The organism is Pseudomonas sp. B10(2017), from assembly GCF_002113295.1.
In the GTDB taxonomy this organism is placed as follows: domain Bacteria; phylum Pseudomonadota; class Gammaproteobacteria; order Pseudomonadales; family Pseudomonadaceae; genus Aquipseudomonas; species Aquipseudomonas pudica.
The window spans coordinates 112805-170475 of sequence record NZ_NEJU01000008.1 but is presented as its reverse complement, the minus strand read 5'-3'; the positions used below and the strand labels follow the sequence as shown (position 1 = coordinate 170475).

Below are 57671 nucleotides of genomic sequence, written 5' to 3'. Positions count from 1 at the left end.
GCTGGCGCGCAGCGAGGCAACGCTGAAGGCCATGGCGATACGGTGGTCACCGTGGCCATGCACTTCGCCGCCGCCCAACTGGCCGCCGTCGATGATGATGCCGTCCGGGGTCGGCTCGCACTTGATGCCCAGGGTGATCAGGCCGTCGGCCATGACCTGGATACGGTCGGATTCCTTCACCCGCAGCTCTTCGGCACCACGCAGCACGGTACGCCCTTCGGCGCAGGCAGCGGCGACGAACAGTACCGGGAATTCGTCGATGGCCAGTGGCACCAGTTCTTCAGGGATGTCGATCCCCTTCAGCTTGGCACCGCGCACACGCAGGTCGGCCACCGGCTCGCCCCCGACTTCACGCTGGTTTTCCAGGGTGATGTCACCGCCCATCAGGCGCAGGATGTCGATCACGCCGGTACGGGTCGGGTTGATGCCAACGTGCTCCAGCACCAGTTCGGAGCCTTCGGCGATGGACGCCGCCACCAGGAAGAACGCCGCCGAGGAAATGTCGGCCGGTACTTCGATACGGGTGGCAGTGAGCTTGCCGCCGGACTGCAGCGAGGCCACCGGGCCGTTGCTGTCGACGCTGTAGCCGAAGCCGCGCAGCATGCGCTCGGTGTGGTCACGGGTTGGTGCAGGCTCGGTGACGGTGGTCTTGCCTTCGGCGTACAGGCCGGCCAGCAGCAGGCAGGATTTGACCTGGGCACTGGCCATCGGCAGCGTGTAGGTCAGCGCCTTGAGCTTGTGACCACCGCGGATGGTCAGCGGCGGGCGGCCTTCAGGGCCGGTCTCGACCACGGCACCCATCTCGCGCAGCGGGTTGGCCACACGGTTCATCGGGCGCTTGGACAGCGAAGCGTCGCCGGTCATGGTCACGTCGAATGGCTGGCCGGCCAGCAGGCCCGACAGCAGACGCATCGAGGTACCCGAGTTGCCCACATACAGCGGCCCGGGTGGCGGCTTGAGGCCGTGCAGGCCGACGCCGTGAATGGTCACGCGACCGTGGTTGGGGCCTTCGATGACCACGCCCATGTCACGGAATGCCTGCAGGGTCGCCAGCGCGTCCTCACCCTCGAGGAAGCCTTCGACCTCGGTGGTGCCTTCGGCCAGTGAGCCGAGCATGATCGAGCGGTGGGAAATCGACTTGTCGCCCGGTACGCGGATTCGCCCGGACAGGCGGCCACCCGGTTGGGCCAGGAAAATCAGATCGTTGGCGTTCATAGCGTCCACATAGGCCCGGCGGGCCAGGATTTTACTGAAATGCTCGCGGGCAACGCGTGCGCGGGTGAATACACCCAGCAGCTGATGCCCGTCCCCTTCAGCGATCGCGTCGCGCAAGGCGTCGAGATCGCTGCGATATGTATCAAGCGTGCGCAGGACAGCATCGCGGTTGGCGAGAAAGATGTCGTGCCACATGGTCGGGTCGCTGCCGGCGATTCTCGTGAAATCGCGGAAGCCTCCCGCAGCGTACCGGAAGATCTCGAGGTTTTCATTGCGCTTGGCCAGTGAATCGACCAGGCCGAAGGCCAGCAGGTGCGGCAGGTGGCTGGTGGCGGCAAGCACTTCGTCGTGGCGTTCGACCGACATGTGCTCCACATCGGCGCCCAGCTCGCGCCACAGGCGGTCGACCAGGGCCAGGGCGGCCGGGTCGGTTTCGGCCAGCGGCGTGAGGATGACCTTGTGCCGACGGAACAAGGTGGCATTGGAGGCCTCTACCCCGCTCTGCTCGGAGCCGGCGATGGGGTGGCCGGGGACGAAGCGTGGCAGGCGCTCTCCAAAGACGGCGCGCGCCTCACGCACGACATTGCCCTTGGCGCTGCCGACGTCGGTGATGACGGCATCGCCAAGGTCGAGCACGGCCAGGCGGGCCAGGACTTTTTCCATGGCCAGGATAGGCACGGCCAACTGGATGACATCGGCACCGACACAGGCGGCGGCAAGGTCTTGCTCGCAGCGATCGACCACGCCCAGGGCCACGGCCTGCTTGCGCGAAGGGGCATCCAGATCGACACCGACCACTTCGCGGCACAGGCCGCTTTCACGCAGGCCCTTGGCGAACGAGCCACCGATCAGGCCAAGGCCGACCACGACCAGGCGGTTGATGATTGGCGCGGGTTTGGTTGTTACTGCTTTTACCACTGGTGCGAACCCTGTTCAGAAATCTAGACAGCCTGCTGGACCCATTGGGGCCGCTGTGCGGCCCTTCGCGGGCACGCCCGCTCCCACAGAGTTCGACATCACGCTGTCACTGTGGGAGCGGGCGTGCCCGCGAAGGGCTGCAAAGCAGCCCCAAAGGCCTTGAATCAAAGCACCGCCTTCGGATACGAACCCAGCACCTTCAGCGCCACAGCCTCCTGGCTGATCTGCTCGAGCACCGCCTTGATCAGCGGGTCGCGGTGGTGGCCGACGAAGTCGATGAAGAACACGTAGGTCCACTTGCCGCTGCGCGACGGGCGGGTCTCGATGCGAGTCAGGTCGATGCCGTTCTGGTGGAACGGTACCAGCAGCTCGTGCAAGGCACCCGGCTTGTTGCTCATCGATACGATGATTGAGGTCTTGTCGTCGCCGGTCGGCGGCACTTCCTGGTTGCCGATCATCAGGAAGCGCGTGGAGTTGTCCGGGCGGTCTTCGATCTTTTCGGCCAGGCGAGTCAACCCGTACAGGTTGGCCGCCATGTCACCGGCGATCGCCGCCGAATTCCACTCGCCCTTGACCCGCTTGGCCGCCTCGGCATTGCTCGATACTGCCACGCGCTCCACATTCGGGTAATGCGCATCCAGCCACTTGCGGCACTGGGCCAGCGACTGGGCGTGGGAGTAGATGCGGGTGATGCTGTCGGTCTTCGTGTTCTCGCCCACCAGCAGGTGGTGATGGATGCGCAACTCGACCTCGCCGCAAATCACCATGTCGTGCTCGAGGAAGCTGTCCAGGGTGTGGCTGACCGCGCCTTCGGTGGAGTTTTCCACCGGCACCACGCCAAAGTTGACGGCACCGGCCGCCACTTCGCGGAACACTTCGTCGATGGCCGCCATCGGCCGGCTGATCACCGCGTGGCCGAAGTGCTTCATGGCCGCGGCCTGGGTGAAGGTGCCTTCAGGGCCGAGGTAGGCGATTTTCAGAGGCTCTTCCAGGGCCAGGCACGACGACATGATTTCGCGGAACAGCCGCGCCATCTCTTCGTTGTCCAGCGGGCCCTTGTTGCGCTCCATCACGCGCTTGAGCACGGCGGCTTCGCGCTCGGGGCGGTAGAACACCGGCTTTTCGCCTTCCGCCAGCGAGGCGGTCTTGACCTTGGCCACTTCCTGGGCGCAGCGGGCGCGCTCGCTGATCAGCTCGAGGATCTTCTCGTCGAGGCTGTCGATGCGAACGCGCAGCGCCTTCAGTTCGTGCTCGGACATCAGCCGTGCTCCTTCTCGAATTCGGCCATGTAGGCCACCAGGGCTTCGACTGCTTCAAGGCCCAGGGCGTTGTAGATGGAGGCGCGCATGCCGCCTACCGAACGATGGCCCTTGAGGTTGAGCAGGCCACGGGCGTCGGCGCCGGCGAGGAAGGCCTTGTCCAGGCGCTCGTCAGCCAGGCGGAACGGCACGTTCATCCACGAACGGGCGTTGTGGCTGATCGGGTTGGTGTAGAACTCGCTGCTGTCGATGAAACCGTACAGGCGGTCTTTCTTGGCGCGGTTGCGCTGCTCCATGGCATCGACGCCACCCTGCTCTTTCAGCCATTCAAACACCAGGCCCGAGAGGTACCAGGAGTAGGTGGCCGGGGTGTTGTACATCGAGCCGTTGTCGGCCGAGACCTTGTAGTCGAGCATGGTCGGGCAGCTGCTGCGGGCGCGGCCCAGCAGGTCTTCGCGCACGATCACCACTACCAGGCCGCTCGGGCCGATGTTCTTCTGCGCGCCGGCGTAGATCAGGCCGTACTGCGACACGTCGATCGGGCGCGAGAGGATGTCGGACGACATGTCGACCACCAGCGGCACGTCACCGGTTTCCGGCACCCAGTCGAACTGCAGGCCACCGATGGTCTCGTTGGACGCATAGTGCACGTAGGCGGCGTTCTTGGTCAGCTTCCACTCGTTCTGGCCCGGGATGGTCAGGTAGTCGTAGGGCTTGGCGCTGGCGGCGACGTTGACGTTGCCGAAGCGGCGCCCTTCCTCGATGGCCTTTTTCGACCAGATGCCGGTCTCGATGTAGTCGGCAGTGCCGTTTTCCGGCAGCAGGTTCAGCGGGATTTCGGCGAACTGCTGGCTGGCGCCACCCTGCAGGAACAGCACCTTGTAATTGGAGGGGACGGACAGCAGGTCACGCAGGTCCTGCTCGGCCTTTTCGGCGATGGCCACGTAGTCGTCGCTGCGATGGCTCATTTCCATCACCGACAAGCCCTTGCCACGCCAATCCAGCATCTCGGCCTGAGCGCGCTGCAGAACAGCGTCAGGAAGCGCAGCAGGGCCTGCGCAGAAGTTAAAGGCTCGTTTGCTCACATCCACTCTCGCTCTGCCAAATGGTACAAAATCTTAATTCGGTGCCGACCCGTCAAGACTGTGTCGCCTGCCATGGGCCTGCTTTGCAGGCCATCGCCGGCAAGCCAGCTCCCACAGGGACCGCACAAACCTCAAAGCTCGCGCCGGACCTGTGGGAGCCCGGCTTGCCGGCGATGGGCCGCACAGCGGCCCCAATGACCTGGCCTGATCAGTCAAACGGGGCGACCTTGGTCGCCCCGTTCGGGTTTTACGCTTGCTTACTCCTGCGGGGCCTCTTCGGCGCCAGCAGCTTCTTCGTTGTCTGGCGCTTCAGCCTCGACGCCCTCTTCGTCCGCCTCGATCACATCATCGAGTTCGTCCTCGGAAGGCTCCTGGATACGCTCCAGGCCCACCAGCGTCTCGTCGGCAGCCAGCTTGATCAAGGTCACCCCCTGGGTGTTACGGCCCAAGCTGGACACTTCACCAACGCGGGTACGCACCAGCGTGCCCTGGTCGGAAATCAGCATGATCTCTTCGCCTTCCTGCACCTGGATGGCGCCGATCAGCAGGCCATTGCGCCCCTTGGTGCCCATGGCTATCACGCCCTGGCCACCACGGCCGCGACGCGGGAACTTGGACAGCGGGGTGCGCTTGCCAAAGCCACGCTCGGAGGCAGTGAGGATCTGCGCGCCGGATTCCGGGATCAGCATGGAGATGATCTGCTGGCCCTTGCCCAGCTTCATGCCGCGCACGCCACGGGCGTTACGGCCCATCTCGCGCACCACGCTTTCAGCGAAGCGGATCACCTTGCCTGCGTCGGAGAACATCATGACTTCCTTGGCACCGTCGGTGATGGCCGCAGCGATCAGGGTGTCACCTTCCTTCAGCTTCAGGGCGATCAGGCCGTTGGAGCGCGGACGGGCGAACTGCACCAGCGGGGTCTTCTTCACGGTACCCGAAGCGGTGGCCATGAAGATGTAGGCGCCGGTCGGCTCGGCCACCCACTCAGGGGTATCGCCGTCTTCCTCGTCCACTTCCTCGGCCTCGACCACTTCGCCTTCGAGCACGGTGTCTTCCGCGTCCTCCAGCTCTTCGTCGGCGTCAGCATTCTGCTGCAGGGCCTCGAGGTCGATCTGCAGCATGGCGGTGATGCGCTCACCTTCCTCCAGCGGCAACAGGTTGACCAGCGGGCGACCGCGGGCGGCGCGGGACGCTTCAGGGATGTCGTAGGTCTTCAGCCAGTACACCTTGCCCTTGCTGGAGAACAGCAGCAGGGTGGCGTGGCTGTTGGCAACCAGCAGGTGCTCGACGTAGTCCTCGTCCTTCACACCGGTAGCCGACTTGCCTTTGCCGCCCCGGCGCTGGGCCTGGTAGGCGGACAGCGGCTGGGTCTTGGCGTAGCCGCCGTGGGAGATGGTCACCACGCGCTCTTCTTCCGGGATCATGTCGCCGTAGTTGAGGTCGTGGCGCGCATCGAGGATTTCGGTACGGCGGGCATCGCCATATTCGGCGCGGATAGCTTCCAGCTCTTCGCGGATCACTTCCATCAGGCGCTCGGCGCTGCTGAGGATGCGGATCAGTTCGCCGATCTGCTCGAGGATTTCCTGGTACTCGGCCAGCAGCTTCTCGTGCTCCAGGCCGGTCAGGCGGTGCAGGCGCAGGTCGAGAATGGCCTGGGCCTGTTCCGGCGACAGGTAGTACTTGCCTTCACGCAGGCCGTACTGCTCCGGCAGGTCCTCGGGGCGGCAGGAATCGGCGCCGGCACGCTCGACCATGACCTGCACGGCACTGGATTCCCAGGCAGTGGAAACCAGGGCTTCCTTGGCTTCGGACGGGGTCGGCGAGGCCTTGATCAGGGCGATGACCGGGTCGATGTTGGACAGCGCGACCGCCTGGCCTTCAAGGATATGGCCGCGTTCGCGGGCCTTGCGCAGCTCGAACACGGTACGGCGGGTCACCACTTCACGGCGGTGACGCACGAACGCTTCGAGCAGGTCCTTGAGGTTGAGCAGGCGCGGACGGCCGTCGACCAGGGCCACCACGTTGATGCCGAATACGCTCTGCAGCTGGGTTTGCTGGTAGAGGTTGTTGAGCACCACCTCCGGCACCTCGCCACGGCGCAGCTCGATGACGATGCGCATGCCGTCCTTGTCGGACTCGTCGCGCAGCTCGGTGATGCCTTCGATCTTCTTCTCTTTGACCAGCTCGGCGATCTTCTCGATCAGGCGAGCCTTGTTCAGCTGGTACGGCAGCTCGGTAACCACGATCTGCTGGCGGCCACCGACCTTGTCGATGTCTTCGACCTCGGAGCGGGCACGCATGTAGATGCGACCCCGGCCGGTACGATAGGCCTCGATGATGCCCTGACGGCCGTTGATCAGGCCTGCAGTCGGGAAGTCCGGGCCAGGGATGTGCTGCATCAGCTCATCGATGGTGACTTCGGGGTTGTCGATGAGCGCCAGGCAGCCATCGATGACCTCGCCGAGGTTGTGCGGCGGGATGTTGGTCGCCATGCCCACGGCGATACCGCTGGAGCCGTTGACCAGCAGGTTGGGAATACGGGTCGGCATGACCGCCGGGATCTGCTCGGTGCCGTCATAGTTGGGAACCCAGTCGACGGTCTCTTTGTGCAGGTCGGCCAGCAGCTCGTGGGCCAGCTTGGCCATGCGCACTTCGGTGTATCGCATGGCGGCGGCGTTGTCGCCGTCCACCGAACCGAAGTTGCCCTGGCCGTCGACCAGCAGGTAGCGCAGCGAGAACGGCTGGGCCATACGCACGATGGTGTCGTAGACCGCGGTGTCGCCGTGCGGGTGGTACTTACCGATCACGTCACCGACCACACGGGCGGATTTCTTGTACGGCTTGTTCCAGTCGTTGCCCAGTTCGCTCATCGCATAGAGAACGCGACGATGCACGGGCTTCAAGCCGTCACGCGCATCGGGCAGCGCTCGCCCGACAATCACGCTCATCGCGTAGTCGAGGTAGGACTGTCTCAGTTCGTCTTCGATATTGACCGGGAGGATTTCTTTGGCCAGTTCGCCCATGAGAAGCCTGATTCCTTTTTCTGGTGAAACTTCGCAGCTCCATCAAGGGCCGAACGAAGCTCGCCGCCGCAACGCATAAGGGTGCGACGACTTACGACAAATCAATGAGTTGTGCCATGGATCTGCGCAATGAAGGCCGCCGTGGTGGGCGGTCTTGGAAACTGCCGGATGTTATCACAAAGGCAGGGGCGGTGGGGAGATGTGGCAGGTGGCCTCACACGAGGTTGAATCTTCGGATTTTCACTGGCTTCTTCGCGGGCACGCCCGCTCCCACAGGGATATCGCAACACTCGAGAGTGGTGGTGTCCCTGTGGGAGCGGGCGTGCCCGCGAAGAGGCCAGCGAGGTTTCCGATCAGTGCAGGCGCTTGCGGCAGACCAATTGTGCCAGCTTGGCGGCATCCGGCCGCTCGACGATACCGCGCTCGGTCACGATCACATCGATCAGGTCGGCCGGGGTCACATCGAATACCGGGTTGAACACCTCCACATCCGGCGCCACCCGGGTGCCGCCAATGTCCAGCAACTCGTCGGCAGCGCGTTCTTCCAGCGGGATGTCCTCGCCCGTGGCCAGGTTCAGGTCAATGCTGGTGCTCGGCGCCACCACCATGAATCGCACGCCGTGGTGCATGGCGCTGACCGCCAGCTGGTAGGTACCGATCTTGCCGGCCACGTCGCCGTTGGCGGCGATGCAGTCCGCCCCCACCACCACCCAGGTGATGCCCTTCATCTTCATCAGGTGGGCCAGCGCCGAGTCGGCGCACAGGGTCACCGGGATGCCTTCGTTGGCCAGTTCCCAGGCAGTCAGGCGCGAACCATGCAGCCAGGGGCGGGTCTCGCCGGCATACACCCGCTCGACCATGCCCTCCAGGTAACCGGCGCGGATCACCCCCAGGGCGGTACCGAAGCCACCACAGGCAAGGGCGCCGGCATTACCGTATGTGAGCAGCGCCTGGGCGTTGCCCTGGTGGCGGCGGATCAGCTCGATACCGTGCTGGGCCATGGTCAGGTTGGCTTCGCGGTCACTTTCATGGATGGCCACCGCTTCGGCCTCCAGCGCCGCCAGCACGCCTTCGTCCGGACGCAGCCGCTGCAGGCGCTCACGCATGCGGTTCAGCGCCCAGAACAGGTTGGCGGCGGTAGGGCGCGCTTCAGCCAGGACGAGGAAGTCTTCTTCCAGGTCCATTTCCCAGTCGCCGCCCTCGGCCAGCCGCTCTTCCAGGGCCAGCACCAGGCCATAGGCCGCGGCAATGCCGATGGCCGAGGCGCCGCGCACGGCCATGTCGCGGATCGCCACTGCCACCTGCGCGACATTGTCGCAGGCCAGCCAGCGCTCTTCCGACGGCAGCAGGCGCTGGTCGAGCAGGTGCAAGACGCCGCCCTGCCAGCGGATCCCGGTCACCTTCTCCGCCGCCAAAAGTCGCTCGCGCATCGCCTCTCCCCGTCGTTCGGATATCAAAAGCCGGCGATTATAGCGACCCTCGGGGCCGAGCGCTCGGGTATACTCCGGCGCAATTTTGCGAAGTTTCAGAGGACTGTTCTAATGAGCAACGTCGACCGCGCCGAAATCGCCAAGTTCGAAGCGCTGGCCCACCGCTGGTGGGACCGCGAAAGCGAGTTCAAGCCGCTGCACGAAATCAACCCGCTGCGCGTCAACTGGATCGACGAGCGCGCCAGCCTCGCCGGCAAGAAAGTGCTGGACGTGGGTTGCGGCGGCGGCATCCTCAGCGAGGCGATGGCCCTGCGCGGCGCCACGGTCACCGGCATCGACATGGGCGAGGCGCCACTGGCGGTGGCCCAGCTGCACCAGCTGGAGTCGGGCGTGCAGGTGGAATACCGGCAGATCACCGCCGAAGCCCTGGCCGAGGAAATGCCTGAACAGTTCGACGTGGTCACCTGCCTGGAAATGCTCGAGCACGTGCCCGACCCGTCTTCGGTCATCCGCGCCTGCTACCGCATGGTAAAGCCGGGCGGCCAGGTGTTCTTCTCCACCATCAACCGCAACCCCAAGGCTTACCTGCTGGCCATCGTCGGCGCCGAGTACATCCTGAAGATGCTGCCGCGCGGTACCCACGACTTCAAGAAGTTCATCCGCCCGTCCGAGCTGGGCGCCTGGAGCCGTGTTGCCGGCCTGCAGGTGAAAGACATCATCGGCCTGACCTACAACCCGCTGACCAAGCACTACAAGCTCAGCAGCGACGTTGACGTCAACTACATGATCCAGACCCTGCGCGAGGAATGAGCATGCGTTTGCAAGCAGTACTCTTCGACATGGACGGCACCTTGCTCGACACGGCGCCGGACTTCATCGCCATCTGCCAGGCCATGCTCGCCGAGCGCGGCCTGCCGGCCGTCGATGACAAGTTGATCCGCGACGTGATCTCGGGCGGTGCCCGGGCAATGGTCGCCGCGACCTTCGCCATGAGCCCGGAGGCCGAGGGCTTCGAGGCGCTGCGCCTGGAGTTCCTCGAGCGCTACCAGCGTGACTGTGCGGTGCACAGCAAGCTGTTCGACGGCATGGCCGAGCTGCTGGCCGACATCGAGAAAGGCAACCTGCTGTGGGGCGTGGTGACCAACAAGCCGGTGCGCTTCGCCGAGCCGATCATGCAGCAACTGGGCCTGGCCGAGCGGTCGGCGCTGCTGATCTGCCCGGACCATGTCAAGAACAGCAAGCCCGACCCCGAGCCGCTGATCCTCGCCTGCAAGACCCTGGGCCTGGACCCGGCCAGCGTGCTGTTCGTCGGCGACGACCTGCGCGACATCGAGTCTGGCCGCGACGCCGGCACCCGCACGGCGGCGGTGCGCTACGGCTATATTCATCCAGAGGACAACCCCAACAACTGGGGCGCCGACGTGGTGGTGGACCACCCGCTGGAACTGCGCAAGGTGATCGACAGCGCGCTGTGCGGCTGCTGAACCCCGTCTAGACCGCAGCACAGCCCCTGTGGGAGCGGGTTCACCCGCGAATGCGCCAGCCCAGGCGACACCGGCGCCTGATAGTACGCATTCGCGGGCAAACCCGCTCCCACAGGGGACGGTGCCGCGCCAACGAACTCGAAGGACCTACCATGTTCGACTACACCGCCCGCCCCGACCTGCTGCAAGGCCGGGTCATCCTGGTTACCGGAGCCGGCCGCGGCATCGGCGCCGCTGCTGCCAAGGCCTACGCTGCGCTGGGCGCCACCGTGCTGCTGCTGGGCAAGACCGAGGCCAACCTCAACGAGGTCTACGACCAGATCGAAGCCGCCGGGCACCCGCAACCGGTGGTGATTCCGTTCAACCTGGAAACCGCCCTGCCCCACCAGTACGACGAACTGGCGGTGATGATCGAGGACCAGTTCGGCCGCCTCGACGGCCTGCTGAACAACGCTTCGATCATCGGCCCGCGCACGCCGCTGGAGCAGCTGTCGGGTGACAACTTCATGCGCGTGATGCACATCAACGTCAATGCCACCTTCATGCTCACCAGCACCCTGCTGCCGCTGCTGAAGCTGTCGGAAGACGCTTCGGTGGTGTTCACCAGCAGCAGCGTCGGGCGCAAGGGCCGGGCCTACTGGGGCGCCTACGGCGTGTCCAAGTTCGCCACCGAGGGCCTGATGCAAACCCTGGCCGATGAACTGGAAGGCGTGGCACCGGTGCGCGCCAACAGCATCAACCCGGGTGCCACGCGCACGGCGATGCGGGCACAGGCCTACCCCAGCGAAAACCCGCAGAACAACCCGCTGCCGGAAGAGATCATGCCGGTATACCTGTACCTGATGGGGCCGGACAGCAAAGGGGTGAATGGGCAGGCGTTCAACGCCCAGTAGGCCTGCACCGGCCTCTTCGCGGGCACGCCCGCTCCCACAGGATCACCACAGCCTTTGAGAACTGCGCCATACCTGTGGGAGCGGGCATGCCCGCGAAGAGGCCGGGACAGGAGAGCGATCAGCCCGCTGCCAACACCGGGCGCATGCGCCCCTGTTGGCGCCCTTCCAGCTGCATGCACCGTTCCAGGAACAGGTACATGCAGTCATAACTCTTGCAAATCGCCTTGCGCAGTTCATTGCGCAGCCCCTGGGTCGGGTTCTCGCCGGCCAGGGTGCAGATGATCTCCAGCGCCTCCCACGGGTGCGCATCGTCATACTGGGCATGCATCTTCAGCCACTTCATCGCCCGCTTGCGCTGGTCCTCCGGGAAGCCCTGCGCATAGGTGTCGGTGGAGCACACCACCGCCGACCATTCACCGGTCGCACCTTCGATGGCGTAATTGGTCGCCGCCATGGAAATGGCCAGGTTCTCGGTGGCGCACACGCGCCAGCACCAGTCATTCAGGCCGTTCAGCTCTGGCGGCACATCCTGGGCCTGCAGCTCGTGCAGGTGCACGCCATGCGCCTGGCACCAGTTCACCCAGTAGTCAGCGTGGTTGAGCTCGACACGGATGTTGCGCATCAGCCAGCGCCGCGCCATGTCTTCGCCCTGATGGCGGCCATAGCGGGTCTTGGTCAGGTTGTGGGCCATGTACAGCGAAAACTGCTCCACCACCGGCCAGCCACCTATCAGGTACTGGCGAATGGTCGATTGCTTCAGCTGGCCATCGCGCAGGCGCGCGTAGAACTCATGCTCCACTACCCGGCGCTTGCTCTCGCGGCAGTCTTCAATCAGTTGCTGGGCCCATTGGGGGTAGCTGGCGGGGTCCATCAAAGGCCCGATACGAACGAATGCGTCAATCACTTTCAGCTCCTTGATCCTTGTGATTTCTAGCTAGCGAAACGTGCCAGGTGCCCGCTGCAACAGAGGCCGGGCGGCGATCCGTTGGCGCTGCAGACTGTCACAGGTGAACACCTGAGGGCGTTCGATGAGATAGCCCTGGGCGTAATCCACGCCAATTTCCTGCAAGGCCTGCTCGATCAAGGGTGTTTCGACGAATTCGGCGATGGTGCGCTTGCCCATTACATGACCGATATGGTTGATGACCTCGACCATGGCCCGGTTGACCGGGTCGTCGAGCATGTCCTTGACGAAGCTCCCGTCGATCTTCAGGTAGTCCACAGGCAAATGCTTGAGATAGGCGAACGACGACATGCCGGCGCAGAAATCATCGAGCGAGAAGCGACAACCGAGCCCCTTCAATTCGTTGATGAAGCGGATGGCGCTGCCAAGGTTGGCTATGGCGCTGGTTTCGGTGATTTCGAAACAGATCATCCGTGGCGGAATGGCGTATTCGACGAACAGGCGCTGCAGGTACTCGAGGAACTTGTCATCGCCAATGCTCGACCCCGACAGGTTGATTGCGCAGATCGACAACGGCCCCTCGCGCCCTTCGTCCAGGCATTGGCGGATAACCAGGAACACATTGCGCACCACCCAGCGGTCCAGCGCGGTCATCAGGCCGTAGCGCTCGGCCGCCGGGATGAAGCTGCTGGGCAGGATGGTACGCCCGCTTTCGTCGTGCAGGCGCAGCAGGATTTCGATATGCCCGGGGCCCTCGAAGGTTTTCAGTGGGGCGATTTCCTGGGCGTACAGGCAGAAGCGGTTTTCTTCCAGGGCCACGTGCAAGCGCTGGATCCAGGCCATTTCACCAAAGCGCATGGACAGTTCGCTGTCGTCGGCATGGTACACCTGCACGCGGTTGCGGCCCTTTTCCTTGGCCATGTAGCAAGCCATGTCGGCGGCGCGCAGCGAGGTCTCGAGGGTGCCGGGGGACTGGGCCATGTGCACCAGGCCGACGCTGACGGTGGTGACGAACGGCCGCCCTTTCCACACGAAATGCAGGCTCTGCACCAGCTGGCGCAGCTGCTCGGCAATGCGCTCGGCCTGGTCGGGCGGGCAGTTTTCCAGCAGCACGCCAAATTCATCCCCACCCAGCCGCGCCAGGGTGTCGCCTTCGCGCAGGCCTGACTGCAGCACGGCGCAGATGTGCCGCAGCAGCTCGTCGCCAGCGGCATGCCCGCAGGTATCGTTGACCAGCTTGAACTGGTCGAGGTCGAGGAACATCAGCGAATGCCGCCCGGCCTGGCGCGCCAGGTCATTGAGTGCCTGCTCCAGGCGGTATTCGAACTCGCGGCGGTTGGCCAGGCCGGTCAGGGCGTCGTGGGTCGCCTGCCAGGACAGGTTGGCGATGTACTGGCGCTCCTGGGTCATGTCGTGCAGCACCAGCACGATGCCGCTGACCTGGCCGTCATTGACGATCGGCGAGCCGACCAGGTTGACCGACACGGTGCTACCGTCCAGGCGCTGGATCAGCCGGGCATGCTCGGCGCCACCCTTGAGGCTGCCGCTGAGCACCTGTTCGACCAGGCTGCGGCCATCTTCCTCGGCCTGCTCGTCCACCAGGCTGAACAGCGCCGACAGCGGCAAGCCCTGGGCCTGGCCGGCCTGCCAGTGGGTCAGTTGCTCGGCGGCCGGGTTCATGTAGCCGATACTGCCCTCCACATCGGCGGTAATCACCGCATCGCCAATGGCCTGCAGGGTGATCTGCGCCCGCTCCTTTTCTTCCTGCAGGGCGCTGGCAAAGGCCTGGCGCTGGGCCAGCAGCTTGCTGGAGCGGCGCCAGGCAATGGCAATCAGGAACATCGCGGTCAGCAGGTTGGTGATCAACAGCACCCGCAGCAACATGCGCGAGCCCTCGCCCAAGGCATCGCTGAACGCCTTGGCGGCCGGGGTTACCCCTTCGTTGATGGTGACGATGCGCGCCTTCCAGTCGCTGAGCGTGCGGGCGTCGACCGGGCCAGCAGCAAAGCTGCTGCGCATTTCCATGGCCAGCATATCCAGCTTGCCCAGGTAGTCGTCGCCGATATCCCAGTAGTCGATGGCCGTCTGCATGTAGCTGACGTTGCGAAAGTTGCGGTAGAACCAGATGATCCGCTCGACATCGTCGGGGTGGTTGCCGCCTTGCAGCACGGCCTGGCGCGCGGCGTCCAGGTCGGGGCTGGGCTGGTCCAGCACTTCGCGCAGCTGGTGGTCGCCCTGGGGCACGGTGATGGCCTGGCGATAACGATGGTAGGTGCTGTCGTCGCGGGTTTCGCCGTACAGGGTGAGGTAGTAGATGGCGTCTTTCTGCGCCTTGGACCACAGGCTTTCGCCCGCGACATAGGCACGCACGGCCGATAGCGTATAAAGGCTGAGGCTGCCCAAGGCTACCTGGAAGACCACAACAGCGATGAAGGGCCAGGTGATGCCGAGCAACTTTGGCGCTTCTAGAGTGCGATGTCCCTTCATGGAGTCCCTGTCACAGAGCAGATAAGGCGCAAATCAACCCAGACAAAGCACAGCGTAGGCCATTTGCCATCCTCGCGGATGGGTTTTTTATGACAGGGAACCCGGGGGGCCTGCACGGCCTTCCCGGCCCTATCACCGGCAAGCCAGCTCCCACAGGTACCCCACAATGCTCAGGCCTGTGGTAATCCTGTGGGAGCTGGCTTGCCGGCGATAAGGCCCCCACAGGCTGCCACAAATTCAGCTCTGCTGCAGGTGCCCGTACAACTTGGCATACAACCCACCCTCGGCAATCAGCTGCTGGTGGTCACCATCCTCGGCCACATGCCCGCCATCGAACACCAGCACCCGGTCGGCCTGTTTCACCGCCGACAGGCGGTGGGCGATGATCAGTGTGGTGCGGCCGCTGAGGAAGCGCGCCAGGGCCTGGTGCAGGTTGTATTCGGTGGCAGCATCCAGGGCCGAGGTGGCCTCGTCGAGGATCACCACCTTGGGTTCGGCCAGCACCATGCGGGCAATGGCCAGGCGCTGCCGCTGGCCACCGGACAAGCGCACGCCGGAGCGCCCCACCACACTGTCCAGGCCCTGCGGCAGGGCGGCGATGGTCGCATCAAGCTGGGCAATGCGCAGCGCCTGCCAGCAGGCCTCGTCGCTGCAGTCACGGCCCATGGTCAGGTTGGCGCGCACGGTGTCGTTGAACAACGACGGGTGCTGCAACACTACCGCGACGTTTTCACGCAGGGTTTCCAGGCCGATTTCCTGCAGGCTGGCACCGCCAAAGCGGATGGTGCCGGCCTGGGCGCTATAAAGGCCCAGAAGCAGCTGCACCAGGGTGCTCTTGCCACCACCGCTGGCGCCGACGATCGCCACCTTCTCGCCCGGGGCGATGGACAGGTCGAGGTGCTCGAGCACCGGCTCTTCGGCATAGGCAAAGCGCAGGTCGCGCACTTCGATGCCCACCGTCTCACGGCCGGCGAACGGATCGCTGGCAGCCGGGTACTGCGGCTCGTCGTCGCGTGCCAACAGTTCGTTGAGGCGGCTCAGCGCACCACCGGCGGCGTAATAGGCATATTGCAGGTTGAGCAGCTGCTCCACCGGGCCGATCATGAACCACAGGTAGCTGAACACCGCCAGCATCTGGCCGATCGACAGGTCGGAGAACAGCACGGTAAGCATGGCCGCGGCGCGGAAGATATCGATGCCGAACTGGAACAGCAGGCCACTGGCGCGGCCGCTGGCGTCGCTCTTCCATTGCGAATCCACTGCGTAGTCACGCACTTCGCGGGCGCGCAGGCCAAGGCGACCAAGGAAATAGCCCTGGCGGTTGCCGGCGCGGATCTCCTGAATGGCGTCGAGGGTTTCCGCCAGCGCCTGGGTAAAGCGTGCGGTGCTGTCGTTCTCGAGCTTTTTCAGGTGTTTGACGCGCTTGCCCAACTGCACCGTGAAGTAGATAACCAGCGGGTTGAACAGCAATATCAGCAAGGCCAGCTGCCAGTGCATCCAGATCAGGATGGCCGCCGTGCCGGTCAGGGTCAGCATGGCCACCAGGAAGCGGCTCAGGGTTTCGCCGACAAACTTGTCGAGGGTGTCCAGGTCGGTGACCAGATGGGTGGTCACCGTACCACTGCCCAGGCTTTCGTATTCCTTCAGCGAGATGCGCTTGAGCCGCTCGATCAGGCGAATGCGCAGGCGGTAGACGATGTCCTTGGCCAGGCCGGCGAACAGCTTGGCCTGGAGCACGTTGAATGCCAGGGCGGCCAGGCGCAGGCACAGGGTCAGCAGCAACATCAGGCCGATGTAACCTGCCGCCACCTGCCAGTTGGACGGCAGCAGGTGGTTCATCCACTTCAGCGCGGCATCGCCATGGCCCAGCAGCACTTCGTCCACCAGCAGCGGCAGCAGCAGGGGGATAGGCACGCTGCAGCAGGCCGCCAATACGGCAATGAGGTTGGCGGACCAGAGGTTTTTCTTGTGATGCAGGGCCAGGCGGCGGATTTCCGCCCAGCTCAGTCGATCGGCCGCAGTGTGAGGCTTGCCCGGCACCGGGTCGGGTGACCCAGGCACATCAAGCACAGGCGGCCTGCTGCAGCCAGCGGCCGAGCAAGGGTTGCAGGCGCTCCAGCGGCTGGTAGCCGTTGGTCAGCAGGGCCAGCTGGCCATTACGTTCGGCAAGCAAGGTCGGGAAACCGGCGATGCCCAGGTCCTGGGCCCAGCTGAAATCGGCTGCAGTGGCGGCGCGGGTGTCGGCACGGGCGAAGGCCTCGGCGAACACGGGGCGGTCGAAGCCCGCCTGTTCGGCCAGGTCGACCAGATGCGGTGCAACGGTCACGTCCACGCCCTGCTCGTAGAACGAACGCTGGATCAGCGCCAGCAGCGGCCAGACGCGCTCGGCGTCCAGTTCGCGGGCGCTGACCAGGGCACGGCAGGCCGGCTCGGTGTCGTAGACGAAGCCGTCGGGCATGGCCCCCTCGAAGCGGAACGGCTGGCCGGTGGCATCGGCCACCGCCTGCCAGTGCTCGAGGATGTACTTGCGGGTAGAGCTGTCCAGGGCACTGCCGCCGGTACGCAGCCCGCCCGGCACCAGGTGGGTGGGCACACCTGCATCACGCGCCTGAGCGATCAGGGCCGCTGCCACGGGTGCGAAACCCCAGCACCAGGAGCACATCGGGTCCATCACATAGATCAGGCGTGCAGACATGCATCAAGCCTCGGCTTTGTAGTTGTAACCGATCGGGTGCGGCAGGTTGCGGGCCTTGGCCAGCTCGATCTGCTTCTGCCGGTCGATGGCGCTACGCCGGGTCTTTTCGCTCAGGGTGTCCCAGCAATGCGGGCAGCTGACACCTGGCGAATAGTGCTCGGACGCGCGCTCCTCTGCATTGATCGGGTGGCGGCAGGCGTGGCACTGATCGTACTCGCCTTCGCTCAGGTCATGACGCACCGTGACTCGGTTGTCGAAGACGAAGCAGTCGCCGTCCCACAGGCTTTCTTCCTGAGGCACTTCCTCGAAGTATTTCAGGATGCCGCCCTTAAGATGATAGACCGCCTCGAAGCCTTCACCGAGCATGTAGCTGGAGGCTTTTTCGCAACGGATACCGCCGGTGCAGAACATGGCAACCTTCTTGTGCTTGCTGGGGTCGAAGTTGGCCTTGATGTAGTCGGGGAACTCGCGGAAGGTTTCGGTCTTCGGGTCGATGGCGCCCTTGAAGGTACCGATGGCCACTTCGTAGTCGTTGCGGGTGTCGATCAGCAGCACTTCCGGGTCGCTGATCAGCGCGTTCCAGTCCTTGGGCTCGACGTAGGTGCCGACGGCCTTGTTCGGGTCCACGCCCGGTACACCGAGGGTGACGATCTCTTTCTTGAGCTTGACCTTGGTGCGATAGAACGGCTGTTCGTCGCAGTACGATTCCTTGTGGTCGACATCGGCCAGACGCGGGTCGTTGCGCAGCCAGGCCAGCAGGCCGTCGATGCCTTCGCGGGTGGCCGACACGGTGCCGTTGATGCCCTCGTGAGCCAGCAGCAGGGTGCCCTTGACGTTGTTGTCGAGCATGGTCTGGAGCAGCGGCTCGCGCAGCTCGACGTAGTCTTCCAGGGTGACGAACTTGTACAGCGCCGCGACGACGATGGGTTGGGACATGAAGCAGGATCTCCAGTGGTTGCCCTCGTAAGGGGCGGACCGGGTTACACAAGAAACAGGGGGCCGCTGCGCGCCCCATCGCCGGCAAGCCAGCTCCCACAGGTATTGCGCCACACTCAAGAAGGGCACTTTACCTGTGGGAGCCGGCTTGCCGGCGATGGGCTGCACAGCAGCCCCCTTTTGGGATGTTGCGGATTCTACCAGAACAACAGCAAGGTTTCAGTGCCCGCCGCCCGCGCACACCGGCGAGGCCGGTGCCACGCCGACCTTGGCCCACTCTTCGGCGGTGTAGGTGTGGATGGCCAGGGCATGGATCTCGCCCATCAGCTCACCCATGGTGGCGTACACCTTCTGGTGGCGCTTGACGCTGTTCAACCCGGCAAACTGCTCGCTGACGATCACTGCCTTGTAGTGGGTCTCCTGACCACGACTGTGCATGTGGCTTTCATTGAGCACTTGCAGGTGTTGCGGCGCCAGGGCGGCCAGCTGCTGTTCGATACGCTGTTGCATGGTCATCGCGGCGTACTCACTTCTTCGCCGGGGCGGCGGCCTTGCCAGCGTTCGGGTCCAGTTCCTTGGTCATGTCGTCCAGCAGCTTGTTCACCACCGGTACCGCTGGCTCCAGGCTCTGCTGGGTCAGCTGGGCCGACTGCTGGGTGACCTTGGGCATTTCGCGCAGCACTTTCTTGCCCAGCGGCGATTCGTAGAACTTGACCAGGTCCTTGAGCTCCTGCTCGGTGAAGGTCTGGGTGTAAAGGTCGACCATCTTCGGCTTCAGCTTGTTCCAGCCGATGGCGTTGTCCAGCGCGGCGTTGGCCTTGGCCTGGTAGCTTTCCAGCACCGGCTGCTTGGAGGCCGGGGCCTTGGTCTGGGCGAAACGCTGGGCGAACATCTGCTGGACCTGCATGTACACCGGGGTGCCCAGCTTGTCGGCGTTGGCCAGGGTCAGGAATTTCTCGGCAGCAGCGTTGTGGCTGGCGGTGGCAGCGAGTACCTGGCCGCTGGCGCAAGCCAGGGCAACGGCGGCACAAAGGACACGGAGACGGGTCATTGCATTTCCTTCAGAAGAGAGGGAGGCGGGTACCTCAGAGTAGAGCATTCTGCGCCGTGGTGGCGATGTGCTCAAGTGGCACGACGAGCGACGGAACCGCTCGGTCGAATCAGGGCCTAAACTGCGATTTCGAACTACACAGGAGTGAGTACAGAATGAGCCGTATCGAGACAGACAGCCTGGGCCCGGTCGAAGTTCCTGAGGACGCCTACTGGGGTGCGCAGACCCAGCGTTCGCTCATCAACTTCGCCATTGGCAAGGAACGCATGCCCATCGCGGTGCTGCACGCCCTGGCGCTGATCAAGAAGGCCGCAGCACGCGTAAACGACCGTAACGGCGACTTGCCAGCCGACATCGCCCGGCTGATCGAACAGGCCGCCGACGAAGTGCTGGGCGGCCAGCATGACGACCAGTTCCCGCTGGTGGTCTGGCAGACCGGCAGCGGCACGCAGAGCAACATGAACGTCAACGAAGTGATCGCCGGGCGGGCCAACGAACTGGCCGGCAAGGGCCGTGGCGGCAAGGCGCCCGTGCACCCCAACGACCACGTCAACCGCTCACAGAGTTCCAACGACTGCTTCCCCACCGCCATGCACATCGCTGCGGCGCACGCGGTGCACGACAAGCTGCTGCCGGCCATCGCCGAGCTGTCCTCGGGGCTGGCCGAGCTGTCGGCACGCCACCACAAGCTGGTAAAGACCGGCCGCACGCACATGATGGACGCCACGCCGATCACCTTCGGCCAGGAAGTGTCGGCCTTCGTCGCCCAGCTCGACTACGCCCAGCGTGCCATCCGCGCCACCCTGCCGGCGGTGTGCGAACTGGCCCAGGGCGGCACTGCCGTGGGTACCGGCCTCAACGCCCCGCATGGTTTTGCCGAAGCCATCGCCGCCGAGCTGGCGGCGCTGTCCGGCCTGCCGTTCGTCACTGCGCCGAACAAGTTCGCTGCCCTCGCCGGCCACGAGCCGCTGACCAGCCTGGCCGGCGCCCTGAAAACCCTGGCCGTTGCCCTGATGAAAATCGCCAACGATTTGCGCCTGCTGGGTTCCGGCCCGCGCGCCGGGCTGGCCGAGGTGCGCCTGCCGGCCAACGAGCCGGGCAGCTCGATCATGCCAGGCAAGGTCAACCCGACCCAGTGCGAAGCGCTGTCGATGCTGGCCTGCCAGGTGCTGGGCAACGACGCGGCGATCGGCTTTGCCGCCAGCCAGGGGCATTTGCAACTGAACGTGTTCAAGCCAGTGATCATCCACAACCTGCTGCAGTCGATCGAGTTGCTGGCTGACGGCTGCCGCAACTTCCAGCAGCACTGCGTGGCGGGCATCGAGCCGGATGCCGAGCAGATGAAGGCGCACCTGGAACGTGGGCTGATGCTGGTGACGGCGCTGAACCCGCATATTGGCTACGACAAGGCGGCGGAAATTGCCAAGAAGGCCTATGGCGAAGGCAAGACCTTGCGCGAAGCGGCACTGGAGTTGAAGTACCTGACCAATGAGCAGTTCGACCAGTGGGTGAGGCCGGAGAACATGCTGGCTCCGGGGGGCAAGGGCTAAGTTCTTCATTGCCTGTACTGGCCCTATCGCCGGCAAGCCGGCTCCCACAGGTTCCCCATAATGCTCAGGCCTGTGGTAATCCCTTGGGAGCTGGCTTGCCGGCGATAGGGCCATTACAGGCGATCAATTAACCTGGGCCAACCGCGCCCTGCGGGCTCGCCACCCGGCCACCAGCGAAGGCCCCAGCGCCACCAGCGCAGAGCCCAGCACCACGGTCACCGCCCCCACATAGCCCAGGGCATTGATGTCCTCGGCGTGCACGTACTCAGGCCACACCAACGCCGCCAGCGCCACCGCGACGAAGGTCACCAGCGGGGTCAGCGCCAGCGTGGCACTCACCCGCGACGCCTCCCAGTGCGCCAGCGCCTCGGCGAACGCGCCGTAGGCCACCAGGGTGTTCAGGCAACAGGCCAGCAACAGCCAGCCTTGAACCGGGGTCAGCTGCAACGCCTCCAAGGGGTGGGCCCAAGGCGTCAGCAGCGCGGCGCAGCTGAGGTAGATCACCATCATTACCTGCTGCGAATGCCATACAGTCAGCAGTTGCTTCTGGCTGAGCGCATAGAACACCCAGACACTGGTAGCCAGCAGGATGGTCAGCACGCCGGTGGTGTAGGTACCGAGCGAGGTCAGCAGCTCTTCCAGGCGCTGGTTGAAAAACAGCCCGAACCCCGTCAGCAGGATCAGCAGGCCCACGCCCTGCCCCAGGCTGAAACGCTCGCGGAACACGAACACGCTGGCCACCAGCAACAGTACCGGGCCGATCTGCACGACCAGTTGCGCGGTGCCCGGGCTTAGCAGGTTCAGGCCGATCAGGTACAGCACGTAGTTGCCCATCAGGCCGAACACGGCCACTACCACCAGGCCTTTGCCCTTGGGCGCCAGCTTGCTGAAGGAAGGCAACCTGCGCTTGGCGGCCAGCCAGGCGAACAGCAGGCCACCGGAAACCAGCAGGCGGTACCAGGTGACGGTGACCGGGTCGACCACCTGCAGCACCTGCTTGAGCTTGATCGGCAGGATGCCCCAGAGCAGCGCAGTCAGAAGTGCCAGGAACAGCCCATAGCCCCAGCGGCCGGTAATGGTGTGCATAAAATCCTCGATCAAGCCCGTGGTGGGGGTAGTTGAATTCTACGGGCTTGGAGGACGGGGACGGTGGCAAGTGCCGAGAAAAGAATTCATCAGGTCATTCTTCTGCGGCATGGCTTGGCGGGTGTGCTGCCTGTTCTGGCCTCTTCGCGGGTAAACCCGCTCCCACAGGGATCACACAACATTCAGCCCTGTGGTATTCCTGTGGGAGCGGGTTCACCCGCAAAGAGGCCGGCACAGGCAAACAGGAACTTCGATTATTTCTTGTCCTTGGCAAACGCCGCCTCAAGCGCCTGGTTGATGGTGCGCAACACCTTCACTCGCGCCCAGCGCTTGTCGTTGGCCTCCACCAGCGTCCACGGCGCAATCTCGGTACTGGTGCGGTCGACCATGTCGCCCACCGCCTGGACATAGTCGTCCCACTTGTCGCGGTTGCGCCAGTCGTCCTCGGTGATCTTGTAGCGCTTGAACGGGATCTGCTCGCGCTCTTCGAAACGCTCCAGCTGGGTCTGCTGGTCGATCGCCAGCCAGAACTTGACCACCACCGTGCCGGCATTCACCAGCTGCTCCTCGAAATCGTTGATCTCGCTGTAGGCACGCATCCAGTCGGCCGGGCTGCAGAAGCCTTCCACCCGCTCCACCAGCACCCGGCCATACCAGGAACGGTCAAAGATGGTGAACTTGCCACGCGCCGGAATGTGCCGCCAGAACCGCCACAGGTAAGGCTGCGCGCGTTCTTCTTCAGTGGGCGCGGCAATCGGCACGATGCGGTACTGGCGCGGGTCCAGCGCGGCAGCCACGCGGCGGATGGCACCGCCCTTGCCGGCAGCGTCGTTGCCTTCGAACACCGCCACCAGGGCATGCCGGCGCATGTGCTTGTCGCGCAGCAGGCCGGCCAGGCGGGCCTGCTCGGTGACCAGTTGCTCCTGGTAGTCGGGCTTGTCCAGGCGCAGGGTCATGTCCAGCGCGCCGAGCAGGCTGCGCTGGTCGATGCTGCGGCCCAGCGGGGCGACATTGCCCCGGTGCTTGCCTTTGGGGTTGTTGTCCAGTGCCGCCTGCAGGCTTTCCAGCAGGATGCGCCCTACTGCCAGGCTGCGGTAGTTCGGGTCGACGCCCTCGATGACATGCCACGGCGCGTAATCGCGGCTGGTGCGGCGCAACACGCGCTCACCAAAGCGCACGAAACGGTCGTAGGTTTTTGACTGCTGCCAGTCCAGCGGGCTGATCTTCCAGCTGTGCAGCGGGTCGTCCTTGAGCGACTTCAGCCGCGCCTTCATCTGCTTCTTGGACAGGTGGAACCAGAACTTGATGATCAGTGCACCTTCGTCGCAGAGCATCTCCTCCAGCCGTTCGGCGCCGGTGATGGCCTGGTCGAGCACGGCATCCTTGAACACCCCGTGCACCCGCCCCTGCAGCATCTGGCTGTACCAGTTGCCGAAGAACACGCCCATCCGCCCCTTCGGTGGCAGGGCCCGCCAGTAGCGCCAGGCCGGCGGGCGGGCCAGTTCTTCGTCGGTCTGTTGGTCGAAGGTGAGCACATCGATCATGCGCGGGTCCATCCACTCGTTGAGCAGCTTGACCGTCTCGCCCTTGCCGGCGCCTTCGATACCGTTGATCAGCACGATCACCGGGAAGCGTGCCTGCTGCTTGAGTTCGTACTGGGCTTCGAGCAGGGCCTCGCGCAAAGCGGGTACCTCGGCGTCGTAAGCCTCCTTGTCGATGCTGTGGCCGATTTCTGCGGATTCGAACATGCACTGGCTCCTTCAATGGATAAGCAAGACTAGCGGATTTATGTATCGCCTGTATGGGCCCTATCGCCGGCAAGCCAGCTCCCACATGATCACCAACTGTGGGAGCCGGCTTGCCGGCGGTAGGGCCGGTACGGCCAGCGCAAAATCATCAGATGGCATAAAATCCGCCCATCCGCTGCAACCGAGCCAACCATGTCCACCCTCCTCCAGCATGCCCAGATCGACTGGGACGACCAAGGCCGCCCACATTCGCGGCAATACGACGACGTCTATTTCGCAGTCAACGAAGGCATCGAAGAAACCAAACACGTGTTTCTCGGGCAAACCCGCCTGGCCGAGCGCTTTGCCAACCTCGCCCCGCACGCCTGCCTGGTGATCGGCGAAACCGGGTTCGGCACTGGCATGAACTTCTACTGCGCCTGGCAACTGTTCGAGCAACACGCCCACGCCGAGGCTCGCCTGCATTTCGTCAGCGTCGAAAAGTACCCGCTCGGTCGCGAAGACATGGCCCGCGCCATACGCCTGTGGCCGGAACTGGCGGCCTACAGCCAGCCCCTGCTGGAGCAGTACGTGGCAGTGCACCCTGGCTTCCAGCAGTTCACCTTCGACAACGGCCGGGTCACCCTCACCCTGTTGATAGGCGACGTACTGGAACAGCTGCCGCAACTCGATGCCCAGATCGACGTGTGGTTCCTCGACGGCTTCGCCCCGGCCAAGAATCCCGACATGTGGACCCCGGAGCTCTTCGCGCAACTGGCACGGCTGTCACACCCGGGCAGCGTGCTGGGCACCTTCACCACCACCGGCTGGGTACGCCGCAGCCTGGTGGACGCCGGCTTCGCCATGAAGAAGGTGCCGGGTATCGGCAAGAAATGGGAAGTGATGAGCGGCGCCTATGTCGGCCCTGTGCCAAGCCCCGGCGCGCCATGGTACGCGCGCCCGGCTGCCGCAGCGGGGCAGCGTGAAGCGCTGGTGATAGGCGCCGGGCTCGCCGGCAGCACAACCGCCGCCAGCCTGGCCCGGCGTGGCTGGCAGGTTACCGTGCTGGAACGCCACGACACCCCGGCACAGGAAGCTTCGGGTAACCCGCAAGGGGTGCTGTACCTCAAGCTGTCCGCCCATGGCACGGCGCTGTCGCAGATGATCCTGGCCGGTTTCGGTTACACCCGGCGCCAGCTTCAGCGCCTGCAACGTGGCCGCGACTGGGATGCCTGTGGCGTGCTGCAACTGGCCTTCGACAGCAAGGAAGCCGAACGCCAGGGCAAACTGGCTGGCGCCTTCGAACCTGGCCTGTTGCACTCGCTGGAACGTGAAGAGGCCGAAGCCATCGCCGGGGTGGCCTTGCCGGCTGGTGGGCTGTTCTATCCCGAAGGTGGCTGGGTGCACCCCCCGGCGCTGTGCCAGCAGCAGTTGCAGCACCCGGGTATTCGCCTGCTGATGCACCAGGAGGTGCTCGAACTGCGCAATGTCGACGGGCAGTGGCAAGCCTGGGCGGGCGAACGCTTGCTGGCCAACGCGCCGGTGGTGGTCCTGGCCGGTGCCGCCGACGTATTGCGCTTCGAGCCATGCGCGCACCTGCCGCTCAAGCGCATCCGCGGGCAGATCACCCGCCTGCCGGCCACCACCAGCAGCCGCGCGCTGCGCACCGTGGTGTGTGCGGAAGGCTATGTGGCGCCGCCGCGCGAGGATGAACATACCTTGGGCGCGAGCTTCGACTTCCATAGCACAGACCTGGCGCCGACGGTGGCCGAGCACCAGGGCAACCTGGCATTGCTGGACGAGATTTCGCTCGACCTGGCCCAGCGTCTGGGCACCGCCGCACTGAACCCCGGGCAATTGCAGGGGCGCGCGGCGTTCCGTTGCACCAGCCCGGATTACCTGCCGATAGTCGGGCCGGTGGCGGACGCGCAGGCGTTCGCCCAGGCCTATGCAGTGCTGGGCCGGGATGCGCGACAGGTACCGGATGTAGCCTGCCCCTGGCTGGATGGGTTGTATGTGAACAGCGGGCATGGCTCGCGCGGGTTGATCACGGCGCCGTTGAGCGGCGAACTGGTGGCAGCCTGGGTGTGCGGGGAACCGCTGCCGTTGCCACGGGCGGTGGCGGAGGCGTGCCACCCGAACCGGTTTGCCTTGCGCAGGTTGATTCGCGGCAAGTGATCGGCCGGGGGCTGCTGCGCAGCCCAATCGCCGGCAAGCCAGCTCCCACAGGGACCGCGCAAGTCCCCAGGCCTGTGGTGAACCTGTGGGAGCGGGCGAGCCCGCGAAGGGCTGCGCAGCAGCCCCATATAACAGATCGATCTAAAACTCTCACAAACCACATGGGTCAGTTCCTTAAGGTGCCCTAATCCGGGGCACCCCCTCCCCAACGGAAAAACCGGTAAGGACCTATGTGCGGATTAGCAGGAGAGTTGCGTTTCACCCCCATCGACCAAGCCCCTCGCCCAGCCGACCTGGCTGCGGTAGAGCGCATAACCCACCACCTGGCGCCCCGTGGCCCGGATGCCTGGGGCTTCCATAGCCAAGGCCCGATCGCCCTCGGCCACAGGCGCCTGAAAATCATGGACTTGTCCGACGGCTCTGCCCAGCCGATGGTCGACAACACCCTGGGCCTGTCGCTGGCCTTCAACGGCGCCATCTACAACTTCCCCGAACTGCGCCAGGAGTTAGAGGCCCTGGGCTACAGCTTCTGGTCCGACGGCGACACCGAGGTGCTGCTCAAGGGCTACCACGCCTGGGGCGCGGCCCTGTTGCCCAAGCTCAATGGCATGTTCGCCCTGGCCATCTGGGAGCGCGACAACCAGCGCCTGTTCCTCGCCCGCGACCGCCTGGGTGTCAAACCCTTGTACCTGTCGCGCAACGGCGAGCGCCTGCGCTTCGCCTCGACCCTTCCGGCGCTGCTCAAAGGTGGCGACATCGACCCGATGCTCGACCCGGTGGCACTCAACCACTACCTGAATTTCCACGCCGTGGTGCCGGCGCCGCGCACCCTGCTGGCCAACGTGCAAAAGCTGGAACCCGGCACCTGGATGCGCATCGACCGCCATGGCGAAGTGGAACGCCAGACCTGGTGGCAGCTGCACTACGGCGCCAACCCCGATGAACGCGAACTGGACCTCGAAGGCTGGACCACCCGCGTGCTCGACGCCACCCGCGAAGCCGTGGCCATTCGCCAACGGGCAGCGGTGGACGTTGGTGTGCTGCTGTCTGGTGGGGTCGATTCCAGCCTGCTGGTCGGCCTGCTGCGCGAAGTGGGTGTGGACGACCTGTCGACCTTCTCCATCGGATTCGAGGATGCCGGTGGCGAACGCGGCGACGAGTTCCAGTATTCCGACCTGATCGCCAAACACTACGGCACCCGTCACCACCAGCTGCGCATCGCCGAGCACGAGATCATCGAGCAATTGCCAGCCGCCTTCCGCGCCATGAGCGAGCCGATGGTCAGCCACGACTGTATCGCCTTCTACCTGCTGTCGCGGGAAGTGGCCAGGCACTGCAAGGGCGTGCAAAGCGGCCAGGGCGCCGACGAGCTGTTCGCCGGCTACCACTGGTACCCACAGGTGGACGGTGCCGAGGATGCCTTTGCCGCCTACCGCGAGGCCTTCTTCGATCGCAGCCACGCCGAGTACCGCGACACCGTGCAGGCACCCTGGTTGCTGGAAACCGACGCGGCCGGCGATTTCGTTCGTGAACACTTCGCCCGCCCCGGTGCCCCCGATGCCGTAGACAAGGCGCTGCGCCTGGACAGCACGGTGATGCTGGTCGACGACCCGGTCAAAAGGGTCGACAACATGACCATGGCCTGGGGCCTGGAGGCGCGCACGCCGTTCCTCGACTACCGACTGGTGGAGCTGTCGGCACGCATTCCGGCACGTTACAAGCTGCCCGACGGCGGCAAGCAGGTGCTCAAGCAGGCGGCGCGGCGGGTGATCCCGCACGAGGTGATCGACCGCAAGAAGGGCTACTTCCCGGTCCCGGGCCTGAAGCACCTGGAAGGTGCCACCCTCGGCTGGGTGCGTGAGCTGCTGACCGACCCCAGCCAGGACCGCGGGCTGTTCAACCCGGCCATGCTCGACCGCCTGCTGAGCAACCCGCACGGCCAGCTGACACCGCTACGTGGCTCCAAACTGTGGCAGCTGGCAGCGCTGAACCTGTGGCTGAGCGAACAAGGAATCTGACCGATGAAAGCCCACGAAATTGCTTACGGTCAGCGCCTGCTGCGCGGCCAGGCGCCGTCCTATGAACGCCTGCAGGCGCGCCTGGCCGGCGACGGCAGCCAGCCCCACGCCCAGCCACGCGCCGTGCATTGCGGCTGGGGCCGGCTGCTGATCGGCCACACCTACCCCAACCCGGCCGACCTGGCCGCCGACCTGCTGGAAGAACGCCCCGGCGAGCGCGACATCGCCCTGTACGTGGCCGCGCCGCAGCAGCTGCTGGCCCAGGCCCCGCAGCAACTGTTTCTCGACCCGTCCGACACCCTGCGCCTGTGGTTTACCGACTATCGCCCGGCGCAACGGGTGTTCCGCGGCTTCCGCGTGCGCCGGGCGCAGAACCCGGGCGACTGGCAGGCGATCAATACCCTGTACCAGGCGCGCGGCATGTTGCCGGTCGACCCCGAGCTGCTTACCCCTCTGCATCTGGGCGGCCCGGTATACTGGCTGGCCGAGGACGAAGACACCGGCGCGGTGATCGGCAGCGTCATGGGCCTGAACCACGCCAAGGCATTCGACGACCCCGAGCACGGCAGCAGCCTTTGGTGCCTGGCTGTAGACCCGCAGTGCACCCGTCCTGGCGTGGGTGAAGTGCTGGTGCGCCATCTGGTCGAACACTTCATGAGCCGCGGCCTGGCCTACCTGGACCTGTCGGTGCTGCACGACAACCGCCAGGCCAAGCGCCTGTACCAGAAGCTGGGTTTTCGCAACCTGCCGACCTTCGCGGTCAAGCGCAAGAACGGCATCAACGAACAACTGTTTCTGGGGCCTGGCCCTCAAGCCGACCTCAACCCGTACGCACGCATCATCGTCGACGAAGCGCTGCGTCGAGGCATCGAAGTCCAAGTGGACGATGCCGCTGGCGGCCTGTTCACCCTCAGCCTGGGCGGGCGCCGCATTCGCTGCCGTGAGTCGCTCAGCGACCTGACCAGCGCCGTGACCATGACCCTGTGCCAGGACAAGCGCCTGACCCAGCATGCCCTGCACAATGCCGGGCTGAAGGTGCCGGCGCAGCAGTTGGCCGGCAATGCCGACGAAAACCTGGCGTTTCTCGACGAGCATGGCGCGGTGGTGGTCAAGCCGGTCGATGGCGAGCAAGGCCAGGGAGTGGCAGTGAACCTCACCTGTATCGACGACATCACCCACGCCGTGGCGCAGGCCCGCCAGTTCGACAGCCGCGTGTTGCTGGAAAGCTTCCATGCCGGGCATGACCTGCGCATCGTGGTGATCGGCTATGAAGTGGTAGCGGCAGCCATCCGCCACCCGGCGCAGGTGTTGGGCGATGGCAAACACAGCATCCGCCAGCTGATCGACGCCCAGAGCCGTCGGCGCCAGGCCGCAACCGGTGGCGAAAGCCGCATTCCGCTGGACGACGAAACCGAGCGCACCCTGCGCGCGGCGGGCTTTGGCTATGACGACGTGTTGCCTGCAGGCCAGCGCCTGGCCGTGCGACGCACCGCCAACCTGCACACCGGCGGCACCCTGGAAGACGTGACCGAACGCCTGCACCCGGTGCTGGCCGACGCCGCGGTGCGCGCAGCACGGGCGCTGGAGATTCCGGTAGTGGGGCTGGACTTCATGGTGCGGGATGCCGGGCAACCGGAATACGTGATCATCGAGGCCAACGAGCGTGCCGGGTTGGCCAACCATGAACCGCAACCGACCGCCGAGCGTTTTATCGACCTGCTGTTTCCGCATAGCCGGCCTTTGGCGTAACCGCTGCTGGCCCTATCGCCGGCAAGCCAGCTCCCACAGGTACCCCACAGGCGCTGAACTCTGTGGGTTTCCTGTGGGAGCGGGTTTACCCGCGAAGAGGCAGGCACAGGAGTAAAGGAGTCCCCAACCATGTCCGACCGACATCCCGAACCCGATCTCGACTACCTCAAGCGCGTGCTGCTGGAGATGCTCGCCATCCCCAGCCCCACCGGATTCACCGACACCATCGTCCGCTACGTGGCCGAACGCCTGGACGAACTGGGCATCCCCTTCGAACTGACCCGCCGCGGCACCATCCGCGCCACCCTCAAGGGCCGCCAGACCTCGCCCGACCGCGCCGTGTCCGCTCACCTGGACACCATCGGCGCCAGCGTGCGCCAGTTGCAGGAAAACGGCCGCCTGGCCCTGGCGCCGGTCGGTTGCTGGTCCAGTCGCTTCGCCGAAGGCAGCCGGGTCAGCGTGTTCACCGACACCGGCGTGTACCGGGGCAGCGTGCTGCCGCTGATGGCCAGCGGGCATGCCTTCAACACCGCCATCGACCAGATGCCGATCAGCTGGGAGCACGTTGAGGTGCGCCTGGACGCCTACTGCGCCACCCGCGCCGACTGCGAAGCGCTGGGTGTAAGCATCGGTGATTTCGTTGCCTTCGACCCGCTGCCCGAATTCACCGAAAGCGGCCACATCAGCGCCCGCCACCTGGACGACAAGGCCGGCGTGGCAGCGCTGCTGGCGGCGCTGAAAGCCGTGGTGGAAAGCGGCCGCCAACCGTTGATCGACTGCCACCCGCTGTTCACCATCACCGAAGAGACCGGTTCGGGAGCAGCTGGCGCCCTGCCCTGGGATGTCAGCGAGTTCGTCGGCATCGACATCGCCCCCGTGGCGCCCGGGCAGGCCTCCAGCGAGCATGCGGTGAGCGTGGCCATGCAGGACTCGTCGGGGCCTTACGACTACCACTTGTCCCGGCACCTGCTGAAACTGGCCGGTGACCACGACCTGCCGGTGCGGCGCGATCTGTTCCGCTACTACTTCAGCGATGCCCATTCGGCAGTGACGGCGGGGCACGATATTCGTACCGCGCTGGTGGCCTTTGGTTGCGATGCCACGCATGGCTACGAGCGAACGCACATCGACAGCCTGGCGGCGTTGAGCCGCTTGTTGTCGGCGTACCTGCTGAGCCCGCCGGTGTTTGCCAGTGATTCGCAGCCGGCCAATGCGTCATTGGAGCGCTTCAGCCATCAGCTGGAACATGATGCGCAAATGGAGAGCGATACGCGGGTGCCGGCGGTGGATAGCCTTGTCGGAAACAAGGCTTGAGGCCCTGGGGGCTGCGTTGCAGCCCCAAAATCCCGAATCTTTCGCGTAGCATGCCCCCACCAACACCCTAGGCAACGCCCACCATGCTGATCCCCTACGACCAACTGCAAGCCGAAACCCTGACCCGCCTGATCGAGGACTTCGTCACCCGTGACGGTACCGACAACGGTGACGACACCCCGCTGGAAACCCGCGTGCTGCGGGTGCGTCAGGCATTGGCCAAGGGCCAGGCGTTCATCCTGTTCGACCTGGAAAGCCAGCAGTGCCAGTTGCTGGCCAAGCATGATGTGCCCAGGGAGCTGCTCGACTAGCAGGTATGGCCTTTTCGCGGGCGTGCCCGCGAAAAGGCCGGCACAGGCAACATCAGATTGCATGGGTTTTGTCTTTCTGCCCTTCCTTGATGCGCTTGTACACCTCGGCCCGATGCACCGACACCTGCCGCGGTGCATCCACGCCAAAGCGCACCACCCCGTCCCGCGTTTCCACGACCATGATCCGAATGTCATCACCAATCATGATGATCTCTCCCACTTCGCGCCCTATTACCAGCATGCTCCGATCCTCCAGCGAAAGGGAAAACCGGAGCCTGCCTTGACGGCATAGGGCTACTCAATAGTTCTGCCGTGATTCAGAAGCGCCCTACATTTCCTGGTAACTTTCCTTACAGACGAATCATCGCGACTGAGCCTTGGCCCGCATTTTCACCGCCATCTCAGCCATCTCGTCGTAAAGCCGCTCAGGGGCCTGGCGCTTCAGTTGCCAGGCCTGGCGCCCGGCCTCATGGGGCAGTATCAGGAACTCGCCGGCGGCTACCTGCCGGTGGATGTGCTCGGCGATGTCCGCCGCGTTGATTGGCGAGCCTTCCAGCAGCTTGCCAACCTGGGCTTTCATCGCAGGGTTCGGTCCGCGGAACGAGTCCAGCAGGTTGGTCTGGAAGAACGACGGGCACACCACATGCACCGCCACCTCCAGTTGCCGTAGCTCGACCAGCAGGCTTTCCGACAGGGCCAGCACGCCGGCCTTGGCCACGTTGTAGTTGCTCATGCCCGGGCCCTGCATCAGCGCGGCCATCGAGGCGATGTTGATGATCCGCCCCTTGCTGCGCTCCAGCAGCGGCAGGAAGGCCTTGCAGCCCTTGACCACGCCCATCAGGTTGACCGCGATCTGCCAGTCCCAGTCCTCCAGCGACAGTTCGGCGAAGAACCCGCCCGAAGCGACGCCGGCATTGTTGACGATCACGTCGATACCACCGAACTGTTCGGTGCAAGCCTGGGCCAGGGCGGTGAGCTGGCTGTAGTCGCGCACATCGCAACGCTGGACAAAGCCTTCGCCGCCGGCTGCGCGGGCCAGCTCCAGGGTTTCGCGCAGGCCGGTTTCGTTGACATCGGCCAGCGCCAGGCGCCAGCCCTCACGCGCCCAGCGCAGGGCGATCTCGCGACCGAGGCCGGACCCGGCCCCGGTGATCATGATGCGGTTTTGCATGGTGGCTGGCCTTGTTCTGATGGTTTGTGCAACCAGTCTAATCAAGGCCTGGGCGGTAGGCAGGGTTCATCAGGGTAGTGAATGGACGGGCATGAGCGCATGGTTAGCCTCGTGCTGCGAAGAGGCCGGTACAGGCACTAAATATCAATAGCCCCGGGCGAAGTCCACTTCACCTCGCAACCCCTGCCCCGCCGCGTACGCCCGCACGTTCTCGACAAACAGCCGCACCATCGCCGCCGGCGAGGTGGGCGCCGAGCTGTGCCCGGTCAGCAGCAAGCCCCAGGCTGTCCAGAACGGGTGTTGCCTGGGCAACGGCTCCTGCCGGCAGACATCGATCACGGCCCCCGCCAGGTGCCCTTCCTTCAGCGCCTGGACCAGGTCAGCGTCGACCACCGCCGCCCCACGCCCGGCATTGATGAACAGCGCCGTGGGCTGGAAGCACTTGAACAGTGCCGCGTCATACAGGTCGTGGGTGGCCGGGGTATCCGGCAACAGGTTGAGCACGTAGTCGACCTGCCCAACCATGCGCGGCAGGTCGGCCAGCGCCGCAACCTCGACGAACGGCGCCTGCTCGCGGGCGCTGCTGGCAACGCCATACAGCACCACGCCAAACGCCTGCAGGAACTCGGCCACCCGCTGGCCAATGTCGCCAGTGCCGACGATCAGCACCTTGCGCCCTTCCAGGGTACGCCCCGGGCGGTCATCCCAACGCCGCTCGACCTGGCTGACCAGGCGCGACAGCACCTCGCGCTCATGGCCGAGCATGTAGGTGAGCATGTACTCGGCCATCACCTGGCCAAAGATGCCCACGGCACGGGTCAGGCGATAGTCGCGCGGCAGGCCTTCGGCCAGCAGCGGGGTGATACCGGCCCAGGTGGACTGCATCCAGCCCGGTTTGTGGCCCTGGCGCAGCAGGCTTGCCAGCAGGTCCGGCTGGCCCAGCCACACCGGGCACTGAGGCGCCTGGCGGGCCAGTTCGGCGGAGTCGCCGCTGGTCAGGATTTCCAGCTCTGGCGCGGCTGCGCGCAAAATCTCGGCGTATCGAGCATGATCATGCTCAGCAATCAGTACTCGCATGATCAGGCAGGGTCGTTACGGCGCAGCAATTCTTCGGGCAGGTGCTCGATGTAGTCGTCTTCCGGCGGCGGCATCTGCAGGTGGTAACCCTGGTTGTCGAGGTTTTCCAGCACCTTGGCGATGTCCTCGCGGGCCAGCTTGCGCTCGGGGGTAAGCACCAGGTCGAAGGCGTGCATGGGGGTGCCGAAGAATGGCAGCAGGCCTTCAGGCACGCGCCCAAGGCCGTCGGCCTTGAGCACGTACAGGTACATTTCGTTCTTGCGGGGGCTCTTGTAGATAGAGCAAATGCGTTTCATCGGGTCTCTCCGGCGCCTGCCAAGCTGTCCAGCAGGGCCTGGCCCATGCGCTCACGGCGCCAGCCGCGCAGCGAATCGGGCAATTGATAGGGGCCATTGGGGTAGCCGCTCTTGAGCAGCGCTTCCAGGGCTTTCTTGCGCAGCATCAGCTCGGGGGCAATGCCCAGGCGCTCACCTTCGGCCTGGCCGATGGCACGCAGCTGCTTGAGGATGCCGGCAGCCTCGATCGGCAAAGGCTCGGGCAAGGCCTGTGGCCATTGCTCGGCTGGCAGGCTGGCGGCACGCTTGATCAGCTCGATGAGGAACTCACCGTCCTGACGAATGGTGCGCGGATGCATCTCGTCGATCTTGGCCAGCGCCGACAGGTTGCTCGGCTGGCTCTTGGCCATGGGCCACAGCGAGTGCTCCTTGAGAATGCGGTTGCGCGGCACGTCGCGGTTGCGCGCTTCACGCTCGCGCCAGGCGCACAGCTCACGCAGCACTGCCAGTTGCTGGGGGGCCAGCTTCCAGGCCAGCTTGACGTCGCGGTACAGGCTTTCGGGCTCGACTTCGCGGCGCAATGCGGCCACCAGTTCGGCGCCGTCTTCCAGCACCCAGGCGTACTTGTCGTCACTCAGGCGCGGGCGCAACACGGTGAACAACTCGGCCAGGTGCACGGCATCCTCGGCGGCATAGCTGACCTGTGTTTCCGAGAGCGGGCGCTGCAGCCAGTCGGAACGGGTTTCGCCCTTGGGCAAGTCGATACCCAGCACTTCCTGCACCAGGCGCGAATAACCCATGGAGAAGCCCAGGTTCAGGTAGCCGGCGGCCAGCTGGGTATCGAACAGCGGCTGTGGCAGCTTGCCGGTCAGGCGCAGCAGCACTTCGAGGTCTTCGCTGCAGGCGTGCAGCACCTTGACCACGCCGCTGTCATCCAGCAGTTCGGCCAGCGGTTGCCAGTTGCCGATCAGCAACGGGTCGATCAGGAAGGCACGCTGGCCATCGCCGATCTGGATCAGCCCGGCTTTCGGGTAGAAGGTGTCGACCCGCATGAATTCGGTGTCGACGGCGACGAAGGGCAGCTGGTGCCAGTCGCGGCAGTGTTCGGCCAGGCTCTGGTCGTCACGGATCCAGTGTATTTCGATGGCCACGAGGCTCTCCCACTAACATTGGCGCGCAGTATATACGGCGCGGGCACTGCTGGTGAAACCTGCGCCATCCCTGGAATAGATAAACGGTGCTGCACCGGCGCCTTTTTGTAGGGGCAGCCTTGTGCTGCGAAAGGGCCGGTGCACTGATCATGGTGCTGTATTGGCTGTACCGGCCCCTTCGCAGCACAAGGCTGCCCCTGCAGTGCCCGCGTGCAGTCAGACTCAGCGCTTGGCTGCCAGCCACGGCCGGCAGCTGGCGAACATGTCCAGCGACTGCTGGTAGACCTCGGTGTGCACCTGCAACAGGCCGAGCATCGAGTGGAACAGGTTGTCTTGCGACAGCGGTGCATCGCTGAGCTTGGCCAGGCAGTCGGTGTCGACGCCGAAGTCTTCCTTGTAGCTGTCGGAGAACCAGGTCAGCAGCGGCACGTGCTTCTGCTGCTCGGGGGCAATGGCGTAGGGCGTTCCGTGCAAGAACAGGTTGTATTCACCCAGCGACTCGCCGTGGTCGGACAGGTAGATCATCGCCGTGTCGACCTTGTCCTGCTTGCTGCGCAGGGTGTCGATCAGCGACGCCAGCACCTTGTCGGTATAGGCCAGGGTGTTGTCGTAGCCGTTGACGATTTCCTGCTCGCTGCACTGGTCCAGCGCGTTGCTCTGGCACACCGGGGCAAAACGCTGGTCGGCGCCGGGGTAGCGCTTGAAGTACTCAGGCCCGTGGCTGCCCATCTGGTGCAGCACCAGCACGGTGTCCTTGTCGAGGTTGTCGATCAGCTCACCCAGGCCCTGCAGCAGGATCTGGTCATGGCATTCACCATCAGCGCACAACTGCGGGTCCTTGAGGTTGCTGACATCAATGAACTGCACACGGTCGCAGGTGCCCTTGCAGCCTGACTGGTTGTCACGCCACTGCACCGCCAGGCCGACACGCTGGAGGATGTCCAGCAACCCTTCGCGGTTCTTCGCCACCCGGGCATCGTAGTCCTTGCGCTTCATGCCAGAGAACATGCACGGCACCGAGACGGCGGTTTCCGTGCCGCAGGAGTGCACATCGGAGAACGCCAGCAGGCCCTGTTCCCTTGCAAGGTTCGGTGTGGTGTCGCGGTTGTAGCCAAGCACGCCGAAGTGGTCTGCCCGCGCACTTTCACCCACCACGAGCACGGTCAGCGACTTGCGTTCATGCTTTTGCCAGGCGGCATCTCGCTTGGCATCTTCGCCATAATGCTGGAAGGGGTGTGATGCGGTACCGACGCGCTCGCTGACATAACCGATGGAGGCCCCCACGATATTGCTGGGGGTGAGCATCAGGCGCAGTTCGTGGTGGTTGCGAAACAGCGACGACAGGCCCTGGTAGTTGACCAGTGCCACCGAGCCCAGGGCCACCACGCAGGCACCGCCAACCACCAGCTTGCCGAGCAGTTCACGGTGCCAGGCGCGATAGGCGATCGGTGCCTTCCACAACAGCACCGAAGGCACTACACCGAGGCCCAGGATATACAAGGCAAACTTCAACGAAAGCAAGTCACGCACTTCTGCCGCGTTGGTTTCCGCGATATTACGGAACATGCCCGCATCAATAAGTACACCGTACTGGTTCATGAAGTAAGCCACGCCCGCGCCACTCATGAACAACACGATGAGTATTGGCTTCAATACGTAACGGAAGGCGAACAACGTGAGGATCAGGTTAAATGCGAACAGCATCAATACGGCAAACGCCAGGCTCAGCCATAGCCCCGGCAAACCGGGCGGTACGACCTGTTCAAGATGCTGCCAGAGGAAGACATTGAAGCCGATCAGCAGGTAAAGGCTGGCCAGCAGCGTGACCCATTCAGTCCGCAGGGATTTGAAGTTGAGCATCAGCGTCCGCAATCAAGAGTGATTATCAGCCCGAGGGCCTGCGCGGCACCGGGGAAACTTGGCTGAACTCTAGAAAGCGTGCCATCAATATTTTGTGAAAAAGACGCCAACAAATTCGTGAGCAGGCGCCTTTTCTACATTAAAAGAAGTTCATTCAGCGCTTGTTCAGCGTGGCAGGCGTTCCTTGGCGTACGGCTCGCGGTCGATGTCCAGCACTTCCACGCACAGCTGGATGTCCAGCCCAGGCTGCTTGGGGATGGCCTCACGCAATACATCCAGCAGGCTGGCGGACAGTTGCTTCTTCACCTCGGGCGAGCGTCCGCTGAGGATGGCCAGGCGCACATGGGCAAAGGCACGCTCGCCGGGCGCGGTGCCCACGCGATAGTGCTTGAAGGCTTCGGCGCGGCTCTTGATGTCGGCCTCGTCGGCGAACTGGCCACTGCCGACCAGGGCATGGTTCAGGCGCAGCAGCAGGGTATCGACGTTCAGCTCGCGCAGGTTGTCGCTGTATTCCAGGTTCAGGTGAGGCATGGCGCAGTTCCGGGTCACGGGGGAGATGCGACAGCCTACCCCAGTCCCCTACCTGCGCAAAGACGACTATCCTCAAAGGTCAGAACCATCCGCCAACCCCCGACAGAGGTGAAGAAATGCCAGTTCCGCATGATCTGCTCGCTGACCTGCACGTTACCGCTGATGCATTCCAGGCGCTCATGGACAAGGACCAGACGCTGCACTCACTGCACAAGGAATACAACGCAAAAGACAAAGAGGTGGTGGCCGCCGAAGCCAACGGCACCAACGACGAGGCCGTCAACCGTCTGCGCAAGGAACGGTTGCTGATCAAGGACAAGATCGAACGGATCATTCATCCGCCCAAATCCTGACAGGAATTCATTGAATCCACCGGCCTCTTCGCGGATGACCTCGCTCCCACAGGTACAGTGCCAGACCTGAAAGCAGCCGAGTTCCTGCGGGAGCGGGTTTACCCGCGAAGAGGCCAGCAGCCCTCACACAACAGCCGCAGCCTTCAACGCCCCATCCAGATCGTCGACCAGGTCACGGTAATCCTCGATCCCCACCGACAACCGCAGCAGGTTTTCGCTGATGCCCATCACGCCCTTCTGCTCCGGGCTCAGCGAGCAGTGCGACATGCTCCAGGAATGGTTGATCATGCTTTCCACCCCGCCCAGCGAATCGGCCAGCACGAAGATCTGCAGCGCTTCCACCAGCCGGTTGAGCGCGGCCCGGTCGCCCTTGACCTTCATCGCCACCACCGCCCCACCCGTGCGCATCTGCCGTTTGCACAGTTCGTGCTGTGGATGGCTTTCCAGCCCCGGGTAATACACCTGCTCGATCTGCGCGTGGCTTTCGAGGAAGCGCGCTACCTGCAGGGCATTGGCACACTGGCGCTCCATGCGCACATCCAGGGTCTTCAGACCGCGCAGGGCCAGGTAGCAGTCGAACGGCCCCTGCACCGCGCCGATTGCCATGCTGATGCGGCGCAGGCGCGCCAAAAGGGCATCATTGGCGGCTACCACCACGCCACCGGTGAGGTCGGAGTGGCCGCCGATGTACTTGCTGGCCGAGTGCATCACCAGGTCCACGCCCAAGGTGATCGGGCGCTGGTTCCACGGCGAGCAGAAGGTGTTGTCGATACAGGTGAGGATGCCCCGCGCCTTGGCCAGGTCGCACACCGCCTTGATATCGACCAGGTGCAGCAGCGGGTTGGTCGGCGATTCGATCCAGATCAGCTGGGTTTCCGGCTTGATGGCGGCGGCCACTGCCTCGAGATCGTTGAGGTCGACGTAGGTGGTGGTCAGGCCCGAGGTACGGCTGCGGTAGTCTTCGAGGATGCGGAAGGTACCGCCATACACACCGTTCATCACCACCACATGCGCATCCTTGGGCAGCAGCTCCAGCACGGTGGCGGTGGCGTTCACACCCGAGGCGCAGGCCACTGCGCCAACCCCTTCTTCCAGGGCGGCGACACAGGTTTCGTAGGCATGCCGGGTGGGGTTGCCGACGCGGCTGTAGGAGTATTCCGGCTTGTCGTCCAGGCTGCGCTTGGTGAACGAGCTGGCGGTGACGATCGCCGGGAAGATAGCGTTATCGGCGACACTGAACTGTTCACCGGCGTGAATGGTGCGGGTGGCGAAATTGCGCGGCTTGTCGGACATGGTCAGGCCCATTGGCAGAATGAAAGTTGCCACTATCGCACAACCCAAATCTTCTGGCCTTGGGGTAATCTGTGAAAAATTTTCCTCCACGGCCCACACGCAATATGGACAGCTTCGACCAGCACATTCTCACCCTGCTTCAGCGCGACGCCTCGATCTCGCTCAAGGACCTGGCAGAGGCCGTCAACCTGTCCACCACGCCGTGCTGGAAGCGGGTCAGACGCCTGGAGGAGGACGGCTACATTGTCGGCCGCGTTGCCCTGCTGGACCCGCAACGGCTGGGGCTGGGGCTGACGGTGTTCGTCCAGCTCAAGACCCAGCGCCACGACAGCGCCTGGCTGGAGCAGTTTGCCGCGACCGTGACCGGGTTCGAGGAAGTGATGGAGTTCTACCGCATGTCGGGGGACTGGGATTACATGCTGCGGGTGGTGGTGGGGGATATTGCGGCGTATGACCGGTTCTACAAGAAGCTGATTACCAGTACTGATGGGCTGTCGAACATTACTTCCAGTTTTGCCATGGAGCAGATGAAGTACACCACGGCGTACCCGGTGCATCGTTCCTGATTCCTGTATGGCAGTACCGGCCCTATCGCCGGCAAGCCAGCTCCCACAGGCACGTCACAGGTTCTGAAATCTGTGCGGTCCCTGTGGGAGCTGGCTTGCCGGGGACAGGGCCCTTGCAGGCTATCTATCTGTCAATCCGCGGCCAGCACCGCCGCAATCCGGCTCCCCGCCTTGGCTTTCTCGACCTTGATCGCCACGAACTTCGAAGTCGGCGTATAGGTCCCCTCGCCATAACTTTCCAGCGGCACCAGCGGGTTGGTTTCCGGGTAATAGGCCGCCGCCTGCCCCTCGGGCACGTCATACGCCACCAGGCGGAAGCCCGACACCCGCCGCTCCATGCCATCCTCCCACAGCGACACCAGGTCCACGTGCTCGCCTGGCTCGAAGCCCATCCGGCGGATGTCGACCTCGTTGACGAACACCACTTCACGCAGGCCGAACACCCCACGATAACGGTCGTCCAGGCCATACAGGGTGGTGTTGTACTGGTCGTGCGAACGCAGTGTCTGCAGGATCAGGTCAGGCTTGTCACCGCGCGCCAGCACCTTGGCATTCACCAGTTGCTCCGGCAGCTGGCTCGGGCTGAAGCGCGCCTTGCCTGTGGCCGTGCGCCAGGTACGGTCGGCGGCATTGTTACCCAGGTGGAAGCCGCCCGGGTGCTGCAGGCGCTCGTTGAAATCGGCAAAGCCGGGGATCACATCGGCAATCATGCTGCGGATACGGCCGTAGTCGGCAACTGCGTATTCCCAGTCGATCGGCTGCTTGCCCAGGGTCGCCTGGGCCATGCCGGCGATGATCCACGGCTCCGAGCGCAGGTGTGGCGAGCGCGGGCGCAGTTGGCCGTGGGAGATGTGCACCATGCTGAAGGTGTCCTCCACTGTCACGCCTTGCGGCCCGCTGGCCTGCATGTCGATTTCGGTACGGCCCAGGCACGGCAGGATCAACGCATCGCGGCCGGTGACCAGGTGCGAGCGGTTGAGCTTGGTGGAAATCTGCACGGTCAATGCGCAATTGCGCATGGCCGCATGAGTGCGCGGCGTATCCGGCGTAGCCTGGGCAAAGTTGCCACCCAGGCCGATGAACACCTTGGCACGCCCCTCCTCCATGGCCTTGATCGCCAGCACCGCGTTGTGGCCGTGTGCACGCGGCACGCGGAACTGGAAGCGCTTTTCGATGGCATCGAGCAGCGCCGCCCCGGGCTTCTCGTCGATGCCCATGGTGCGGTCGCCCTGCACGTTGCTGTGGCCACGCACCGGTGACAGGCCGGCACCGGGCTTGCCAACGTTGCCGCGCAGCAGCTGCAGGTTGACGATTTCCTGAACGGTCGGCACCGAGTGGCGGTGCTGGGTGACGCCCATGGCCCAGCACATGATCACCCGTTCGGCCTTGCGGTACATGCGCGCGGCCAGTTCGATCTCGGCCTGGGTCAGGCCCGATTGTTCGACGATGTGCGCCCAGGGCGTGGCATCCACGGCTTCCAGGTATGCGTCGATGCCACTGGTGTGCTCGGCGATGAAGGCATGGTCGAACACCGCCGGTTCGCCATTGGCCTGGGCTTCGCGTTCCCACTGCAGCAGGTACTTGGCAATGCCGCGCATCACTGCCATGTCGCCGCCCAGGGCCGGGCGGAAGTAGGCCGTGTTGGTTGGTTCGGAGCCATTGCTGAGCATCTCGAACGGGTGCTGCGGGTGCTGGAAGCGCTCCAGGCCGCGCTCCTTGAGCGGGTTGAAGCAGACCACCTGGGCACCACGCTTCACCGCTTCACGCAGCGGTTCGAGCATGCGCGGGTGGTTGGTGCCAGGGTTCTGGCCGATGACGAAAATGGCATCGGCCAGCTCCAGGTCGTGGAACACCACGGTGCCCTTGCCCACGCCCAGGGTTTCCGACATGCCCACGCCGCTGGCTTCATGGCACATGTTCGAGCAGTCGGGGAAATTGTTGGTGCCGTAGGCACGGACGAACAGCTGATAGAGGAACGCCGCCTCGTTGCTGGCCCGGCCCGAGGTGTAGAACTCGGCCTGGTCGGGCGATTCGAGTGCGCGCAAGTGTTGGGCAACCAGTGCAAAGGCTTCTTCCCAGCTGGTTTCTACATAGTGGTCGGTGGCCGCGTCATAGCGCATGGGGTGGGTCAGGCGGCCCTGGTACTCCAGCCAGTAGTCGGTCTGCTGGGCCAACGCACTGACGCTGTACTTGGCGAAGAACGCCGGGTCTACCGAGCGGCCGGTGGCTTCCCAGTTGACCGCCTTGGCGCCGTTCTCGCAGAACTTGACCATGTCGTTTTCCGGCGACTCGCCCCAGGCACAGCCGGGGCAGTCGAAGCCACCGTTCTGGTTGGTCTTGAGCATGGCCCGCAGGTTCTTGAACGCATTGTCGCTGCCCAGCCAGCTCTTGGTCACGCTCTTGAGCGCCCCCCAGCCGGCGGCGGCGCCCTTGTAGTCCCTGATGTGTTGGTCCTGGCTCATGCGATGAATCCTCACGCTTCGATGCTTTTTTTCAGCCTATGGAGCGTGAGGTAGAGCCGTCCAATCGAAAGATCTTACGGGGTGATAGGCGGTTTCGATCAAGGGTCGGAACCGCGTCACGGCCTTCGCGGGTGAACCCGCTCCCACAGGTTTCGAGCCCTGCGCTTTACCTGTGGGAGCGGGTTTACCCGCGAATTGGGCGCCGCGATCAACACATTGAAATACGTGGCCTGCAGCCATGATAGAGGCCATCGATCAAACGGTCGGACAAAGCAATTTGACGCCCCGGCGCCCAGGTTATAGCTTGAATCGAGTCCCAACCCATTCGAGCGCGAACGTGGAACAGAACAGCCGGGCCCTGATCGACGGCTTCAACCGGAAAATCGACTACCTGCGGATGTCGGTCACCGACCGCTGCGACTTCCGTTGTGTGTACTGCATGGCCGAAGACATGCAGTTCCTGCCGCGCCAGCAAATTCTCAGCCTCGAGGAGCTGTTCCAGGTGGCCGAGCGCTTCGTCGCCCTTGGCACCCGCAAGATCCGCCTGACCGGCGGCGAGCCGCTGGTGCGCCAGGGCATCGTCGACCTGTGCGGGCGCATCGCTGCCCTGCCCGGCCTGCGCGAGTTGTGCCTGACCAGCAACGGCTCGCAACTCGGGCGCCTGGCCCAGCCGCTGTTCGACGCCGGTGTCACGCGCCTGAACATCAGCCTCGACAGCCTGGACGCCGAGCGCTTCAGGCAACTGACCCGCACCGGCGACCTGCACCAGGTGATCGCCGGCATCGACGCCGCCCGCCAGGCCGGCTTCAAGCGCACCAAGCTCAACTGCGTGGTCCTCAAGGGCCGCAACGATCATGAACTGGTCGACCTGGTGCGCTTTGCAATCGACCGCGAGCTGGACATCACCTTCATCGAAGAAATGCCCTTGGGCGTGATCAGCGAACATGAGCGCGGCGAGTCGTTCTGCTCCAGCGATGAAGTACGTGCGCTGCTGGCCGAGCAGTACACTCTGGTCGAATCGACCGAGTCGTCCCAGGGCCCGGCCCGCTACTGGCGCCTGGCCGAAGCCGCCAACACTCGGGTCGGCTTCATTTCGCCACACAGCCACAACTTCTGCGCCACCTGCAACCGCGTGCGCCTCACTGTCGAAGGCCGCCTGCTGCTGTGCCTGGGCAATGAACACTCGGTGGACCTGAAGCAGGTGCTGCGCGCCCACCCCGGCAACCCCGAACGCCTGGAAATGGCCATTCGTGACTCGCTGCACCTCAAGCCCTACCGCCATCATTTCGAAGTCGGTGGCGATGTGCAGATCCTGCGTTTCATGAACATGACCGGCGGCTAGCCAGCCGTCTCTGGATTGACATGATCGTCCACCCCACCCCCGATGTGCTGCGTGTGCTGTTCACCCTCAAGGGTTCGATCGTCAAACGCATTGCCCTGCGCTGCCTGACAATCACCCTGCTGGCCGCGCTGATCGTGTTGGTCGAGCGGCATTTCCCGGCGTTCTTCTACCCGGTCAGCGCCACCCCGTTCACCTTGCTGGGCCTGTCGCTGTCTATTTTCATGAGCTTTCGCAACAACGCCTGCTATGACCGCTGGTGGGAGGGGCGCAAGGCCTGGGGCAAGCTGATCATCGAAACCCGCTCGTTCGTGCGCGAAAGCCTGGTGATTACCGACGAAACCCTTCGTGCCGAACTGTTGCGCAGCCTGTGCGGCTTTGCCCATGCACTGAATGCACGGCTGCGCAACGAGGACGAACTGGCCGCCGCCCGGTCCTGGCTGGCACGGCCCGATGCGATCAGCGCGCACAACGTGTGCGACGCCATCCTGCGCGAAATGGGCGGGCACTGCTCGAGGTTGGCCGAACAGCAGCAGATCAGTGACTGGCGCTACAGCCTGCTTGAGCAGCGGCTGGTGGGCCTGACCGAAGTGCAGGCCACCTGCGAGCGGATCAAGGGCACGCCGTTGCCGTTCCCCTACACGCTGTTGCTGCACCGCACCATCTACATCTTCTGCCTGCTGCTGCCGTTTGCCCTAGCCGAGCCGCTGGGCTGGCTGGCGCCGCTGTTCACCACCATCGTGGGGTACACGTTCTTCGGGCTGGATGCGATTGGCAACGAACTGGAAGACCCGTTCGGGCGCGATGAGAACGACCTGCCGACCGATGCCATGGTGCGGACCGTGGAGCGTGATGTGCTGGCGGGGTTGGGGGAACAACAGCTACCGCCGGCGTTGTTGCCGGTGGACCATGTATTGAGCTGACTGAATGCAGTGGCCTGTACCGGCCCTTTCCCGGGTAAACCCGCTCCCACAGGTATCGCGCAGGGTTCGAAACCTGTGGGGGGCCTGTGGGAGCGGGTTTACCCGCGAAAGGGCCGGTACAGGAGAAAACTCAGCCCCGGCTTGCACAGGCCTCGATCGGTTTCAGGTGCTTGACGAAGTTGCATGGCCGGTGCCGCGCATCCAGTTGCTCCGCCAGGATACCCTCCCACGCCGTACGGCAGGCCCCGGTGGAGCCCGGCAGGCAGCACACCAACGTGCGGTTGGACAACCCGGCCAGCGCCCGGCTCTGCACGGTCGAGGTGCCGATATCGAGAATCGACAGGGCCCGGAACAGTTCGCCAAAGCCATCGATGCGCTTGTCCAGCAGGCACTCGACCGCTTCCGGCGTGCTGTCACGCCCGGTAAAACCGGTACCGCCGGTGATCAGCACCACATGCACCTGCTCGTCGGCAATCCAGGTGGCGACCTGGGCGCGGATCTTGTACAGGTCGTCCTTGAGCAACGCCCGCGCCACCAGGCGGTGGCCGATCTCCACCGAGCGACTGGCCAGCAGCTCACCGGAGGTGTCGTTGTCGTAGGTACGGGTGTCGCTGACAGTCAGCACGGCGATGTTGAGCGGTACGAAGACCGCGTCGGATTGGACGCGCACGGTGGGGCTCCTCGAGTGGCATTGCCGCCACGCTAGAGGCATGGCCCGGGGGCGTCCAATCGATATGGCGTACCGACTGATCAATGACATCTATCGCAGACGTGGGGTAAGGTCTGCATAACCCGCTACCAGGCACTTCCATGGACATCAAGCAGCTCAAATTCCTCATCGCACTCGACCAGACCCGCCACTTCGGCCAGGCGGCGGCGCTGTGCCATATCACCCAGCCGACGCTGTCCATGCGCCTGCGCAACCTGGAGGACGAGCTGGACCTGGTGCTGGTCAAGCGCGGCCAACGCTTCGAAGGCTTCACCGAGGCCGGCGAGCGCATCCTGGCCTGGGCCCGTACGCTGCTCGCCGCCCACGACGGCCTGCAGGCCGAGGCCGCCAGCTGCCGTGGCCAAGTGGTAGGCAGCCTGCGCCTGGGCACGGTGCCGCTGGCCAGTTTCAACCCCATGCACCTGCTGCTGCCGTTGCGTGAAAAATACCCCGAACTGCACTTCCAGATCAGCTCGCTCAGCTCGGAACAGGTCATCGACGGGCTCAGCCGCAACCAGCTCGACCTGGGCATCTGCTACCTGGACCAGGTCAACACCAGCTTCTTCGAAGTGATCGAACTGGGCACCACCACCATGGGCCTGCTGCACGATACCCGGCACTTCCAGTTCGCCAGCGACACCCTGCGCTGGGACGAGCTGGGCGACATTCCGCTGGGCCTGCTGAGCAAGGGCATGCACTACCGCCAATCGCTGGACCTGAGTTTCCGCAGCCGTGGCCTGGAGCCGAATGCGGTACTGGAAAGCGACTCGAGCTTCCAGCTGATCCAGGCCATCAACACCGGTATGTGCTGCGCAGTCATGCCGCTGGGCTGCGGCCTGGAAGACCTGAGCGAACACCTGCGCATCCTGCCGGTGGCCGACGCCGCCATCCACAGCCCGGTCGGCCTGCTGCTGCGCCGCAGCGAACCGCGTTCGGCAATTGCCGAGCAGTGCTTCGATGAGGCGCGGGCGCTGTTTCAGGCCGACTGATCGCTGGTGGCCTGGCGGTACTGGCGCGGCGTGAAGCCGGTCAGTTGCTTGAACTGGCGGCTGAAGGCGCTGTGGTCGGTATAGCCGCAGCGCATCGCCACATCAGTGATCGGCATTTCCGAGTGCAGCAAGCGGTGGGCGTGCTCCAGGCGCGCCTTGTGGATCATCTGCCGTGGTGTGAGGTGGAACACCCGCTTGCAGTAGCGCTCCAGCTGGGCCACGGAAATGCCGGCGATACGGGTCAGCTCGCCCATGCTGATCGGCTGGTGGAAATGTTGGCGGATATGCTCGTCCACCGCCGCCAGGCGCTGGTAGGCAGGGTGGGTATCGGCCGCTGACTGCAAATCGACCGAGATGCCGACCAGGCCGATGATCTCGCCGGCCTGGTTGTACAGCGGGCGCTTGTGGGTCAGGCACCAGCCAGGCTCGCGGCTGCCATACAGGTGCAGCTCCAGCTGGTCTTCCAGCACCAGGCCCTCCTTGAGAACACGACGGTCCTGCTCGGTGTAGCCGGGGCCCAGCTGTGCCGGGAACACTTCGGCGCTGGTCTTGCCCAGCAGCGGCTGCAGGCGCTTGAGGCCACAACGCTGGACCAGGGTGTTGTTGGCCAGCACATAGCGGGCGGCCGGGTCCTTGATGAAGATCGCGGCGTTGGGGATGGCGTCGAGGATCGGCAGCAGCAGGGACACACCGGCCAGCAGGGCCTCTAGGTTGGCGGGGCGGTGCTGGTCAAGGGACTGGGACAGGGTTGCCAGGGGGGTGTCGGTCATCTGCTCTATCTCGGTTTGCTGTGCCGGCCCTTTCGCGGGCACGCCCGCTCCCACAGGTCCCCCACAAATTTCGAATCCTGTGCTGTACCTGTGGGAGCGGGCGCGCCCGCGAAGAGGCCAACGATACCCACATACCTCTATAGCCCTTGCTCGGTATGGCTTACAGCCTATTCCACACCCCGGCACCTAGTCACTGCTTTTTTGAAACTGTGCCGATTTCGTCATCGACCCTGCAGAAAACCATCAAGAACCGGCGCCCCGATCGGTCCACTCTATGCCCCACGCAAGCCGCCCCAAGTCCTACAAGAGCGCGGCCCAAAAAGCCGCATCTCGTGACATCAGACCTGCCTATCCAATAACCAACAAAAAGGCGAACCCATGTCAGGCAAATTCAAAAAACAGTTGTCATTGCTGGACCTCACCTTCATCGGCCTAGGCGCCATCTTCGGCTCCGGCTGGCTGTTCGCCGCCAGCCATGTCTCGGCCATCGCCGGCCCGGCCGGCATCCTGTCCTGGTTCCTTGGCGGCTTCGCCGTGCTGTTGCTGGGCATCGTCTATTGCGAACTGGGCGCCGCCCTGCCGCGTGCCGGGGGCGTGGTGCGCTACCCGGTGTACTCCCACGGCCCGCTGCTGGGCTACTTGATGGGCTTCATTACCCTGATCGCCTTTTCCAGCCTGATCGCCATCGAAGTGGTCGCTTCGCGCCAATACGCCGCTGCCTGGTTCCCCGGGCTGACCAAGGCCGGCTCCAGCGACCCGACCGTACTCGGCTGGCTGGTGCAGTTCGCCCTGCTGGGGCTGTTCTTCTTCCTCAACTACCGCAGCGTGAAAACCTTCGCCAAGGCCAACAACCTGGTCAGCGTGTTCAAGTTCATCGTGCCGCTGCTGGTGATCGGCGTGCTGTTCACTTTCTTCAAGCCGGAAAACTTCGAGGTCCAGGGCTTTGCCCCTTTCGGTCTGTCCGGCGTTGAAATGGCGGTATCGGCCGGTGGCATCATCTTCGCCTACCTGGGCCTGACGCCGATCATTTCGGTGGCCAGCGAAGTGAAGAACCCGCAGCGCACCATCCCCATCGCGCTGATCCTCTCGGTACTGCTGTCCACCGCGATCTACGCCCTGCTGCAACTGGCCTTCCTCGGCAGTGTGCCGACCGAAATGCTGAGCAACGGCTGGGCCGCCGTGACCAAGGAACTGGCCCTGCCCTATCGTGATATCGCCCTGGCCCTGGGTGTGGGCTGGCTGGCCTACCTGGTGGTGGCCGACGCGGTGATCTCGCCCAGCGGCTGCGGCAACATCTACATGAACGCCACCCCGCGCGTGGTCTATGGCTGGGCGCAGACCGGCACCTTCTTCAAGTACTTCACCCGCATCGACGCCGAGTCCGGCATCCCGCGCCCGGCGCTGTGGCTGACCTTTGGCCTGTCGGTGTTCTGGACCCTGCCGTTCCCGTCCTGGGAAGCGCTGATCAACGTGGTTTCCGCCGCTTTGGTACTGAGCTACGCCGTGGCCCCGGTGACCGTCGCCGCACTGCGCCGCAACGCCCCCGACATGCCGCGCCCGTTCCGGGTCAAGGGCATGGGCGTGCTCGGCCCGCTTTCGTTCATCATCGCCGCGCTGATCGTGTACTGGTCTGGCTGGAAGACCGTTTCGTGGCTGCTGGCCCTGCAGATCGTGATGTTCGTGCTGTACCTGCTGTGCGGCCGCTTCGTGCCGACCCAGCACCTGTCGCTGGCCCAGCAAGTGCGCTCGTCGGCATGGCTGATCGGCTTCTACGCGGTGACCATCCTGCTGTCGTGGCTGGGCAGCTTCGGCGGCCTGGGGGTGCTGGGCCACCCGTTCGACACCGTGGTCGTGGCCGCTTGTGCGCTGGGCATCTACTACTGGGGTGCTGCCACCGGCGTGCCTGCCCACCTGGTGCGCCTGGAAGGTGAGGATGAAAGCGAAGCCTCCTCCGAAAGCTACCCAGGCCAGCGCCCTGCCGCCGTCGCCTCCTGACCCACTCTCGAATGGATATGCCCATGAAACACGTTCACGTCATCGACTCGCACACCGGCGGGGAACCCACCCGCCTGGTGATGAAAGGCTTCCCGCAACTGCGTGGCCGCAGCATGGCCGAGCAGCGCGACGAGCTGCGCGAGCTGCACGACCAGTGGCGCCGCGCCTGCCTGCTGGAACCACGTGGCAACGATGTACTGGTCGGTGCGCTGTACTGCCCACCGGTATCGGCCGACGCCACCTGCGGGGTGATCTTCTTCAACAACGCTGGCTACCTGAACATGTGCGGCCACGGCACCATCGGCCTGGTCGCCTCGCTGCAGCATCTTGGCCTGATCGCACCGGGCGAGCACAAGATCGACACCCCGGTCGGCCAGGTGACCGCCACCCTGCATGAAGATGGCGCCATAACCGTTGGCAACGTGCCGTCCTACCGCTACCGCCAGCAGGTGCAGGTGGAGGTGCCCGGCCATGGCCTGGTGCGTGGCGACATCGCCTGGGGCGGCAACTGGTTTTTCCTCGTCTCCGAACACGGCCAGCGCATCGAACTGGCCAACCGCGAGGCGCTGACCGAATACACCTGGGCGATGCTCAAGGCCCTCGAAGCCCAGGGCATCACAGGTGAAAACGGTGCCCCCATCGACCACGTCGAACTGTTTGCCGACGATGCCAACGCCGACAGCCGCAACTTCGTGATGTGCCCCGGCAAGGCCTACGACCGCTCGCCCTGCGGCACGGGCACCAGCGCCAAGCTGGCCTGCCTGGCCGCCGACGGCAAGCTCGACGAAGGCCAGACCTGGGTACAGGCCAGTATCACCGGCAGCCAGTTCCAGGGCCGCTACGAGCGCGACGGCGACCGCATTCGCCCTTTCATCACCGGCCGCGCCTACATGACCGCCGACAGCACCTTGCTGATCGACGAACAGGACCCATTCGCCTGGGGCATCTGACCCCGGCTTTTTCCAGAAAATCGAATATCGCGAGGAGTGACAACAATGACCAACAACATCTTCACCGGCACCATGCCCGCCCTGATGACCCCCTGCACCGCCGAGCGCAAACCGGACTTCGACGCCCTGGTGCGCAAGGGCCGCGAGCTGATCGAGGCAGGCATGAGTGCCGTGGTGTACTGCGGTTCGATGGGCGACTGGCCGCTGCTGACCGAAGCCGAGCGCCAGGAAGGCGTGGCGCGCCTGGTGGCCGCCGGCATCCCGACCATCGTCGGTACCGGCGCGGTGAACACCCGTGAGGCGGTATCCCACGCCGCCCACGCGGCCAAGGTCGGTGCCGCCGGCCTGATGGTCATCCCCCGCGTACTAAGCCGCGGTGCCTCGCTGATTGCTCAGAAGCACCACTTCTCGGCCATCCTGGCAGCCGCGCCGAAGCTGCCGGCGGTGATCTACAACAGCCCATACTACGGCTTCGCCACCCGCGCCGACCTGTTCTTCGAACTGCGCAGCGAGTTCCCCAACCTGATCGGCTTCAAGGAGTTCGGCGGGGGCGCCGACCTGCGCTACGCCGCCGAGCACATCACCTCCAAGGATGACGACGTGACCCTGATGGTCGGCGTCGACACCCAGGTGGTGCATGGCTTCGTCAACTGCAACGCCACCGGCGCCATTACCGGCATCGGTAACGCCCTGCCGCGTGAGGTGCTGCACCTGGTGAGCCTGAGCAAGCAGGCGGCCAAGGGTGATGCCAAGGCCCGCCGCCTGGCGCGTGAACTGGAAGCGGCGCTGGCGGTGCTGTCGTCGTTCGATGAAGGCTGTGACCTGGTGCTCTACTACAAGCACCTGATGGTGCTGAACGGTGACAGCGAATACAGCCTGCACTTCAACGAGACCGACGTGCTGACCGACGCCCAGCGCAACTATGCCGAGCAGCAGTACGCGCTGTTCCGCACCTGGTACGCCAGCTGGTCGGCTGAGCAGAACATCGCCTGATCGCCTGATTCACGCTCGAGCCGCAGCCCCTGTGGGAGCGGGTTCACCCGCGAACACCGGCGAAGCCGGTGCCAGGCACCGAGTCGCCTGCTTCGCGGGTAAACCCGCTCCCACAAGAGCTGCGGTCTCCCTTGTTACTGATTCCAAAGGAGGCTCCATGACCCTCACAGGCAACCTGCTGATCGGCCAGACGCCGATAACCGGCAGCCGCGAAGCCATCCGTGCCATCGACCCAGCCACCGGCCAGGCGCTGGAACCGGCCTACCTCGGCGGCACCAGCGAACATGTGGCCCAGGCATGCACCTTGGCCTGGGCGGCGTTCGATGCCTACCGCGAAACCTCGCTCGAGCAACGGGCACAATTCCTCGAAACCATCGCCACGCAGATCGAAGCGCTGGGCGATGCCCTGATCGACCGCGCCGTGGCTGAAAGTGGCCTGCCCAAGGCGCGCATCCAGGGCGAACGTGGCCGCACCTGCACCCAGCTGCGCACCTTCGCCCGCGTGGTACGGGCCGGCGAATGGCTGGACGTGCGGGTCGACAATGCCCTGCCCGAGCGCCAGCCCCTGCCGCGTGCCGACCTGCGCCAGCGCCAGGTGGCCCTGGGGCCGGTGGCGGTATTCGGTGCCAGCAATTTCCCGTTGGCCTTCTCGGTGGCCGGTGGCGACACCGCCTCGGCCCTGGCCGCCGGTTGCCCGGTGGTGGTCAAGGCCCACGGCGCTCACCCGGGCACCAGCGAGCTGGTCGGCCAGGCAGTGGCAAAGGCCGTGAAGCAGTGCGGCCTGCCGGCCGGTGTGTTTTCGTTATTGTACGGCTCTGGTCGTGAAGTGGGCATTGCACTGGTCAGCGACCCGCGCATCAAGGCTGTTGGCTTTACCGGCTCGCGCAGTGGTGGCATTGCGCTCTGCCAGGCGGCCCAAGCCCGCCCCGAGCCGATCCCGGTGTACGCCGAAATGAGCTCGATCAACCCGGTATTTTTGTTCGACACCGCCCTGCAGACCCGCGCCGAGGCACTGGCACAAGGCTTCGTCGCCTCGCTGACCCAGGGTGCCGGCCAGTTCTGCACCAACCCCGGCCTGGTGATTGCCCGCCAGGGGCCGGCGTTGCAGCGTTTCATCGCCGCCGCCAGCGAACACGTGCGCCAGGCTGCGGCGCAGACCATGCTCACCCCGGGCATCTTCAGTGCCTACCAGGCCGGTGTCGGCGCCCTCGCCGCAAACGCCAATGCCCAGGCCGCCGCCAGTGGCCAGGCCGGGCAAGGCCCCAACCAGTGCCAGGCGCAACTGTTCGTGACCCAGGCCGAAGCGTTCCTCGCCGACCCGGCGTTGCAGGCCGAAGTCTTCGGCGCGGCGTCGCTGGTGGTGGCCTGCGCCAACGATGAGCAAGTTTGCCAGGTGGCCGAGCACCTGGAAGGCCAACTGACCGCCACCCTGCAACTGGACGACGCCGACATCGACAGCGCCCGAGCGCTGCTGCCGACCCTTGAACGCAAGGCTGGCCGCATCCTGGTCAATGGCTGGCCGACCGGTGTAGAGGTATGCGACGCGATGGTCCATGGCGGGCCGTTCCCGGCCACCTCCGATGCCCGCAGCACCTCGGTGGGCACGGCGGCGATCCTGCGCTTCCTGCGCCCGGTGTGCTACCAGGACTTCCCCGATGCCCTGCTGCCGCAGGCGCTGAAGCACGGCAACCCGCTGCAACTGCGGCGCCTGCTCGACGGTAAACGGGAAGGCTGAGCATGGTCGAAACCGCTGAAACCGATATCGCCGTGGTCGGCGCCGGCATTGTCGGCGTCGCCTGTGCCCTGCAACTGGCCCGCCAAGGCCGCCGGGTAACCCTGGTCGACCGCCAGGCACCCGGCCAGGGCGCGTCCTACGGCAACGCCGGGCACCTGGCCACCGAGCAGGTATTTCCGATTGCAGACCTGTCGATTCTCAAACGCCTGCCGCGCATGCTGCTGGACCCGATGGGCCCGCTGCGCCTGGACTGGAAGTACCTGCCCAAGGCCATGCCATGGTTCACCCGCTTGCTGCTCAACCTGCGCCCGGGCCCGTTTCAGCGCAGCGTCGCCGGCATCCGCACGTTGAACGAAGGCAGCCTGGGTGCCTGGCAGCGGCTGCTGGGTTCGATCGGGCGCAGCGAGCTGTTCCAGGAAGATGGCTCGTTGCTGGTTTTCGAGCGCCCGGAGTCGCGCCAGGCCCTGGAGGCCTTGCGCACACGCATGCTGCAGCAGGCGGTGCCGGTGGACTTCTGGTCAGCCGACACCGTGCGCGAAGCGGCGCCGCAACTGAGCCCGTCGTTGCTGGGTGGGCTGTTCTTCCCGCGTACCGGGCACTTCATCGACCCGTACCGGGTGGTGTGCGAACTGTTCGAAGCAGCCAAGGCCAGTGGCGTGCGCTTTGTTCAGGCGCAGGTCGATGGCGGACGTCTGCACGGCGGCGGGGTCAGCCTGGCCAGCGACCAGGGCTCGCTCGATGCCCGCCAGGTACTGATCAGTTGTGGCGCGCATTCTGCGCGGTTGACCGCCGCGCTGACCGGCAAGCAGGTGCCACTGGACACCGAGCGCGGCTACCACTTGATGTTGCCTGGCGAGCATCAGCGTTTGCCCTTTGCAGTCACATCGCTGGAGCGCAAGTTCATCATGACGCCCATGGCCGAGGGCTTGCGCCTGGCCGGCACGGTGGAATTCGCCGGGCTGGACGCGCCGCCGAGCATGCAACGGGCGTGGCAGTTGCACAGGTTGAGCAAGGGGTTGTTCCAGCGGGACTTGAGTGTGGAGGGAGCAACGCCGTGGATGGGCTTGCGGCCTTCGTTGCCGGATTCGTTGCCGGTGATCGACCGGGTGTGTGATGGGCGAGTGCTGTTGGCATTCGGGCATCAGCACCTGGGGTTGACCCAGGCAGCAGTGACGGCGGAATGGGTGGGACGGTTGGCTGAGATGGCCGGTGGACCGGAGATGGCGGCTTACCGGTTGGATCGGTTTTAGCCTGTGCTGGCCTCTTCGCGGGTGAACCCGCTCCCACAGGGATCGCACAGGCCTTGAGGGCAGTGGAGATCCTGTGGGAGCGGGTTTACCCGCGAATGGGCTGTGCACAGCAGCCCCCTTCTGAACTCAGCGATAACGCTCGAGCCAGTGCGCATACGGTGCAGGCAAGGTCCAGGAGGCTTTCTCCACACCCAACTCCTTGGCCGCAAAGTAAGCCCAGTGCGGGTCGGCCAGGTGCGCACGCCCTACCGATACCAGGTCCAGCTGGTTGGCCTGCAGCGCTGCTTCCGCCAGTTGCGGCGTACCAAACCCCCACGCAGAGGTAACCGGCAGCTTCGCCTCACGGCGCACGCGCTCGGCAATCGGCCCCATGAACGCCGGGCCCCACGGGATCTTGGTATCGGGAATGGTGAAGCCGACACTCACGCTCAGCAGGTCGAGGCCACCAGCCTTGAAGCGGCGCGCCAGTTCGATCGACTCTTCCAGGGTCTGCTCATCGCGACCGTCGTATTCCAGCACACCAAAACGCGCGGTCAGTGGCAGGTTCTCTGGCCATACCTCACGCACCGCTGCCAAAGTTTCCAGCAGGAAGCGGCTGCGGTTGTCGAAGCTGCCACCGTAGGCATCGGTACGCTTGTTGGAGTGTTCGGAGAAGAAGCTCTGGCCCAGGTAACCATGGGCAAAGTGCAGCTCGATCCATTCGAAACCGGCATCGCGCGCACGGCGGGCGGCATCGACGAAGTCCTGCTTGACCCGGGCGATGTCGTCCAGAGTCATCTCGCGCGGCACTTTTGGCAGATGCGCGCCAAAGGCGATGGCGGACGGGGCGATGGTTTCCCAACCACGGGCGTCGTCGGCAGCAATGTGGTCGTCACCTTCCCACGGGCGGTTGGCGCTGGCCTTGCGCCCGGCGTGGGCAATCTGGATACCCGGCACGGAACCGGCGGCCTTGATTGCCTGCACCACCGGCACGAAAGCCTGGGCGTGGGCATCGCTCCAGATACCGGCGCAACCGGGGGTGATGCGCCCTTCCGGTGCCACGGCAGTGGCCTCGACCACCAGCAGGCCGGCTCCGCCACGGGCCAGGCCGGCCAGATGCACGTGATGCCAGTCGTTGATCATGCCGTCCTCGGCCATGTACTGGCACATCGGAGGAATGGCAATGCGGTTGCGCAGGGTGACGTCCTTGAGGGTATAGGGTTCGAACAAGGCGGACATGGGCAAGCTCCAGAGCTGTTTGATTACGATAGTTCGATCATAATCGAACTATGGCAATTAATGATAGCCCCGTTATCATGACGACCATGCGAGCCTATCAACATCCCAATTCTGAAGACCTTACCCTGGAACGCCTGCTCTACGCCCTGAGCGACCCGGTGCGCCTGGGTATCGTGCGTCACCTGGCGGGCGTGGCCGAAGCCAGCTGTGGCGAGCTGGACGGCGGCCGGCCGAAGTCAAGCATGTCCCACCATTTTCGCGTGCTGCGTGATGCGGGGTTGGTGCATACCCGCAATGTGGGGACTACCCATATGAATTCGTTGCGTAGCGAGATGCTGGCGGAGCGGTTTCCCGGGTTGCTGGACTGCATTCTGCGGCAGCAGTGATTTACCTGTGCCGGCCTTTTCGCGGGTAAACCTGCGCCCACAGGGATAGCGCTGGCCACAGGCTTGGCGCTATTTCTGTGGGAGCGGGTTTACCCGCGAAAGGGCCGGTACAGGCAACAAAAAAGCCACGAGGTCTCCCCCGTGGCTTCTTTCAAAACAATGGCCGATTACAGCGCCATGTCATTCTCAGGCTTGCTCTCGACCGGATGGCTCGGTGCAGCCGTGGTACCGACACTCTCGTCGATCACCGGTGGTTTCTCGAGCTGCAGCACTTCAGCGGTGTAGTTCCACTCTTTCTGGGTGGCCGCCGCCGAGTCGTTCAGCTTGGTGCCGTAGCTCGGCACGATCTGCTTGATCTTGGCCTGCCACTCAGGGGTGGCGACCTTCTCCTTGAACACGGTTTCCAGCACGTTCAGCATGATCGGTGCAGCAGTCGAAGCACCTGGCGATGCCCCCAGCAGGCCGGCGATGGTGCGGTCTTCGGAAGCGACCACTTCGGTGCCCAGCTTCAGCACGCCGCCCTTCTCGGCATCACGCTTGATGATCTGCACGCGCTGGCCGGCCTGCCACAGGCGCCAGTCTTCCTTCTTGGCGTTCGGGAAGTAGGTGCGCAGGGCTTCGAAGCGGTCGTCGTCAGACAGCATCAACTGGCCAGCAAGGTATTCCACCAGCGGGTACTGATCGATGCCGACTTTGGTCATCGGCCAGACGTTGTGGGTGGTGGTGCTGCTCAGCAGGTCCAGGTACGAGCCGTTCTTCAGGAACTTGGTCGAGAAGGTGGCGAATGGACCAAACAGGATCACGCGCTTGCCGTCAAGCACGCGGGTGTCCAGGTGCGGAACCGACATGGGTGGTGCGCCGGTCGAGGCGATACCGTAGGCCTTGGCCATGTGCTGCATGGCCACGGTCGGGTTCTCGGTCACCAGGAACGAGCCGCCCACCGGGAAGCCCGCGTATTCCTTGGCTTCAGGAATGCCCGACTTCTGCAGCAGCTTCAGCGCGCCGCCGCCGGCACCGATGAACAGGAACTTGGCGTCGGTGGCCGATTCGCTACCGTCCTTCAGGTTCTTGTACTCGACGTGCCACGAGCCGTCCTTGTTGCGAGTGATGTCCTGCACTTCGCTGGACAGCTTCAGGTCGAAGTTTTCCTGGGTTTTCAGGTGGCCGACGAACTGGCGGGTGATCTCGCCGAAGTTGACATCGGTACCGATTGGCGTCCAGGTCACGGCCAGCTTCTGGTTCGGGTCGCGGCCTTCCATCATCAGCGGGACCCACTTGGCGATCTGCGCGTGGTCCTCGGAGTACTGCATCGGGCGGAACAGCGGGCTGGCCTGCAGCGCGTCATAACGCTTTTTCAGGAACTTGATGTTGTCATCGCCCCACACGAAGCTCATGTGCGGCGTGGTGTTGATGAACGAATGCGGGTTCTTCAACACGCCCTGGCGGACCTGCCACGACCAGAACTGGCGGGAGATCTGGAAGGCCTCGTTGATTTCGATGGCCTTGGTGATGTTGACGTTGCCGTCCTTGTCTTCCGGGGTGTAGTTCAGCTCGGCCAGCGCGGAGTGGCCGGTACCGGCGTTGTTCCAGCCGTTGGAGCTTTCTTCGGCCACACCATCCAGGCGCTCGACCATTTCCATCGACCAGCTTGGCTCCAGCTCGTGCAGCCAAACGGCCAGGGTAGAGCTCATGATGCCGCCGCCGACCAGCAGCACATCTACTTTCTTGGTTTCTGCGGCGTGCGCTTGCATGACGCTTGCAGCGACAGCCAGACCCAGCAAGGTCTTGCCAGCTTTCTTGAACATTGATCGATTCCAGTCAGGAGAACAGAGGGCGGGCCTGTGGCTGGCCCAGGTAAAGCGTGTTCTGCAGCGCAGGCTTGTTGTTGATCATTGTTCAGCAGCCAGAGAACCAGAAAACGACTCGGCCTTTTGTCGAATTGACCGACACGGCTGAATCGTTTTTCCGATTGTAGCTTAAATGCCAGCACAAACAAATTGCCACCCGGAGCGTCAAGGCGACGGGTTGCCTCAGTGGCAGATTGTCACGCGGAAAAACAAAAACCCCCGATCACGGAAATGACCGGGGGCCTTGGATCACGCTGCAAGCGTCGCGATCAGGGTACCGCCAAGATTACTGCTGCTGAGGCAGTTTATCGATCGGGCCGCAGCCACCGATGATCTTGGAGATGGAAACCGAAGGGTGGAACAGGTAGTCGTAGCTGCAGTTTTTCGGCTGGTTGTAAACCTGGCCGGTGCAACCCGACAGCAGGGCAACACCCGAAACGACAGCAACGGCAACGGTAGCCTTGAACAGCTTTTTCATACTAAGTCCTTTAAATGAATCATCTAAGGCCATCATT

At 64.4% G+C, this 57671-nt stretch carries 48 protein-coding genes (1 of these 48 cut by a window edge); 20 read left to right on the top strand and 28 right to left on the bottom strand.

Annotated elements, in window-relative coordinates; genetic code table 11:
• From CAF92_RS12675 to mtnA, 5 genes are all read right to left on the bottom strand, one after another.
• Positions 1–2100 carry the 5' portion of a bifunctional prephenate dehydrogenase/3-phosphoshikimate 1-carboxyvinyltransferase gene (locus tag CAF92_RS12675; protein WP_256573742.1) on the bottom strand. 108 nt of this gene lie to the left of the window's left edge, so the window shows 2100 of its 2208 coding nt (coding positions 1–2100); it begins with the start codon at positions 2098–2100; its stop codon lies beyond the left edge, outside the window.
• 197 nt (positions 2101–2297) lie between these two features.
• Complete coding sequence (gene pheA / locus CAF92_RS12670) at positions 2298–3392, bottom strand: prephenate dehydratase (RefSeq protein WP_013971453.1); 1095 nt, start codon at positions 3390–3392, stop codon at positions 2298–2300.
• The gene (gene serC / locus CAF92_RS12665; RefSeq protein WP_178081784.1) at positions 3392–4477 is read right to left on the bottom strand and encodes a 3-phosphoserine/phosphohydroxythreonine transaminase; all 1086 of its coding nucleotides are present in this window, start codon (positions 4475–4477) and stop codon (positions 3392–3394) included. The genes pheA and serC overlap by 1 nt, the downstream gene beginning before the upstream one ends.
• Before the next feature lie 257 nt (positions 4478–4734).
• Positions 4735–7500: a DNA gyrase subunit A gene (gyrA, locus tag CAF92_RS12660; RefSeq protein WP_085601025.1), complete on the bottom strand. Its 2766-nt coding sequence runs from the start codon at positions 7498–7500 to the stop codon at positions 4735–4737.
• A gap of 353 nt (positions 7501–7853) precedes the next feature.
• Positions 7854–8930 (bottom strand): S-methyl-5-thioribose-1-phosphate isomerase, encoded by a 1077-nt coding sequence (mtnA, locus tag CAF92_RS12655; RefSeq protein ID WP_085601024.1) that lies wholly within the window; start codon positions 8928–8930, stop codon positions 7854–7856.
• Between the two features lie 111 nt (positions 8931–9041).
• On the opposite strand from mtnA, the gene ubiG reads away from it, so the two are divergent.
• From ubiG to CAF92_RS12640, 3 genes are all read left to right on the top strand, one after another.
• Positions 9042–9740 (top strand): bifunctional 2-polyprenyl-6-hydroxyphenol methylase/3-demethylubiquinol 3-O-methyltransferase UbiG, encoded by a 699-nt coding sequence (ubiG, locus tag CAF92_RS12650; RefSeq protein WP_025338098.1) that lies wholly within the window; start codon positions 9042–9044, stop codon positions 9738–9740.
• Positions 9741–9742: 2 nt separating this feature from the next.
• A complete protein-coding gene (mupP, locus tag CAF92_RS12645) occupies positions 9743–10414 on the top strand; it encodes an N-acetylmuramic acid 6-phosphate phosphatase MupP (protein WP_046615545.1) in 672 nt (223 codons plus the stop codon).
• 152 nt (positions 10415–10566) lie between these two features.
• On the top strand, positions 10567–11307 hold the full coding sequence (locus CAF92_RS12640) for a YciK family oxidoreductase (RefSeq protein WP_046615546.1): 741 nt from the start codon (positions 10567–10569) through the stop codon (positions 11305–11307).
• A 118-nt stretch (positions 11308–11425) separates the two neighbouring features.
• Here the strand turns inward: CAF92_RS12640 and CAF92_RS12635 are convergent, their stop codons facing one another.
• The 7 genes from CAF92_RS12635 to CAF92_RS12605 all read right to left on the bottom strand — a co-directional run bounded on the left by CAF92_RS12635 (position 11426) and on the right by CAF92_RS12605 (position 19380).
• On the bottom strand, positions 11426–12211 hold the full coding sequence (locus tag CAF92_RS12635) for a TenA family transcriptional regulator (RefSeq protein WP_085601023.1): 786 nt from the start codon (positions 12209–12211) through the stop codon (positions 11426–11428).
• Positions 12212–12241: 30 nt separating this feature from the next.
• Positions 12242–14698, bottom strand: a complete 2457-nt coding sequence (locus CAF92_RS12630; protein ID WP_046615548.1) for an EAL domain-containing protein — start codon at positions 14696–14698, stop codon at positions 12242–12244.
• A 237-nt stretch (positions 14699–14935) separates the two neighbouring features.
• Positions 14936–16768: an ABC transporter ATP-binding protein gene (locus tag CAF92_RS12625; RefSeq protein ID WP_046615549.1), complete on the bottom strand. Its 1833-nt coding sequence runs from the start codon at positions 16766–16768 to the stop codon at positions 14936–14938.
• Complete coding sequence (locus CAF92_RS12620) at positions 16761–17393, bottom strand: DsbA family protein (protein ID WP_085601022.1); 633 nt, start codon at positions 17391–17393, stop codon at positions 16761–16763. The genes CAF92_RS12625 and CAF92_RS12620 overlap by 8 nt, the downstream gene beginning before the upstream one ends.
• A 3-nt stretch (positions 17394–17396) precedes the next feature.
• Positions 17397–18329 (bottom strand): rhodanese-related sulfurtransferase, encoded by a 933-nt coding sequence (locus CAF92_RS12615; protein ID WP_085601021.1) that lies wholly within the window; start codon positions 18327–18329, stop codon positions 17397–17399.
• Positions 18330–18548: 219 nt separating this feature from the next.
• On the bottom strand, positions 18549–18845 hold the full coding sequence (locus CAF92_RS12610; RefSeq protein ID WP_003252644.1) for a BolA family transcriptional regulator: 297 nt from the start codon (positions 18843–18845) through the stop codon (positions 18549–18551).
• A gap of 10 nt (positions 18846–18855) precedes the next feature.
• Entirely contained in the window at positions 18856–19380 is a 525-nt protein-coding gene (locus tag CAF92_RS12605; RefSeq protein ID WP_046615552.1) for a DUF2059 domain-containing protein, read from the bottom strand.
• A gap of 155 nt (positions 19381–19535) precedes the next feature.
• Between CAF92_RS12605 and CAF92_RS12600 the strand changes: the two genes are divergently transcribed.
• Positions 19536–20930: a class II fumarate hydratase gene (locus CAF92_RS12600; RefSeq protein ID WP_046615553.1), complete on the top strand. Its 1395-nt coding sequence runs from the start codon at positions 19536–19538 to the stop codon at positions 20928–20930.
• A gap of 123 nt (positions 20931–21053) precedes the next feature.
• On the opposite strand, the gene CAF92_RS12595 is transcribed toward CAF92_RS12600, so the two are convergent.
• Together CAF92_RS12595 and pap are read right to left on the bottom strand one after the other, a co-directional pair.
• On the bottom strand, positions 21054–22016 hold the full coding sequence (locus CAF92_RS12595; RefSeq protein ID WP_085601020.1) for a DMT family transporter: 963 nt from the start codon (positions 22014–22016) through the stop codon (positions 21054–21056).
• Between the two features lie 254 nt (positions 22017–22270).
• Positions 22271–23764, bottom strand: coding sequence for a polyphosphate:AMP phosphotransferase (pap, locus tag CAF92_RS12590; protein ID WP_046615555.1), 1494 nt, complete (start codon positions 23762–23764; stop codon positions 22271–22273).
• A gap of 192 nt (positions 23765–23956) precedes the next feature.
• Between pap and mnmC the strand changes: the two genes are divergently transcribed.
• The 5 genes from mnmC to CAF92_RS12565 all read left to right on the top strand — a co-directional run bounded on the left by mnmC (position 23957) and on the right by CAF92_RS12565 (position 31313).
• Positions 23957–25921 (top strand): bifunctional tRNA (5-methylaminomethyl-2-thiouridine)(34)-methyltransferase MnmD/FAD-dependent 5-carboxymethylaminomethyl-2-thiouridine(34) oxidoreductase MnmC, encoded by a 1965-nt coding sequence (gene mnmC / locus CAF92_RS12585; RefSeq protein ID WP_085601019.1) that lies wholly within the window; start codon positions 23957–23959, stop codon positions 25919–25921.
• Positions 25922–26151: 230 nt separating this feature from the next.
• A complete protein-coding gene (locus tag CAF92_RS12580; protein WP_085601018.1) occupies positions 26152–27939 on the top strand; it encodes an N-acetylglutaminylglutamine amidotransferase in 1788 nt (595 codons plus the stop codon).
• A gap of 3 nt (positions 27940–27942) precedes the next feature.
• The gene (ngg, locus tag CAF92_RS12575) at positions 27943–29688 is read left to right on the top strand and encodes an N-acetylglutaminylglutamine synthetase (RefSeq protein WP_046615558.1); all 1746 of its coding nucleotides are present in this window, start codon (positions 27943–27945) and stop codon (positions 29686–29688) included.
• 129 nt (positions 29689–29817) lie between these two features.
• Entirely contained in the window at positions 29818–31002 is a 1185-nt protein-coding gene (locus tag CAF92_RS12570) for an osmoprotectant NAGGN system M42 family peptidase (RefSeq protein WP_085601017.1), read from the top strand.
• Between the two features lie 83 nt (positions 31003–31085).
• Entirely contained in the window at positions 31086–31313 is a 228-nt protein-coding gene (locus CAF92_RS12565) for a YheU family protein (protein WP_003252629.1), read from the top strand.
• A 52-nt stretch (positions 31314–31365) separates the two neighbouring features.
• On the opposite strand, the gene csrA is transcribed toward CAF92_RS12565, so the two are convergent.
• The 7 genes from csrA to CAF92_RS12530 form a co-directional block, all read right to left on the bottom strand.
• Positions 31366–31554: a carbon storage regulator CsrA gene (gene csrA / locus CAF92_RS12560; protein WP_046615560.1), complete on the bottom strand. Its 189-nt coding sequence runs from the start codon at positions 31552–31554 to the stop codon at positions 31366–31368.
• A 120-nt stretch (positions 31555–31674) separates the two neighbouring features.
• Complete coding sequence (locus CAF92_RS12555) at positions 31675–32484, bottom strand: SDR family oxidoreductase (protein ID WP_085601016.1); 810 nt, start codon at positions 32482–32484, stop codon at positions 31675–31677.
• A gap of 144 nt (positions 32485–32628) precedes the next feature.
• Positions 32629–33561 (bottom strand): D-2-hydroxyacid dehydrogenase, encoded by a 933-nt coding sequence (locus CAF92_RS12550; protein WP_085601015.1) that lies wholly within the window; start codon positions 33559–33561, stop codon positions 32629–32631.
• A gap of 2 nt (positions 33562–33563) precedes the next feature.
• The gene (locus CAF92_RS12545; protein ID WP_046616470.1) at positions 33564–33857 is read right to left on the bottom strand and encodes a YcgL domain-containing protein; all 294 of its coding nucleotides are present in this window, start codon (positions 33855–33857) and stop codon (positions 33564–33566) included.
• Entirely contained in the window at positions 33854–34987 is a 1134-nt protein-coding gene (gene rnd, locus CAF92_RS12540; protein WP_085601014.1) for a ribonuclease D, read from the bottom strand. The genes CAF92_RS12545 and rnd overlap by 4 nt, the downstream gene beginning before the upstream one ends.
• A 222-nt stretch (positions 34988–35209) precedes the next feature.
• Positions 35210–36847, bottom strand: coding sequence for a phosphoethanolamine transferase (locus CAF92_RS12535; RefSeq protein ID WP_085601013.1), 1638 nt, complete (start codon positions 36845–36847; stop codon positions 35210–35212).
• A gap of 165 nt (positions 36848–37012) precedes the next feature.
• Positions 37013–37378 (bottom strand): 5-carboxymethyl-2-hydroxymuconate Delta-isomerase, encoded by a 366-nt coding sequence (locus CAF92_RS12530; RefSeq protein ID WP_046616473.1) that lies wholly within the window; start codon positions 37376–37378, stop codon positions 37013–37015.
• Between the two features lie 116 nt (positions 37379–37494).
• Between CAF92_RS12530 and CAF92_RS12525 the strand changes: the two genes are divergently transcribed.
• Positions 37495–37731 carry a YdcH family protein gene (locus CAF92_RS12525; protein ID WP_046616474.1) on the top strand — a complete coding sequence of 79 codons (237 nt, stop codon included), beginning with the start codon at positions 37495–37497 and terminating at the stop codon, positions 37729–37731.
• Between the two features lie 123 nt (positions 37732–37854).
• Here CAF92_RS12525 and CAF92_RS12520 read toward each other — a convergent pair whose 3' ends face one another.
• Complete coding sequence (locus tag CAF92_RS12520) at positions 37855–39036, bottom strand: PLP-dependent aspartate aminotransferase family protein (RefSeq protein WP_046616475.1); 1182 nt, start codon at positions 39034–39036, stop codon at positions 37855–37857.
• 92 nt (positions 39037–39128) lie between these two features.
• Here CAF92_RS12520 and CAF92_RS12515 point away from each other — a divergent pair, with 92 nt between their 5' ends.
• On the top strand, positions 39129–39590 hold the full coding sequence (locus CAF92_RS12515) for an Lrp/AsnC family transcriptional regulator (RefSeq protein WP_046616476.1): 462 nt from the start codon (positions 39129–39131) through the stop codon (positions 39588–39590).
• 131 nt (positions 39591–39721) lie between these two features.
• On the opposite strand, the gene CAF92_RS12510 is transcribed toward CAF92_RS12515, so the two are convergent.
• Positions 39722–42052 (bottom strand): FdhF/YdeP family oxidoreductase, encoded by a 2331-nt coding sequence (locus tag CAF92_RS12510; RefSeq protein ID WP_085601012.1) that lies wholly within the window; start codon positions 42050–42052, stop codon positions 39722–39724.
• Between the two features lie 337 nt (positions 42053–42389).
• Here CAF92_RS12510 and moaA point away from each other — a divergent pair, with 337 nt between their 5' ends.
• A complete protein-coding gene (gene moaA, locus CAF92_RS12505; protein WP_085601011.1) occupies positions 42390–43394 on the top strand; it encodes a GTP 3',8-cyclase MoaA in 1005 nt (334 codons plus the stop codon).
• Positions 43395–43414: 20 nt separating this feature from the next.
• Positions 43415–44314: a bestrophin family protein gene (locus CAF92_RS12500; protein WP_085601010.1), complete on the top strand. Its 900-nt coding sequence runs from the start codon at positions 43415–43417 to the stop codon at positions 44312–44314.
• Positions 44315–44444: 130 nt separating this feature from the next.
• Here the strand turns inward: CAF92_RS12500 and moaB are convergent, their stop codons facing one another.
• On the bottom strand, positions 44445–44984 hold the full coding sequence (gene moaB / locus CAF92_RS12495; protein WP_085601009.1) for a molybdenum cofactor biosynthesis protein B: 540 nt from the start codon (positions 44982–44984) through the stop codon (positions 44445–44447).
• Between the two features lie 140 nt (positions 44985–45124).
• Here moaB and CAF92_RS12490 point away from each other — a divergent pair, with 140 nt between their 5' ends.
• A complete protein-coding gene (locus CAF92_RS12490; protein ID WP_085601008.1) occupies positions 45125–46012 on the top strand; it encodes a LysR family transcriptional regulator in 888 nt (295 codons plus the stop codon).
• Here CAF92_RS12490 and CAF92_RS12485 read toward each other — a convergent pair.
• Positions 46000–46782 carry an AraC family transcriptional regulator gene (locus CAF92_RS12485; protein WP_085601007.1) on the bottom strand — a complete coding sequence of 261 codons (783 nt, stop codon included), beginning with the start codon at positions 46780–46782 and terminating at the stop codon, positions 46000–46002. The two genes, CAF92_RS12490 and CAF92_RS12485, sit on opposite strands and share 13 nt — an antisense overlap.
• 378 nt (positions 46783–47160) lie before the next feature.
• Between CAF92_RS12485 and CAF92_RS12475 the strand changes: the two genes are divergently transcribed.
• The 5 genes from CAF92_RS12475 to CAF92_RS12455 all read left to right on the top strand — a co-directional run bounded on the left by CAF92_RS12475 (position 47161) and on the right by CAF92_RS12455 (position 53705).
• Positions 47161–48777 (top strand): APC family permease, encoded by a 1617-nt coding sequence (locus CAF92_RS12475; RefSeq protein WP_013973778.1) that lies wholly within the window; start codon positions 47161–47163, stop codon positions 48775–48777.
• Positions 48778–48800: 23 nt separating this feature from the next.
• Positions 48801–49727, top strand: a complete 927-nt coding sequence (locus CAF92_RS12470; RefSeq protein ID WP_085601006.1) for a 4-hydroxyproline epimerase — start codon at positions 48801–48803, stop codon at positions 49725–49727.
• Positions 49728–49772: 45 nt separating this feature from the next.
• Entirely contained in the window at positions 49773–50720 is a 948-nt protein-coding gene (locus CAF92_RS12465; protein ID WP_085601005.1) for a dihydrodipicolinate synthase family protein, read from the top strand.
• Between the two features lie 157 nt (positions 50721–50877).
• A complete protein-coding gene (locus tag CAF92_RS12460; RefSeq protein WP_085601004.1) occupies positions 50878–52455 on the top strand; it encodes an aldehyde dehydrogenase (NADP(+)) in 1578 nt (525 codons plus the stop codon).
• 2 nt (positions 52456–52457) lie between these two features.
• Positions 52458–53705, top strand: a complete 1248-nt coding sequence (locus CAF92_RS12455; RefSeq protein WP_085601003.1) for an FAD-binding oxidoreductase — start codon at positions 52458–52460, stop codon at positions 53703–53705.
• A gap of 126 nt (positions 53706–53831) precedes the next feature.
• Here the strand turns inward: CAF92_RS12455 and xenA are convergent, their stop codons facing one another.
• Positions 53832–54923 (bottom strand): xenobiotic reductase XenA, encoded by a 1092-nt coding sequence (gene xenA / locus CAF92_RS12450; RefSeq protein ID WP_085601002.1) that lies wholly within the window; start codon positions 54921–54923, stop codon positions 53832–53834.
• Positions 54924–54973: 50 nt separating this feature from the next.
• On the opposite strand from xenA, the gene CAF92_RS12445 reads away from it, so the two are divergent.
• Positions 54974–55309 carry a helix-turn-helix transcriptional regulator gene (locus CAF92_RS12445; protein WP_046616489.1) on the top strand — a complete coding sequence of 112 codons (336 nt, stop codon included), beginning with the start codon at positions 54974–54976 and terminating at the stop codon, positions 55307–55309.
• A gap of 167 nt (positions 55310–55476) precedes the next feature.
• Here CAF92_RS12445 and mqo read toward each other — a convergent pair whose 3' ends face one another.
• Together mqo and CAF92_RS12435 are read right to left on the bottom strand one after the other, a co-directional pair.
• Positions 55477–57114 carry a malate dehydrogenase (quinone) gene (gene mqo, locus CAF92_RS12440; protein ID WP_046616490.1) on the bottom strand — a complete coding sequence of 546 codons (1638 nt, stop codon included), beginning with the start codon at positions 57112–57114 and terminating at the stop codon, positions 55477–55479.
• A gap of 328 nt (positions 57115–57442) precedes the next feature.
• A complete protein-coding gene (locus CAF92_RS12435) occupies positions 57443–57634 on the bottom strand; it encodes a YhfL family protein (RefSeq protein WP_046616491.1) in 192 nt (63 codons plus the stop codon).
• Positions 57635–57671 lie beyond the last annotated feature (37 nt).

Coding starts and splice junctions, on each gene's coding strand:
- CAF92_RS12485 (WP_085601007.1), bottom strand. CDS start 46,782: ATGACCGACACCCCCCTGGCAACCCTGTCCCAGTCCCTTGACCAGCAC.
- CAF92_RS12465 (WP_085601005.1), top strand. CDS start 49,773: ATGACCAACAACATCTTCACCGGCACCATGCCCGCCCTGATGACCCCC.
- CAF92_RS12640 (WP_046615546.1), top strand. CDS start 10,567: ATGTTCGACTACACCGCCCGCCCCGACCTGCTGCAAGGCCGGGTCATC.
- CAF92_RS12470 (WP_085601006.1), top strand. CDS start 48,801: ATGAAACACGTTCACGTCATCGACTCGCACACCGGCGGGGAACCCACC.
- CAF92_RS12520 (WP_046616475.1), bottom strand. CDS start 39,036: ATGGGCCTGACCATGTCCGACAAGCCGCGCAATTTCGCCACCCGCACC.
- CAF92_RS12500 (WP_085601010.1), top strand. CDS start 43,415: ATGATCGTCCACCCCACCCCCGATGTGCTGCGTGTGCTGTTCACCCTC.
- mnmC (WP_085601019.1), top strand. CDS start 23,957: ATGTCCACCCTCCTCCAGCATGCCCAGATCGACTGGGACGACCAAGGC.
- ngg (WP_046615558.1), top strand. CDS start 27,943: ATGAAAGCCCACGAAATTGCTTACGGTCAGCGCCTGCTGCGCGGCCAG.
- xenA (WP_085601002.1), bottom strand. CDS start 54,923: ATGTCCGCCTTGTTCGAACCCTATACCCTCAAGGACGTCACCCTGCGC.
- CAF92_RS12510 (WP_085601012.1), bottom strand. CDS start 42,052: ATGAGCCAGGACCAACACATCAGGGACTACAAGGGCGCCGCCGCCGGC.
- CAF92_RS12620 (WP_085601022.1), bottom strand. CDS start 17,393: ATGTCTGCACGCCTGATCTATGTGATGGACCCGATGTGCTCCTGGTGC.
- CAF92_RS12545 (WP_046616470.1), bottom strand. CDS start 33,857: ATGAAACGCATTTGCTCTATCTACAAGAGCCCCCGCAAGAACGAAATG.
- CAF92_RS12435 (WP_046616491.1), bottom strand. CDS start 57,634: ATGAAAAAGCTGTTCAAGGCTACCGTTGCCGTTGCTGTCGTTTCGGGT.
- CAF92_RS12595 (WP_085601020.1), bottom strand. CDS start 22,016: ATGCACACCATTACCGGCCGCTGGGGCTATGGGCTGTTCCTGGCACTT.
- CAF92_RS12455 (WP_085601003.1), top strand. CDS start 52,458: ATGGTCGAAACCGCTGAAACCGATATCGCCGTGGTCGGCGCCGGCATT.
- pheA (WP_013971453.1), bottom strand. CDS start 3,392: ATGTCCGAGCACGAACTGAAGGCGCTGCGCGTTCGCATCGACAGCCTC.
- CAF92_RS12550 (WP_085601015.1), bottom strand. CDS start 33,561: ATGCGAGTACTGATTGCTGAGCATGATCATGCTCGATACGCCGAGATT.
- mtnA (WP_085601024.1), bottom strand. CDS start 8,930: ATGCGCGAGCGACTTTTGGCGGCGGAGAAGGTGACCGGGATCCGCTGG.
- CAF92_RS12605 (WP_046615552.1), bottom strand. CDS start 19,380: ATGACCCGTCTCCGTGTCCTTTGTGCCGCCGTTGCCCTGGCTTGCGCC.
- CAF92_RS12580 (WP_085601018.1), top strand. CDS start 26,152: ATGTGCGGATTAGCAGGAGAGTTGCGTTTCACCCCCATCGACCAAGCC.
- pap (WP_046615555.1), bottom strand. CDS start 23,764: ATGTTCGAATCCGCAGAAATCGGCCACAGCATCGACAAGGAGGCTTAC.
- CAF92_RS12555 (WP_085601016.1), bottom strand. CDS start 32,484: ATGCAAAACCGCATCATGATCACCGGGGCCGGGTCCGGCCTCGGTCGC.
- CAF92_RS12600 (WP_046615553.1), top strand. CDS start 19,536: ATGAGCCGTATCGAGACAGACAGCCTGGGCCCGGTCGAAGTTCCTGAG.
- CAF92_RS12610 (WP_003252644.1), bottom strand. CDS start 18,845: ATGACCATGCAACAGCGTATCGAACAGCAGCTGGCCGCCCTGGCGCCG.
- CAF92_RS12475 (WP_013973778.1), top strand. CDS start 47,161: ATGTCAGGCAAATTCAAAAAACAGTTGTCATTGCTGGACCTCACCTTC.
- CAF92_RS12565 (WP_003252629.1), top strand. CDS start 31,086: ATGCTGATCCCCTACGACCAACTGCAAGCCGAAACCCTGACCCGCCTG.
- CAF92_RS12630 (WP_046615548.1), bottom strand. CDS start 14,698: ATGAAGGGACATCGCACTCTAGAAGCGCCAAAGTTGCTCGGCATCACC.
- CAF92_RS12515 (WP_046616476.1), top strand. CDS start 39,129: ATGGACAGCTTCGACCAGCACATTCTCACCCTGCTTCAGCGCGACGCC.
- csrA (WP_046615560.1), bottom strand. CDS start 31,554: ATGCTGGTAATAGGGCGCGAAGTGGGAGAGATCATCATGATTGGTGAT.
- ubiG (WP_025338098.1), top strand. CDS start 9,042: ATGAGCAACGTCGACCGCGCCGAAATCGCCAAGTTCGAAGCGCTGGCC.
- CAF92_RS12535 (WP_085601013.1), bottom strand. CDS start 36,847: ATGCTCAACTTCAAATCCCTGCGGACTGAATGGGTCACGCTGCTGGCC.
- CAF92_RS12445 (WP_046616489.1), top strand. CDS start 54,974: ATGGCAATTAATGATAGCCCCGTTATCATGACGACCATGCGAGCCTAT.
- CAF92_RS12460 (WP_085601004.1), top strand. CDS start 50,878: ATGACCCTCACAGGCAACCTGCTGATCGGCCAGACGCCGATAACCGGC.
- mupP (WP_046615545.1), top strand. CDS start 9,743: ATGCGTTTGCAAGCAGTACTCTTCGACATGGACGGCACCTTGCTCGAC.
- CAF92_RS12525 (WP_046616474.1), top strand. CDS start 37,495: ATGCCAGTTCCGCATGATCTGCTCGCTGACCTGCACGTTACCGCTGAT.
- CAF92_RS12570 (WP_085601017.1), top strand. CDS start 29,818: ATGTCCGACCGACATCCCGAACCCGATCTCGACTACCTCAAGCGCGTG.
- CAF92_RS12490 (WP_085601008.1), top strand. CDS start 45,125: ATGGACATCAAGCAGCTCAAATTCCTCATCGCACTCGACCAGACCCGC.
- gyrA (WP_085601025.1), bottom strand. CDS start 7,500: ATGGGCGAACTGGCCAAAGAAATCCTCCCGGTCAATATCGAAGACGAA.
- CAF92_RS12615 (WP_085601021.1), bottom strand. CDS start 18,329: ATGTCCCAACCCATCGTCGTCGCGGCGCTGTACAAGTTCGTCACCCTG.
- CAF92_RS12530 (WP_046616473.1), bottom strand. CDS start 37,378: ATGCCTCACCTGAACCTGGAATACAGCGACAACCTGCGCGAGCTGAAC.
- mqo (WP_046616490.1), bottom strand. CDS start 57,114: ATGTTCAAGAAAGCTGGCAAGACCTTGCTGGGTCTGGCTGTCGCTGCA.